The organism is Pseudomonas sp. EB271-G4-1, assembly GCF_058791355.1.
This window is the reverse complement of sequence record NZ_JBYTEO010000012.1, coordinates 51737-109407: the sequence shown is the minus strand read 5'-3', so window position 1 is coordinate 109407 and position 57671 is coordinate 51737. Positions and strand designations below refer to the sequence as shown.

The 57671-nt window shown below is 59.7% G+C and carries 50 protein-coding genes (1 of these 50 cut by a window edge); 24 read left to right on the top strand and 26 right to left on the bottom strand.

The features are described from left to right. The 7 genes from tkt to AC3WWR_RS08725 all read left to right on the top strand — a co-directional run. A protein-coding gene (gene tkt, locus AC3WWR_RS08755; RefSeq protein ID WP_020800883.1) for a transketolase crosses the window boundary here: on the top strand, positions 1 to 651 show its 3' portion. 1347 nt of this gene lie to the left of the window's left edge; only the last 651 of its 1998 coding nucleotides appear in the window; its start codon lies beyond the left edge, outside the window; its stop codon occupies positions 649 to 651. Between the two features lie 190 nt (positions 652 to 841). Next, positions 842 to 1897 (top strand): erythrose-4-phosphate dehydrogenase, encoded by a 1056-nt coding sequence (gene epd, locus AC3WWR_RS08750; RefSeq protein ID WP_033044723.1) that lies wholly within the window; start codon positions 842 to 844, stop codon positions 1895 to 1897. 26 nt (positions 1898 to 1923) lie between these two features. After that, positions 1924 to 3087 (top strand): phosphoglycerate kinase, encoded by a 1164-nt coding sequence (locus AC3WWR_RS08745; RefSeq protein ID WP_020800881.1) that lies wholly within the window; start codon positions 1924 to 1926, stop codon positions 3085 to 3087. 35 nt (positions 3088 to 3122) lie between these two features. Continuing rightward, positions 3123 to 3344: a putative periplasmic lipoprotein gene (locus AC3WWR_RS08740; RefSeq protein WP_020800880.1), complete on the top strand. Its 222-nt coding sequence runs from the start codon at positions 3123 to 3125 to the stop codon at positions 3342 to 3344. Between the two features lie 56 nt (positions 3345 to 3400). Further along, positions 3401 to 3733: an MliC family protein gene (locus AC3WWR_RS08735; protein WP_432668680.1), complete on the top strand. Its 333-nt coding sequence runs from the start codon at positions 3401 to 3403 to the stop codon at positions 3731 to 3733. Between the two features lie 252 nt (positions 3734 to 3985). Then, entirely contained in the window at positions 3986 to 5050 is a 1065-nt protein-coding gene (fba, locus tag AC3WWR_RS08730; protein ID WP_007975467.1) for a class II fructose-bisphosphate aldolase, read from the top strand. A 266-nt stretch (positions 5051 to 5316) separates the two neighbouring features. Beyond that, the gene (locus AC3WWR_RS08725) at positions 5317 to 5772 is read left to right on the top strand and encodes a DUF3757 domain-containing protein (protein ID WP_116287605.1); all 456 of its coding nucleotides are present in this window, start codon (positions 5317 to 5319) and stop codon (positions 5770 to 5772) included. Positions 5773 to 6017: 245 nt separating this feature from the next. Here the strand turns inward: AC3WWR_RS08725 and AC3WWR_RS08720 are convergent, their stop codons facing one another. Together AC3WWR_RS08720 and AC3WWR_RS08715 are read right to left on the bottom strand one after the other, a co-directional pair. After that, on the bottom strand, positions 6018 to 6398 hold the full coding sequence (locus AC3WWR_RS08720; RefSeq protein ID WP_083349847.1) for a hypothetical protein: 381 nt from the start codon (positions 6396 to 6398) through the stop codon (positions 6018 to 6020). Positions 6399 to 6882: 484 nt separating this feature from the next. Continuing rightward, a complete protein-coding gene (locus AC3WWR_RS08715) occupies positions 6883 to 7551 on the bottom strand; it encodes a polysaccharide lyase family 7 protein (RefSeq protein WP_492598649.1) in 669 nt (222 codons plus the stop codon). A gap of 322 nt (positions 7552 to 7873) precedes the next feature. Here AC3WWR_RS08715 and AC3WWR_RS08710 point away from each other — a divergent pair, with 322 nt between their 5' ends. The 3 genes from AC3WWR_RS08710 to AC3WWR_RS08700 are packed head-to-tail and all read left to right on the top strand — an operon-like array spanning position 7874 to position 10907. Continuing rightward, positions 7874 to 9997, top strand: a complete 2124-nt coding sequence (locus AC3WWR_RS08710) for a putative bifunctional diguanylate cyclase/phosphodiesterase (protein ID WP_454866339.1) — start codon at positions 7874 to 7876, stop codon at positions 9995 to 9997. Between the two features lie 45 nt (positions 9998 to 10042). Continuing rightward, positions 10043 to 10549 (top strand): M48 metallopeptidase family protein, encoded by a 507-nt coding sequence (locus AC3WWR_RS08705; protein WP_020800874.1) that lies wholly within the window; start codon positions 10043 to 10045, stop codon positions 10547 to 10549. Between the two features lie 58 nt (positions 10550 to 10607). Continuing rightward, a complete protein-coding gene (locus AC3WWR_RS08700; RefSeq protein ID WP_020800873.1) occupies positions 10608 to 10907 on the top strand; it encodes a winged helix-turn-helix domain-containing protein in 300 nt (99 codons plus the stop codon). Positions 10908 to 11008: 101 nt separating this feature from the next. Here AC3WWR_RS08700 and AC3WWR_RS08695 read toward each other — a convergent pair whose 3' ends face one another. Beyond that, positions 11009 to 11461, bottom strand: coding sequence for a GNAT family N-acetyltransferase (locus tag AC3WWR_RS08695; protein ID WP_492598648.1), 453 nt, complete (start codon positions 11459 to 11461; stop codon positions 11009 to 11011). A gap of 254 nt (positions 11462 to 11715) precedes the next feature. Between AC3WWR_RS08695 and AC3WWR_RS08690 the strand changes: the two genes are divergently transcribed. After that, entirely contained in the window at positions 11716 to 12453 is a 738-nt protein-coding gene (locus AC3WWR_RS08690) for a substrate-binding periplasmic protein (protein WP_492598647.1), read from the top strand. Between the two features lie 31 nt (positions 12454 to 12484). On the opposite strand, the gene yccS is transcribed toward AC3WWR_RS08690, so the two are convergent. The 9 genes from yccS to betI form a co-directional block, all read right to left on the bottom strand. Beyond that, positions 12485 to 14668 (bottom strand): YccS family putative transporter, encoded by a 2184-nt coding sequence (yccS, locus tag AC3WWR_RS08685; protein WP_020800870.1) that lies wholly within the window; start codon positions 14666 to 14668, stop codon positions 12485 to 12487. A 226-nt stretch (positions 14669 to 14894) separates the two neighbouring features. After that, positions 14895 to 16073, bottom strand: coding sequence for a BaiN/RdsA family NAD(P)/FAD-dependent oxidoreductase (locus tag AC3WWR_RS08680; RefSeq protein WP_492598646.1), 1179 nt, complete (start codon positions 16071 to 16073; stop codon positions 14895 to 14897). Between the two features lie 144 nt (positions 16074 to 16217). Next, positions 16218 to 17555, bottom strand: a complete 1338-nt coding sequence (gene dbpA, locus AC3WWR_RS08675; protein WP_231989930.1) for an ATP-dependent RNA helicase DbpA — start codon at positions 17553 to 17555, stop codon at positions 16218 to 16220. A 105-nt stretch (positions 17556 to 17660) separates the two neighbouring features. Continuing rightward, a complete protein-coding gene (mdtD, locus tag AC3WWR_RS08670) occupies positions 17661 to 19088 on the bottom strand; it encodes a multidrug transporter subunit MdtD (protein ID WP_151143622.1) in 1428 nt (475 codons plus the stop codon). 172 nt (positions 19089 to 19260) lie between these two features. Beyond that, entirely contained in the window at positions 19261 to 20598 is a 1338-nt protein-coding gene (locus tag AC3WWR_RS08665; RefSeq protein WP_151143619.1) for a TldD/PmbA family protein, read from the bottom strand. Then, on the bottom strand, positions 20598 to 22040 hold the full coding sequence (locus AC3WWR_RS08660) for a TldD/PmbA family protein (protein WP_020796095.1): 1443 nt from the start codon (positions 22038 to 22040) through the stop codon (positions 20598 to 20600). The genes AC3WWR_RS08665 and AC3WWR_RS08660 overlap by 1 nt, the downstream gene beginning before the upstream one ends. A gap of 160 nt (positions 22041 to 22200) precedes the next feature. Beyond that, entirely contained in the window at positions 22201 to 23904 is a 1704-nt protein-coding gene (gene betA, locus AC3WWR_RS08655) for a choline dehydrogenase (RefSeq protein ID WP_432668675.1), read from the bottom strand. A 183-nt stretch (positions 23905 to 24087) separates the two neighbouring features. Continuing rightward, on the bottom strand, positions 24088 to 25560 hold the full coding sequence (gene betB, locus AC3WWR_RS08650) for a betaine-aldehyde dehydrogenase (RefSeq protein ID WP_020796093.1): 1473 nt from the start codon (positions 25558 to 25560) through the stop codon (positions 24088 to 24090). A 62-nt stretch (positions 25561 to 25622) separates the two neighbouring features. After that, entirely contained in the window at positions 25623 to 26216 is a 594-nt protein-coding gene (gene betI / locus AC3WWR_RS08645; protein WP_020796092.1) for a transcriptional regulator BetI, read from the bottom strand. Between the two features lie 381 nt (positions 26217 to 26597). Between betI and AC3WWR_RS08640 the strand changes: the two genes are divergently transcribed. Continuing rightward, entirely contained in the window at positions 26598 to 28538 is a 1941-nt protein-coding gene (locus tag AC3WWR_RS08640) for a BCCT family transporter (RefSeq protein ID WP_225441959.1), read from the top strand. 194 nt (positions 28539 to 28732) lie between these two features. On the opposite strand, the gene choV is transcribed toward AC3WWR_RS08640, so the two are convergent. The 3 genes from choV to AC3WWR_RS08625 all read right to left on the bottom strand — a co-directional run bounded on the left by choV (position 28733) and on the right by AC3WWR_RS08625 (position 31778). After that, entirely contained in the window at positions 28733 to 29911 is a 1179-nt protein-coding gene (gene choV, locus AC3WWR_RS08635; RefSeq protein WP_020796090.1) for a choline ABC transporter ATP-binding protein, read from the bottom strand. After that, positions 29908 to 30753: a choline ABC transporter permease subunit gene (choW, locus tag AC3WWR_RS08630; protein ID WP_020796089.1), complete on the bottom strand. Its 846-nt coding sequence runs from the start codon at positions 30751 to 30753 to the stop codon at positions 29908 to 29910. The genes choV and choW overlap by 4 nt, the downstream gene beginning before the upstream one ends. A 77-nt stretch (positions 30754 to 30830) precedes the next feature. Continuing rightward, positions 30831 to 31778 carry a choline ABC transporter substrate-binding protein gene (locus tag AC3WWR_RS08625; protein ID WP_020796088.1) on the bottom strand — a complete coding sequence of 316 codons (948 nt, stop codon included), beginning with the start codon at positions 31776 to 31778 and terminating at the stop codon, positions 30831 to 30833. Between the two features lie 438 nt (positions 31779 to 32216). Between AC3WWR_RS08625 and AC3WWR_RS08620 the strand changes: the two genes are divergently transcribed. Both AC3WWR_RS08620 and gbdR read left to right on the top strand, forming a co-directional pair. Next, positions 32217 to 33593: an L-serine ammonia-lyase gene (locus AC3WWR_RS08620; protein ID WP_492598645.1), complete on the top strand. Its 1377-nt coding sequence runs from the start codon at positions 32217 to 32219 to the stop codon at positions 33591 to 33593. A 513-nt stretch (positions 33594 to 34106) separates the two neighbouring features. Further along, positions 34107 to 35210 carry a choline metabolism transcriptional regulator GbdR gene (gbdR, locus tag AC3WWR_RS08615; protein ID WP_007975492.1) on the top strand — a complete coding sequence of 368 codons (1104 nt, stop codon included), beginning with the start codon at positions 34107 to 34109 and terminating at the stop codon, positions 35208 to 35210. Positions 35211 to 35312: 102 nt separating this feature from the next. Here the strand turns inward: gbdR and AC3WWR_RS08610 are convergent, their stop codons facing one another. The 6 genes from AC3WWR_RS08610 to AC3WWR_RS08585 form a co-directional block, all read right to left on the bottom strand. Then, positions 35313 to 35579 (bottom strand): hypothetical protein, encoded by a 267-nt coding sequence (locus AC3WWR_RS08610; protein ID WP_020796085.1) that lies wholly within the window; start codon positions 35577 to 35579, stop codon positions 35313 to 35315. A 372-nt stretch (positions 35580 to 35951) separates the two neighbouring features. Beyond that, entirely contained in the window at positions 35952 to 37115 is a 1164-nt protein-coding gene (locus AC3WWR_RS08605; protein ID WP_020796083.1) for a gamma-butyrobetaine dioxygenase, read from the bottom strand. A 12-nt stretch (positions 37116 to 37127) separates the two neighbouring features. After that, on the bottom strand, positions 37128 to 37604 hold the full coding sequence (locus AC3WWR_RS08600) for a thioesterase family protein (protein WP_020796082.1): 477 nt from the start codon (positions 37602 to 37604) through the stop codon (positions 37128 to 37130). A 137-nt stretch (positions 37605 to 37741) separates the two neighbouring features. Beyond that, the gene (locus AC3WWR_RS08595; RefSeq protein ID WP_020796081.1) at positions 37742 to 38707 is read right to left on the bottom strand and encodes an L-carnitine dehydrogenase; all 966 of its coding nucleotides are present in this window, start codon (positions 38705 to 38707) and stop codon (positions 37742 to 37744) included. A 94-nt stretch (positions 38708 to 38801) separates the two neighbouring features. After that, complete coding sequence (gene cdhC / locus AC3WWR_RS08590; RefSeq protein ID WP_020796079.1) at positions 38802 to 39689, bottom strand: 3-dehydrocarnitine:acetyl-CoA trimethylamine transferase CdhC; 888 nt, start codon at positions 39687 to 39689, stop codon at positions 38802 to 38804. A 74-nt stretch (positions 39690 to 39763) separates the two neighbouring features. Further along, positions 39764 to 40708 carry a choline ABC transporter substrate-binding protein gene (locus tag AC3WWR_RS08585; RefSeq protein ID WP_020796078.1) on the bottom strand — a complete coding sequence of 315 codons (945 nt, stop codon included), beginning with the start codon at positions 40706 to 40708 and terminating at the stop codon, positions 39764 to 39766. Positions 40709 to 40902: 194 nt separating this feature from the next. Between AC3WWR_RS08585 and AC3WWR_RS08580 the strand changes: the two genes are divergently transcribed. Then, positions 40903 to 41847: a GlxA family transcriptional regulator gene (locus tag AC3WWR_RS08580; RefSeq protein WP_020796077.1), complete on the top strand. Its 945-nt coding sequence runs from the start codon at positions 40903 to 40905 to the stop codon at positions 41845 to 41847. A 113-nt stretch (positions 41848 to 41960) separates the two neighbouring features. Here the strand turns inward: AC3WWR_RS08580 and AC3WWR_RS08575 are convergent, their stop codons facing one another. After that, complete coding sequence (locus AC3WWR_RS08575) at positions 41961 to 42377, bottom strand: DUF3010 family protein (RefSeq protein ID WP_020796076.1); 417 nt, start codon at positions 42375 to 42377, stop codon at positions 41961 to 41963. A 59-nt stretch (positions 42378 to 42436) separates the two neighbouring features. Beyond that, positions 42437 to 42838 (bottom strand): lysozyme inhibitor LprI family protein, encoded by a 402-nt coding sequence (locus tag AC3WWR_RS08570; protein ID WP_033044083.1) that lies wholly within the window; start codon positions 42836 to 42838, stop codon positions 42437 to 42439. 235 nt (positions 42839 to 43073) lie between these two features. Here AC3WWR_RS08570 and AC3WWR_RS08565 point away from each other — a divergent pair, with 235 nt between their 5' ends. From AC3WWR_RS08565 to AC3WWR_RS08535, 7 genes are all read left to right on the top strand, one after another. Continuing rightward, a complete protein-coding gene (locus tag AC3WWR_RS08565; protein ID WP_008019494.1) occupies positions 43074 to 44051 on the top strand; it encodes a dipeptidase in 978 nt (325 codons plus the stop codon). Positions 44052 to 44129: 78 nt separating this feature from the next. Next, entirely contained in the window at positions 44130 to 44660 is a 531-nt protein-coding gene (locus AC3WWR_RS08560) for a DUF5943 domain-containing protein (RefSeq protein ID WP_020796073.1), read from the top strand. 15 nt (positions 44661 to 44675) lie between these two features. Then, the gene (gene dgcA, locus AC3WWR_RS08555; protein WP_020796072.1) at positions 44676 to 46736 is read left to right on the top strand and encodes a dimethylglycine demethylation protein DgcA; all 2061 of its coding nucleotides are present in this window, start codon (positions 44676 to 44678) and stop codon (positions 46734 to 46736) included. A gap of 134 nt (positions 46737 to 46870) precedes the next feature. After that, positions 46871 to 48817 (top strand): dimethylglycine demethylation protein DgcB, encoded by a 1947-nt coding sequence (gene dgcB / locus AC3WWR_RS08550; RefSeq protein ID WP_168759058.1) that lies wholly within the window; start codon positions 46871 to 46873, stop codon positions 48815 to 48817. Continuing rightward, positions 48817 to 50037 (top strand): electron transfer flavoprotein subunit alpha, encoded by a 1221-nt coding sequence (gene etfA, locus AC3WWR_RS08545; protein ID WP_033041262.1) that lies wholly within the window; start codon positions 48817 to 48819, stop codon positions 50035 to 50037. Before dgcB ends, etfA begins: the two co-directional genes overlap by 1 nt. A gap of 15 nt (positions 50038 to 50052) precedes the next feature. Then, positions 50053 to 50823, top strand: a complete 771-nt coding sequence (gene etfB / locus AC3WWR_RS08540) for an electron transfer flavoprotein subunit beta (RefSeq protein ID WP_020796069.1) — start codon at positions 50053 to 50055, stop codon at positions 50821 to 50823. Between the two features lie 22 nt (positions 50824 to 50845). Then, positions 50846 to 51412: a GNAT family N-acetyltransferase gene (locus AC3WWR_RS08535; protein ID WP_020796068.1), complete on the top strand. Its 567-nt coding sequence runs from the start codon at positions 50846 to 50848 to the stop codon at positions 51410 to 51412. 851 nt (positions 51413 to 52263) lie between these two features. Here the strand turns inward: AC3WWR_RS08535 and gbca are convergent. Beyond that, positions 52264 to 53559, bottom strand: coding sequence for a glycine betaine monooxygenase oxygenase subunit (gene gbca, locus AC3WWR_RS08530; RefSeq protein WP_020796067.1), 1296 nt, complete (start codon positions 53557 to 53559; stop codon positions 52264 to 52266). A gap of 294 nt (positions 53560 to 53853) precedes the next feature. Here gbca and gbcB point away from each other — a divergent pair, with 294 nt between their 5' ends. Further along, positions 53854 to 54954, top strand: coding sequence for a glycine betaine monooxygenase reductase subunit (gbcB, locus tag AC3WWR_RS08525; protein ID WP_020796065.1), 1101 nt, complete (start codon positions 53854 to 53856; stop codon positions 54952 to 54954). A 350-nt stretch (positions 54955 to 55304) separates the two neighbouring features. Here gbcB and AC3WWR_RS08520 read toward each other — a convergent pair whose 3' ends face one another. Both AC3WWR_RS08520 and AC3WWR_RS08515 read right to left on the bottom strand, forming a co-directional pair. Then, a complete protein-coding gene (locus tag AC3WWR_RS08520) occupies positions 55305 to 55496 on the bottom strand; it encodes a hypothetical protein (protein WP_033042007.1) in 192 nt (63 codons plus the stop codon). A gap of 188 nt (positions 55497 to 55684) precedes the next feature. Further along, positions 55685 to 56725 carry a threonine aldolase family protein gene (locus AC3WWR_RS08515; RefSeq protein ID WP_492598644.1) on the bottom strand — a complete coding sequence of 347 codons (1041 nt, stop codon included), beginning with the start codon at positions 56723 to 56725 and terminating at the stop codon, positions 55685 to 55687. Between the two features lie 131 nt (positions 56726 to 56856). Here AC3WWR_RS08515 and AC3WWR_RS08510 point away from each other — a divergent pair, with 131 nt between their 5' ends. Further along, positions 56857 to 57585 carry a TraX family protein gene (locus tag AC3WWR_RS08510; RefSeq protein WP_432669688.1) on the top strand — a complete coding sequence of 243 codons (729 nt, stop codon included), beginning with the start codon at positions 56857 to 56859 and terminating at the stop codon, positions 57583 to 57585. Positions 57586 to 57671: the final 86 nt, after the last annotated feature.

Here is a 57671-nt window from a genome sequence, read left to right as displayed (position 1 = left end):
CTGATGAAGCAGCGCGTGATCCACGTCTACACCCACGACTCCATCGGTCTGGGCGAAGACGGCCCGACTCACCAGCCAATCGAGCAACTGGCCAGCCTGCGCTGCACGCCAAACCTCGACACCTGGCGTCCGGCCGATGCCGTTGAATCGGCGGTGTGCTGGAAGTATGCACTGGAGCGTAAAGACGGTCCTTCGGCCCTGATCTTCTCGCGTCAGAACCTGCAGCACCAGACCCGCAATGCCCTGCAGGTCGCCGACATCAGCCGCGGTGGCTACGTGTTGAAGGACTGCGCAGGCGAGCCTGAGCTGATCCTGATCGCTACTGGTTCGGAAGTCGGCCTGGCCGTTCAGGCGTACGACAAGCTGACCGAGCAGGGCCGCAAGGTGCGCGTGGTTTCCATGCCTTGCACCAGCGTGTTCGACGCCCAGGACGCTGGCTACAAGCAATCGGTCCTGCCGCTGCAGGTCAGCGCCCGTATCGCCATCGAAGCTTCCATTGCCGACTACTGGTACAAGTATGTCGGCCTGGAAGGTCGCGTGATCGGCATGACCACCTACGGCGAGTCGGCGCCTGCGCCTGCCTTGTTCGAAGAGTTCGGCTTCACCCTGGAAAACATCCTGGGTCAGGCTGAAGAGCTGCTGGAAGACTAAGCACAGCGCGGCGGTCTAATGACCGCCGCGAACCCTTGTAGGAGCGAGCATGCTCGCGATGGTCGTTAACGATAACGCCGGCTGTCTGGATGAACGCGTTGTCCTGAAGTCCATCGCGAGCATGCTCGCTCCTACAGGTGGGGTGTGTTGTTAAAGAGATTTCGTCTGACTGCGTCTATCGAGAACCCCCATGCCTCAACCGCGTCCCTACAAAGTTGCACTCAACGGCTACGGCCGGATTGGTCGTTGCGTATTGCGTGCGTTGTTTGAACGAGGCGATAAGGCCGGGTTCGAGATTGTCGCGATCAACGATCTGGCCGACATGGCCAGCATCGAATACCTGACACGCTTCGACTCCACCCACGGGCGCTTTCCCGGTGAGGTCAGGGTCGATGGCGATTGTCTGCATATTAATGGCGACTGCGTGAAGGTCCTGCGCAGTGCTACTCCCGAAGGCATCGATTGGGCGTCGTTGGGCGTCGATCTGGTGCTGGAATGCTCCGGCGCTTACCACACCCGCGAAGACGGCCAACGGTTCCTCGACGCTGGCGCTCCGCGCGTATTGTTTTCCCAGCCGATGGCCAGCGAGGCGGATGTCGACGCCACTATCGTCTACGGCGTGAACCAGGATTGCCTGACGGGCGATGAGTTGCTGGTGTCCAACGCTTCTTGCACGACTAACTGCGGCGTGCCGTTGTTGCGATTGCTGGATCAGGCCATCGGGCTCGAGTACGTGTCGATTACCACCATCCATTCGGCAATGAACGACCAGCCAGTGATCGACGCCTATCATCACGAAGACCTGCGCCGCACCCGTTCGGCGTTTCAGTCGGTGATTCCGGTGTCCACTGGTCTGGCGCGCGGCATTGAACGCTTGCTGCCGGAACTTGCCGGGCGAATTCAGGCCAAAGCCGTACGCGTTCCGACGGTTAACGTGTCTTGCCTCGACATCACGATGCAGACCGTGAGCGACACCGACGCCACCGAGGTCAACCGGATCCTGCGCGAGGCTGCCACCCGCGGCCCGCTCAAAGGCCTTCTAGCCTACACCGAGTTGCCCCATGCAAGTTGTGATTTCAACCACGACCCACATTCGGCGATCGTCGATGCCAGTCAGACTCGAGTTTCCGGCCCAAGGCTGGTGAACATCCTGGCCTGGTTCGACAACGAATGGGGTTTTGCCAACCGAATGCTGGATGTTGCGGAACACTATCTGCACACAGCCTCAAAAAAACCTGCTCTCTAAGAACAGCTACTCAGGAAATGCGACCCATGACCGTGTTGAAGATGTCCGACCTCGATCTGCAAGGTAAGCGCGTACTGATTCGCGAAGACCTCAACGTCCCAGTCAAGGACGGTGTAGTCACCAGCGATGCGCGAATCCTGGCTTCGCTGCCGACCATCAAGCTGGCCCTGGAAAAAGGCGCGGCCGTGATGGTCTGCTCGCACCTTGGCCGTCCGACCGAAGGCGAATTCTCCGCCGAGAACAGCCTCAAGCCAGTGGCAGACTACCTGAGCAAGGCTCTGGGTCGCGAAGTGCCGCTGGTGGCTGATTACCTCGACGGCGTCGACGTGAAAGCCGGCGACATCGTGCTGTTTGAAAACGTGCGCTTCAACAAGGGCGAAAAGAAAAACGCGGACGAGCTTGCCAAGCAGTACGCAGCTCTGTGCGATGTGTTCGTGATGGACGCCTTCGGCACCGCGCACCGTGCCGAGGGTTCGACCCACGGCGTGGCCAAGTTCGCCAAGGTTGCCGCCGCGGGCCCACTGCTCGCCGCCGAACTGGACGCGCTGGGCAAGGCCCTGGGCGCACCGGCCCAGCCGATGGCCGCGATCGTTGCCGGTTCCAAGGTATCGACCAAGCTTGACGTTCTTAACAGCCTGAGCCAGATCTGCGACCAGCTGATTGTCGGCGGCGGTATCGCTAACACTTTCCTGGCGGCGGCTGGTCACCCGGTCGGCAAATCGCTGTACGAGCCGGACCTGCTGGACACCGCCCGCGCCATTGCCGCCAAAGTCAGCGTGCCGCTGCCGGTGGACGTGGTGGTTGCCAAGGAATTCGCTGAAAGCGCGACGGCTACTGTCAAGTTGATCGCCGATGTTGCCGATGACGACATGATTCTTGATATTGGCCCGCAGACGGCGGCGAACTTCGCCGAACTGCTGAAGTCATCCAAGACTATCCTGTGGAACGGTCCGGTTGGCGTGTTTGAATTCGACCAGTTCGGTAACGGCACCAAAGTGCTGGCCCAGGCCATCGCTGACAGTGCCGCATTCTCCATTGCTGGCGGCGGCGACACCCTGGCGGCCATCGATAAATATGGCGTTGCCGAGCAAATCTCCTACATTTCTACCGGTGGCGGCGCGTTCCTGGAGTTCGTCGAAGGCAAGGTGTTGCCAGCCGTTGAAGTCCTGGAAAGCCGGGCCAAGGCCTGAGGGTCGCCCGTTTGACCAGGCAAGGGAGTGTTGACATGGTCAAGACCTTAGCGCTGTTGATCGTAGCGGGATTGCTGGCGGCTTGTGGGAGTAATCCCAAGGCTACGTCGGAACCCGCGCCGTCGGCGCCCCAGAACGGTTGCTATCAAGCCGACTGGCAGGCAGAAACCAATCCGGTGCTCAACAAGCGTTCCGGGCCTGATGGCCTGGACAAATACGAGACACAGGCTCCCGCCAAGGAACATGGTTGTCCTTGACGGGTCTGACTCTTTACTCAGCGCTGGCGGTGTCTGCCGTCAGTCGAGGGACATGGATGAAAGGCTTTATCGCCATTACGGCGTTGGTATTGCTGGGCGGGTGCACGAACTGGAACCCGTTCCAGTCGTCCACCCCTGCCGATGACTGGACTACCTGGACCTGCGACAGCCAGGCCAAGGTGGTTTGGCGCTACACCGACGACAGCCGCCAGGAAGTCGACGTGCGCCTGGGCGGAGCCGATCAGGTTCATCGCCTCAAGCAGGAGCCAGGCGCGTCGGGTTCGCTGTACAGCGACAACATGCTGGCGTTTCACATGAAAGGTGAGGAAGGCCTGGTTTACTGGGTCGCCACCAATGATTTGATTGGCCGCGGTTGTAAGGCGCAATAAACGGACTGTGCTGTACCTGTAGGAGCGAGCATGCTCGCGATGGTCGTTAACGATAACGCTGGCTGTCTGATACCCAGCGGTGCTCCTTCGTTCATCGCGAGCATGCTCGCTCCTACAGGGGCCGGCGTTGAGATTGATGTAACACCGAATTCGCAGCCCGGGACCAACCCCCGATCTGCAATAACTTGAATAGCCGCCGCCGCTACGGCAGGCTGGCACGATTAACGACCCAAACCGGGAGAGACACACACAATGGCACTTATCAGCATGCGCCAGATGCTGGACCACGCAGCCGAGTTCGGCTACGGCGTTCCAGCCTTCAACGTCAACAACCTTGAGCAGATGCGCGCCATCATGGAAGCCGCTGACAAGACTGACTCCCCGGTGATCGTCCAGGCTTCGGCCGGTGCTCGCAAATACGCCGGCGCACCGTTCCTGCGTCACCTGATCCTGGCGGCCATCGAAGAATTCCCGCACATCCCGGTGTGCATGCACCAGGATCACGGCACCAGCCCTGACGTCTGCCAGCGTTCCATCCAACTGGGCTTCAGCTCGGTGATGATGGATGGCTCCCTTGGCGAAGACGGCAAGACCCCGACCGACTACGACTACAACGTACGCGTTACTCAACAAACCGTGGCCATGGCTCACGCCTGCGGCGTCTCGGTAGAAGGCGAGCTGGGCTGCCTGGGTTCGCTGGAAACCGGCATGGCCGGTGAAGAAGACGGTATTGGCGCCGAAGGCGTTCTGGACCACAGCCAGATGCTGACCGACCCGGAAGAAGCCGCTGACTTCGTCAAGCGCACCCAGGTCGATGCCCTGGCCATCGCCATCGGCACCAGCCACGGCGCCTACAAGTTCACCAAACCGCCTACCGGCGATGTATTGGCAATCGACCGCATCAAAGAGATCCACAAGCGCATTCCGAACACTCACCTGGTGATGCACGGCTCGTCTTCGGTTCCGCAAGAGTGGCTGGCGATCATCAACCAGTACGGCGGCGACATTAAGGAGACCTACGGCGTACCGGTTGAGGAAATCGTCGAAGGCATCAAGCACGGCGTGCGCAAGGTCAATATCGACACCGACCTGCGCCTGGCGTCCACCGGTGCGATGCGTCGCCTGATGGCCACCAACCCGAGCGAATTCGACCCGCGTAAATTCTTCGGCGCCACTGTGACTGCCATGCGCGACGTGTGCATCGCCCGTTACGAAGCCTTCGGTACCGCAGGCAACGCTTCGAAGATCAAGCCGATCTCCCTGGAAGGGATGTATCAGCGTTATCTGAAAGGTGAGTTGAACGCCAAGGTTAACTAAGTCTTCAGTTTGGGAGCGCCTCGCGAGCTTCCGTGAATGACTGGCGGTTGACAAAAAATGCCCTTGTCGCAAAGACAAGGGCATTTTTTATGTTCGTTAAAAGTTTCTTGAGATTTCGTAATCTTATATTTCGTAGTTTGTCGGTTGTATATTTTAGTAATTATTAATGTTGTTGAATTTTGAAATAACCTGTCAAAACTGAGGGTGGACAAGTTTTTATTTAGTGTTCAGTATCTGGGTTCAATTCAATGTGTGGAGTTTAAAAATTGAACTACTTAAATTTTGATACTAGTAATAGTAAGAAACACTTTTGGAGCCGTGGAGTGGTTTCACTGGGCCTTCTGGGTGTTATTGCCTTTGCTGGTAATGTAAATGCGGCTGATGAAATGTGCCCACAGGTTAGTCAAATCATGGCGCAGTCAATTACTCCGGAGCGCGGTTTTACCTATGCAGCCAATGCCATCAGAGGGGGCTGGAAAGGTGAGAATCCGGCCGCGACTGAGTCATATCTTGATAAAGTGAAGTTCACCTCGGCAGCCATTCGACAAACTACTGATAACGGTAACCCGGTGTATTTTGTTGCCTGTGATTACGAGGGCGAAGGTAAGGCAGGTGTGAGGATGTCGCAGCGCTTTCCTGCGCCAGCCAAGCCAGTCGGTAATGACTGGAAAGATAACTTCTGTTCTGCTGGTGTAAGCCAGTGTGCTTTCAAGTTTGATTGAATGAAAGAATAACTCAAAGTCAGCTAAAAGCCTTGATTGTTCAGGCTTTTAGTTGTTTAAGCTGAAGCTCGAGTCTTGGGGCTACCGATTATCGATCGACCAGGAATTTCGGGTTGGCGGCGCCCCACATCGTGTATACCTCGGCCAGCTACCGGCAGGCGCTGGCCGTCGATCAGGACGATGCCTTTGCAAGTCGTGTTCACTTATCGTGGTCAATAATTCAGGATGCTGTACGGGGTTCTTTCTCAAAGAGCGGGTTTTCTGAAAAATTCTATGTCAAGTATGTAGAGCGACTGGGTATGAGGGTCGCTATATACGCGTTTTCCCTTGAGGGATTCATAACGCCGATTGATGGCTTCGAGGATGAAGTATCCAGAGCGCGCGTTGTGGTCACGAGTGTTTGACCCGGCAAAGTAAATGTCGGTTTGAATGCCGTTCGCATTTCTGAAGCGATAGTCCCCGACCAGACCGTATTCGATCACGCCAATACGTAGAGTACCTGTCATGGCGCCGCTTCTGTCCGTGCTGGAAGTGATGTTCAGTTCGTAGGTTGTTCCCGCTTTATCCGTAGCGTTATAAACGGCAGTGATGCGGCCCAGCATGCTGATGTCTTCCTTGGCACTCATGGAGTCTGTTCCTTGGGGTAATCTGCAGAAGGAAAACGGTAATGGGTTGCCAGCCAAGAATAATTTGCAGATGGCGAATTTTCACCTGTTATAAATGACAGTTACTTATTCGAATTTATTGTGTTATGTGAATTTTTAGCAATAAGAACTCCCGTTTGTGCAGAATGCGTCGATTCCCCTTCGAGTTTCACGCCAGTGGCGACTGTAAATGTTAATTCAATCTGTATTTGCTGTTATTGCGAAATCGTCTATTAGACTGTCATTTTGCACAGGTGATTTTGGAATGGGGTAGCCCTACTCTCGTTTGGGTGAAAAACTTAATCTGCACGAATCGAAATGAGGGGTGGATATGCGGATTAAACTTGAGCAGCTTTTTGAGGAAAATATAATCAAGACAGTAATGGTGGAGGTTTATGTTTAAGAGCGAATTTTATCCCGAGGTTCATTCCCGCGTGAGCGGAAATGAAACAATGGGAAGTGCTTTTTACTTATCGTGATCGATATCGAGTTTGCTGAATGTCACCTTACCGCCCTCTGTGGTGTATCCCGTGTTGTCCTGCACATACACCCCGGCCTTGAAGTACAGCGGTTTGACTCGCCAGGTCTGGCTGATGTTGGTGTCCCATTGGTAACCCGCGGCGCTGACCCCCAGCGCGCCGCCAGGACTGAGGTGAAGGAGGTAGGAAAACTCCTGGTCCAGTTTCACGCCGGAGGCGACAGTGATTACCCGACCTTCGTCGTCATCGGGGTGCATGCGTACTTTGGCGACGATGTTGCCGCTCTTAGTGCTGGTCGTATATTGGTACTCGACCTTGACCAGAGGCTTCTGGCTTTGGTAGGCGTGGATCTGACCAATGACGATCTTTCCAGAGCTCGGCACCTGGTTCACCGCCAGGGTGGCACGCAGGAAGTTGTCGGCATTGGGGTAGTACCAGTTTTTCAGGGTGCCGTTGCTGTAGGTTTCCCGTAGTTCGGTACGTGGGTATTTGGCATTTTCGGTGCGCGTGCCAGTCACCGGGGTCCAGAAAATCAGTGTGCCGGTGTCGGAATGGAAGTATTGATCCTTGAAGCCATCTACCAGTTTGGATGTTTCAACGGTGTAGGGCGGGCTGCCGACGGGAACGCTGAGGTTCCAGGTTGCGAGATCGATCATAGTCAAAAGCTTCCACGAATTCATACTGCACGGGCGTGCCAAACGCTCTGGCACGCACTTTTTTGGGCGGCCTTTATAAGCGCAGTGAACTATTTTGTTAACGCCCATTGGGCAGGTTTTTGGCGCCAACATCCTGTCGAAATGCCATCCCTCCCGGTTTTGGCGGGCTGTAGCGCCGACCGTTAGTCGGCTAAATCTGCATCGGCCGAGTGATGGCGCACTGACACCTACTGCTTTCACTGATCACCGTCTAGAGTGAAGGCACAGTATCTGTCCGGTTTTCACGAGAAGTCGGCCTGACTTCCAGACCTAGAGAAGCAGCATGGAATGCGCGCACCCAATGCCAGCTGAAGGCCATTCAACCCTGTTGATCGTCGATGACTACCCTGAAAATCTGGTCAGCATGCGGGCATTGCTGCAGCGCCAGGATTGGCAGGTCATCACCGCTGCCTCGGGTTTCGAGGCGCTCGGGCTGTTGCTTGAGCACGAAATCGACCTGGTGTTGCTGGACGTTCAAATGCCGGGCATGGACGGTTTCGAAGTGGCGCGCCTGATGCGCGGCAGCCAACGGACGCGCCTGACGCCGATCATTTTCCTGACCGCCAATGAACAGTCCCAGGACGCCGTGATCAAGGGTTACGCCAGTGGCGCAGTGGATTACCTGTTCAAGCCCTTCGACCCGCAGATTCTCAAACCCAAGGTCCAGGCGCTGCTCGAACATCAGCGTAATCGCCGGGCCTTGCAGCGACTGAGTCATGACCTGGAGGCCGCTCGCGCGTTTAACGCCTCGGTGCTGGACAACGCCGCCGAAGGCATTCTGGTCGTTGGCGAGGACGGCCTGATTCGTTTTGCCAACCCGGCGATGTCGCGGTTGCTCAGTGCTACGGTGCAGGAGCTGGAGGGCAGGGAGTTCCTGGATTTCCTGCAAAAACCACACATACCGGTGTGGGCCGATTCTGACGTGTTGAGCGGTTACAAGCGCGGCGAGACCTTGCGCCTGCACGACGCTTTGCTGCGTACCGCCCCCGGGCAACAGGTGCCGGTGGCACTGTCTTGCGCGCCACTGCCCTCTGACCAGCACGCGATGGTCGTGACAGTGTTGGACATGTCGGTGGTGCGCCACCTGCACCAGCAACTCGAATTCCAGGCGGTCACCGATCCGCTGACCGGGCTGCTCAACCGTCGCGGCTTCTACCAGACCGTGGAAAATCTGCTGTTGCGCGGCGAGCGCTCGGACAGCGCATGGGTCCTGCTGTACCTGGACCTCGATGGCTTTAAACGGGTTAACGATTCTCTCGGTCACGATGCAGGCGACCGGGTTCTTCGTTGGGTGTCAGAACAGTTGAAGGCCTGTCTGCGCCCGTTCGATATCCTGGCACGCATGGGGGGCGATGAGTTCACGGCGCTGCTGGACCTGGAATTTCCTGAACAGGCGGCAAAAGTTGCGGAAAAACTCATCGAACGGGTATCGATCTGCCAGCAAATCGACGGTATGGATATCGTCCTTGGTGCCAGTATTGGTATTGCCACCTTTCCCGATTGTGGTGCCAATCTCGACGGTTTGATGCGTGCGTCCGATATTGCCATGTACGAGGCCAAGCGCGCCGGTCGTCAACAGTATCGGTTTTACGATCACGAAATGAACGGTCGGGCACGATCGCGCCTGATGCTCGAAGAAAGCGTACGCACGGCCATCGAAAACCGTGATTTCAATCTCGTGTATCAACCGCAGGTGGCTGTTGCCGATGGGCGAACTCGCGGGTTCGAAGCGTTGCTGCGTTGGCAGCACCCGAGCGTCGGCGACGTTCCGCCAGGATTGTTTTTGCCGCTGCTGGAAGAAGCGCGATTGATCAGTCGCCTGGGCAGCTGGATTTACCAGAACAGTGCCGGGCAGCGCAAAGCCTGGGAGGCTCTGTTTGGCGAGGATCTGGTGGTGAGCGTCAGTTTGAGCAGCACTCAGTTTGCCATGCCCAATCTGGTCACCGAATTGCGCCAGGTCGTGGAGCGCCATGGCTTGAAGCCGCGTCATCTGGAAGTCGAAGTGACGGAAGCGGCCCTGATGCACAACCCTGACGAAACCCGCAAACAGCTGCGTTTGCTGCGCAATCTGGGGGTGCGGGTGGCGCTGGATGATTTCGGTTCAGGCCCGTGTTCTTTATCCCACTTGCGCGATCTGGAGATGGATACGCTGAAGCTTGACCGCCATCTGATCAGCCGTATTCCTGAGTCTTCAAGGGATGCGGCCCTGGTGCGTAATGTGATCGACCTGTGCAAAGAGTACGGGATGCTGGTGATTGCCGAGGGGGTCGAAACCATGGCGCAATACCAGTGGCTGCAGGCCAATGGTTGTGAATATGTGCAAGGTTTCCTGGTAGCCCGGCCGATGATGGCCGAAGACACCGAAAGCTTTATGCAGCCCTTCGACTGGGGCGCGCTGACTCGCTGAATTCGCTACACTGGCTACCTTTTGCTGATTTGCGTTGCTGCTCCGATGACTGCGTTGAAGTACCTCCAGGCCTATCCGGCTACTTTGCAGGACCAAGTGCGCCAGTTGATCGCCGAAGGCCGGCTGGGCGATTACCTGAACCAACGCTATCCGCAAAAGCATGCGGTGCAGAGCGACAAAGCGCTGTATGCCTACGCGCTGGACCTCAAGCAGGAATACCTGCGTAACGCCCCCTCCATCGACAAAGTGCTCTTCGACAACCGTCTGGACCTGACCCATCGTGCACTTGGCCTGCACACCACGATCTCCCGGGTGCAAGGTGGCAAGCTCAAGGCCAAGAAAGAAATCCGCATTGCCTCATTGTTCAAGGAGGCGCCGTCGGAATTTCTTAAAATGATCGTGGTGCATGAACTGGCGCACTTCAAGGAGTCCGACCACAACAAGGCATTCTACAAGTTGTGCGAGCACATGTTGCCCGGGTATCACCAGGTGGAATTCGATGTTCGGGTGTACCTGACCTGGCGGGATATGCCGGTGGCTACAGGCGTGTAGGATCTGCCGCAGGTTCGGGCCGCGATCGGACGATCTTTTGATCTTAACAGGAGCAAACGTGACAGACGTAAGCAAGACCAAGAGCAGCTTCTACCGCCGCCTGTACGTGGCATACCTGATCGACAGCGGCCTGGCCAGCAGCGTTCCGGCATTGACCGAAGTCACCGGGATGCCCCGGCGGACAGCCCAGGACACCATCGCCGCCCTGGCGGATCTGGATATCGTTTGCGAGTTCGAACAGGAAGAAGGCGCGCGCAACCACGCCGGGCGCTATCGGATTCGCGGGTGGGGAGCAATCGATCGCGGCTGGATCGAGCGTAACCTTCGGCAGATCAAGGCGGTGCTGGAGTATCCCTGAGTTTCTACGGTGTTTGATCTGACGCCTTCGCGAGCAAGCCCGCTCCCACAGTAGATCTTCGGCATGACAAAGATCTGTGGGCCTGCTCGCGAAAGGAGCCCTTACGAACGACGCATACCGATATGTGGAATCCCGTCCTCGACATACACCTCGCCCGCGACTTCAAACCCGTACCGCCCGTAATACCCCTGCAAATGCACCTGGGCCGAGAGATAGACCGGCATCTCAGACCAACGCTTCTCAATCTGCTTCAGCGCCTGGGCCATCATTTCATGACCCAGCCCGGTGCCTCGCGCCTGTGGCGCAATGATCACGCGGCCGATTACGACATCGCCGCCCTGTAGCTCGGGATCGAGCAGGCGCAGGTAGGCCACCAGCCGATCTTCGTCCCAGGCCATCAAATGACAGGTGTCGCCCTCCAGGTCCTGGCCATCGATGTCCTGATAAATGCATTTCTGCTCCACGACGAACACCTCGGCGCGCAGTTGCAAAATGGCATACAGCTGCTCTTTGCCCAGATCGCTGTGGTGTTTGCAGACCCAGTTGATTGTCATGTGCCGATTCCCTGAAAACGTCCTTGTGATACTAGGCGCCTGGACGATAGATGTCTCCATGGCGTAGTAATCTGTGACAAAGACCAAAATGCCATCATTCATTTATCGCGGTGCTGTCTTCTTTGTGTAATCTGAAACGGAGCGATGTGCAGTGCTGCAACGAGCTGACATCGAGTGCCTGGGGGTGCCGGTACGGAGTCTTGGCGTTTTCGCTGAAAACATGTCGGGCAGCCGCCCGCTGAGGATTTTCTGGCATGCCGCGTTTGCATCGAGCCTTTGCCTTGTTTGGATTGCTGTTGCTGACTAACGCGGTGGCAGCAGAAAAGTTGCGGCTGGTGGCGGACGCCTGGCCTCCTTTCACCGACGCCACGTTGTACAACGGTGGGTTGGCCACGGATATTGTCAATACCGCCTTGGCCCGAGCCGGCTATGCCAGTGATTTCGAGCAGGTGCCTTGGGCGCGGGCGTTGCTGGGGGTGGGCGAGGGTCGCTATGACGTTCTGGTCAATGCCTGGTTCGATGAGGAACGCACACGGCTCGGCCAGTTTTCGGGCGAGTACCTGATCAATCGCGTGCGTTTTCTCAAGCGTAAGGATGTACCCATCGAATTCAGCAATTTGCAGCAGCTATACACCTATCCGATTTCGGTGGTGCGTGGCTACGCCTATTCTCAAGCCTTCGATCAAGATGTTTCATTGCAGAAGATTCCGGTACATAACTTCGCCATGGCCGTACGCATGGTTGCTGCCGACAGGGTCAAGTTGACCCTGGAAGACGAATACGTCGCTCGTTACTACCTGGCCCGCGAATCTCCCAAAGTCCGTAACGCCGTGGAGTTCTTGCCCAAACCGCTGAGCGAGAACGGCCTGCACATTTTGGTCAGCCTGAAGAATCCGCAGCATGAGCAGATTGTCGCCGGTTTTGACCGCGCCATTGCGGCAATGAAGGCCGACGGCAGTTATGCGCGGCTGATGAAGCGACACGGCATGTAGGCGGTGGCTGTTGGTCCGGGCACCACCGCTCTCAATCTTCGCTGGTGTCCTTGATCAAATGCGCCGCCAGCGTACGCAATGGCCCCAACTGCCGGCAGATCAACGCCAGTTGCGTCTGCACCAATCGCTGGCCCTCGTCGATTTCATCGGGCATCTGCTCGAGCGTATTGGCCAACGCTTCCTCCTCATCGCTCTGAATGGCAATGGCGGATTTACTCGCCAGGCCTTGGGCAATTTCATCGATGCTGGCGGCCAGTTTCACTCCCGCGCCTTCGATCAGGTGTTCGCGTACATCCTGCGGTAATTGGGTTTCCCGATGCGCGCCCAGCCCGGACAAATAACTGAGCAAGGTGTGCGACAACACCAGGAAGCGGAACCCGACATCCGCTTCCTTACGGAAATGTCCCGGCTCCATCAGCATGTTGGCCAGGGTGGTCGACAGCGCAGCATCGGCGTTGTGAGCGTTGCGCCGCGCCAGGCGATACGCCAGGTCGTCGCTTTTGCCGGCGGCGTATTGCTGCATGATCTGGCGCAGGTAGATGCTGTTGCAGGTCAGGGTGTTGGCCAGCACTTTGTTCAGGCGACGACCCTGCCAGTCCGGGAGGAACAGGAACACCGCCAACCCGGCGATCAGGCTGCCGAGCAGGGTATCGAACAGGCGTGGCAGGAGCAGTCCGTAGCCGTCGCCCACCTGGTTGAAGCAGAACAGCACCATCAGGGTGATCGCCGCCGTCGCCAAGGTGTAGCGCGTGGTGCGGTTGGTAAAGAACACTACCCCGGCGGCAATCGCGAAACTCGACTGGATCAGCGGGTTCGGGAACAGGTCGAACAGGGCCCAGGCCAGGGTCAGGCCGATCGCGGTGCCGATGATCCGCTGGCCGAGCTTGCGCCGGGTTGCACCGTAGTTCGGTTGGCAAACAAACAGCGTCGTGAGGATGATCCAGTAACCCTGGGACGGGTGGATCAAGTGCACCATGGCGTAGCCGATGCTCAAGGCCAGGGGCAGGCGCAGGGCATGGCGGAACAGCAGCGAGGTCGGCGTCAGCTGTGTGCGCAAGCGTACCCAGACATCCTTTAGATTGCGCGGCGAGCGGTCGAGCAGGCTGCTGTCGGTGGCGTCGGCAAGGGTGTCGGGGTTGCTGGCATCGCTGAGCAGGCGGTCAAGTGTGGCCAGGTTCGCAGCCAGTGCCCGCAGTGAGCGCAACAGCCCGCGCCAGGCAGGATTGCTCTGAATGCGCAGGTGTTCGAGGGAGGCGTGCAGGTCGCCCAGGGCTTCGGCGAAACTCGCGTCATAGGTGAACGGCTGGCGCATCTGGATCGATTCGGCCAGCGCCCGGCAAGCCTTGCCTTGCTGGCGCAACAAGCGCTGGCAGCGGAACAGCACGTCGCTGTGGAAGAATGCATCGGCCAGGGCGTTGTAAGGGTAGTGCGAGGAACTGGCGCGTTCGTGGATGTCCTGGGCCAGGAAGTACAGCTTCAGGTAACGGCTGACTTTCGAGCCCGGTCGACCGTTGCCCACCCGGTGCAGGATGATTTCCTTGGCGGCGTTGAGTGCCGCAACCACGCGGCCGTTCTGCTGGGCCAGCTCCAATCGCCGAGCCTCCACGTCCATCTGCCGGATCGGCTCGAAAAGCGACGACTTCAACTTCAGGTAATAACCCAGCTCCCGGAACAGTTTCGCCAGGCTCTGCTGCACGGGCTGATTGGAAAACAGTGCCTGCCACAACACCGAGAGCAACCCGTACCAGGCGGCACCCGCCACCAGCAGCACCGGCTCATGCCAGAAATCGGTAACCGCGCCGCCGCGCTGATCGACACCGATCATGGTGTAGACCGAAAGAATCAGCGTCGCCGAGGCAATCGCCCCGTAACGCTCGCCAAGGGCGCCGAGCATGGTCAGGGCGAAGGCGGCCAGGGCGAAGGCGATGATAAAGAGTATGGGGTAGGGGAACAGCAGTTCGACCGACAGTGCGGCGACGGCAAAACACACCAGCGTCACTGCCAACGCGTTGAGGCGCCCCTGCCAGCTGTCATCGGTTTCGGCCAGGGCGCTGGCGATAATCCCCAGGAACAACGGGATCAGCAGCCCCATTTCATCCTGATACCAGCACAAGGCCATGGTGCCGGTCAGGGCGATGAATACCCGCACGCTGTAGCTGAATTTATCCAGTGCCCAAAGGCGGCGCAGAGACTGACGGAGTGAGGTCGATGACATGAAGTGCGAAGGCCTTCCGAGGCAATGACGCTAAATTGAGCCAGTAATGACGCCGACGCAATGGCGGCGATCACATCTGACAGCAAAATCTGTTCCTTTATCGATCAGTACACAGTCAGTGTGGGAGCGAGCCTGCTCGCGAAAGCGGTGGGTCAGCCAACATCAATGGAGGCTGACAGATTGCATTCGCGAGCAGGCTCGCTCCCACAGTTTTGATTCGTGTTTGTCAGACGTACTGCGCAGCCGCGTAACCCGAGGCCCAGGCCCACTGGAAGTTGAAGCCGCCCAGGTGCCCGGTGACGTCCAGCACTTCACCGATGAAATACAGGCCAGGGCTTTTGAGCGATTCCATGGTCTTGGACGACACCTCGTTGGTATCGACGCCGCCCAACGTCACCTCGGCAGTGCGATAGCCTTCGGTGCCTGCCGGCACGACTTTCCAGCTCGCCAGCTTTTCGGCAATGTTCGCCAGTTCGGCGTGGGTGTACTGCTTCATCGGTTTGGAAACGAACCAGTTGTCCGCCAGCAGGTTGGCCATCTTCTTGGTGAAAATTTCACCGAGCAGGGTTTTCAGTTCACTGTTCGGGCGTTCGGCTTGTTGCTGTTGCAGCCAGCTTGGTACGTCGTGGTCGGGTAGCAGGTTGATTTCGACGGTGTCGCCGGATTCCCAAAACGAAGAAATCTGCAAAATCGCCGGTCCACTGAGACCGCGGTGGGTGAACAGGATGTTCTCGCGAAAGCTCTGGTCATTGCAGCTGACCAGGCAATCGACCGAGGTGCCGGACAGCTCGGTGCATAATTCCTTAAGCTGATCGGTGATGGTGAATGGCACCAGGCCGGCGCGGGTGGGCAGCAACTCATGACCGAACTGTTTGGCCACTTGATAGCCGAAACCGGTGGCGCCCAGGGTCGGGATCGACAAGCCACCCGTGGCGATCACCAGGGATTCGCAGGTAACCTGCCCCAAAGTGGTGTCCAGCAAATAGCCCTTTTCAAGCTTCTCGATGGTCTGGATCGAGGTGTCCAGATGCAGGCTGGCGCCGACCTGATTGCACTCATCGAGCAACATTTCGAGGATGTCGCTGGACTTGTTATCGCAGAACAGTTGGCCGAGCTTTTTCTCGTGGTACGGCACACCGTGCTTGGCCACCATGCCGATGAAGTCCCACTGGGTGTAGCGCGCCAGTGCGGATTTGCAGAAGTGGGCGTTCTGCGAGAGAAAGTTGCCAGGTTCGGTGTACATGTTGGTGAAATTGCAGCGGCCACCGCCCGACATCAGGATTTTCTTGCCAGCCTTGTTGGCGTGGTCGAGCAACAGTACCTTGCGCCCGCGCCCGGCGGCGGTCAGTGCGCACATCAAACCTGCGGCGCCAGCGCCAATGATCACGACTTCGGTAGAGCGCAAAACGGTGTCCTCTAAATGTGTCACCACAAAGCAAACTGTGGGAGCGAGCCTGCTCGCGAAAGCGGTGTGTCAGGCACCTTAATGTTATCTGACACTCAGTCTTCGCGAGCAGGCTCGCTCCCACAGGGGGTAGATGCGTTGTTGTTACAGGATGCGCACGCGCAACGAGCGGCCCTTGATCTTGCCGTCGTTCAGGCGCTGCAAGGCCTGCTTGGCGACACCGCGCTCCACTGCCACATAGGCCTGGAAGTCGAAGATCGCGATCTTGCCGACTTGGGCGCCGGGGATGCCAGCTTCACCGGTCAGTGCGCCAAGGATGTCGCCCGGACGAACCTTGTCCTTGCGGCCGGCAGCAATGCACAGGGTGCTCATCTGCGGCAGCAGCGGACCGCCACCCTGGGAGGTGAGGTTGTCCACCTGGTCCCAGGTCAATGGGGATTTCTGTAGCTGTTCGATGGCTTGGGCGCGCTGGGCTTCAGACGGTGCGACCAGGCTGATGGCGAGGCCTTTTTCACCGGCGCGGCCAGTACGGCCAACGCGGTGGATGTGGATTTCCGAATCACGGGCCAGTTCGACGTTGATCACCATGTCCAGCGAGTCGATGTCGAGGCCACGGGCGGCGACGTCAGTGGCAACCAGTACGGAAGTGCTGCGGTTGGCGAACATCGCCAACACCTGGTCGCGATCACGCTGTTCAAGATCGCCGTGCAAGCCGACGGCGGAGATGCCTTTGGCCGTCAGGTGATCGACGGTTTCCTGGACCTGCTGCTTGGTGAAGCAGAACGCCACGCAGGACGCCGGGCGGAAGTGGCCCAGCACCTTGGTCACGGCGCTCATGCGATCGTCCGGGGAAATTTCGTAGAAGCGCTGTTCGATCTGGGTGTCGTCGTGGAACGCCTCGGCCTTCACTTGCTGCGGGTTACGCATGAATTTCGACGCCAACTGCTTGATGCCCACCGGGTAGGTGGCGGAGAACAGCAGTGTCTGGCGACGCTCGGGGGCCTGCATGATGATTTCTTCGATGGAGTCGTAGAAACCCATGTCGAGCATGCGGTCGGCTTCGTCGAGGATCAGGGTGTTAAGGCCATGCAGGACCAGCGAGCCCTTGCGCAGGTGTTGCTGGATGCGTCCCGGGGTGCCGACGATGATGTGCGCGCCGTGTTCCAGCGAAGCGATCTGCGGGCCGAGGGATACGCCGCCGCACAGGGTCAGGACCTTGATGTTGTCTTCGGCACGGGCCAGGCGACGGATTTCCTTGGCGACCTGGTCAGCCAATTCACGGGTAGGGCACAGGATCAGCGCCTGGCAACCGAAGTAGCGCGGATTGATCGGGTTCAGCAGGCCGATGCCGAAGGCCGCGGTCTTGCCGCTACCGGTCTTGGCCTGGGCGATCAGGTCCATCCCCTTGAGGATCACCGGCAAGCTCTGCGCCTGGATCGGCGTCATCTGGGCATAACCGAGGGAGTCGAGGTTAGCCAGCATGGCGGCGGACAGCGGCAAAGTATTAAATTCGGTGGCGATGGTGGTCACGGGACTGGCCTGCAAAACAAAATGTCGCGCAGTGTACCAGCCCGATGGCCATTCGCCCTAAGGTTCGATGTGCTCTTCCGGACGCTTGACGCGCCGTCCGTCTTCCTTTGAGAGTTGGGAAAAGATCGCTGCCGCCAGCATGGCCATGATTCCGACGGTCACAAACGTCAGTTGGAACGCGCCCAACACCGTCTCCACGCCGTCATTGTCGATCCCTGCCGTGAAACCGCCTAGCAATGCGCCGGCGCAGGCCACACCCAGGCTCAGGGACAATTGCGCCACCACCGACAGCAGGCTATTGCCGCTGCTGGCACTGGCGTCGTCGAGGTCGATCAGGGTCACGGTGTTCATCGCGGTGAACTGCAAGGAGTTGATCGCCCCCAAAACTGCCAGCAGGCACAACAGCAGCCAGTAAGGTGTCTGCTCGCTGACCAGGCCCATGCTCGCCAGCATGATCCCCAGCGCCAGGGTATTTCCGGTCAGCACGATGCGGTAGCCCAGGCGTTCGATCAGCGGTCGCGCCACCCACTTGGCGATCATCGCGGCGGCCGCCAGTGGCAGCATGCTCATCCCGGCCTGGGACGGTGAATAACCCAGCGCCACTTGCAGCAGCAGCGGCACGAGGAACGGCAGGGCGCCACTGCCGAGCCGGGCGAAGAGGTTGCCGAGAATGCCAACGGCAAAAGTCCGGGTCTTGAACAGCGACGGCGCAAACAACGGATTATCAACGTGGCCGGCGCGCAGCCAGTAGGCTGCCAGGCAAGCCATGCCGCCGAACAGCAGCAGCATCACCCGCAGGTGCGGCAGGTGCAGTTCGCCCAGGCCTTCCATGGCGATGGTGATCAGGATCATCGCCGCGCCGAACAGCAGGAAACCCAGGCTATCGAAGCGGGTACGCTCGGAGCCGCGCAGGTCCGGGATGAATTTCCACACGGCGTAGCAGCCCACGAGTCCCACCGGCAGGTTGATCAGGAAGATCCAGTGCCAGGTCAGGTATTCCACCATCCAGCCGCCCATGGTCGGGCCGAGCAACGGCCCGAGCAGGCCGGGGATGGTGATGAAGCCCATGATCCGCACCAGTTCCGAGCGCGGGTAGGCGCGCAGCACCACCAATCGCCCGACCGGCAACATCAGTGCGCCGCCCAACCCCTGGATAACCCGGGCGCCGATCAGCATGCTCAGCGTGTTCGACATTGCACAGAGCAACGAGCCGAGGCTGAACAGCAAGATGGCGCCGAAGAAGATTTTGCGGGTGCCGAAGCGGTCGGCGATCCAGCCCGAGGCGGGGATCAGCAAGGCGACCGTGAGCATGTAGGCAATGATTACGCCCTGCATGCGCAGGGGATCTTCCGCCAGGTCGCGGGCCATGGCGGGCAGGGCGGTGTTGAGGATCGTCCCGTCCAGGGACTGCATGAAGAAGGCAATGGCGACGACCCAGGGCACCCAGCGGGCGGTGACAGGATCGAGAGGCGGGCGGTTGGGCATGGGACCTCTTGTAGTTGAAGTTGTTAATGCAAGGCCATCGTCGGTCGCAGTCCCTGTGGGAGCGGGCTTGCTCGCGAAGAGGTCATCACGTTCAACATCAATGTTGACTGACCCACCGCCTTCGCGAGCAAGCCCGCTCCCACAGGGTGCCCTGTGTGCTGGGGATTTGTGTTTACAGGGTCAAGGTCAACCGGCTAATAAGCGCCCCCGGCAACAGCGCCGATGCCGTCGCCCGCTGGCTGTAGGTGCTCGCCGACAACAGCAGTTCGCGTTCCGCGGTCAGCGCTTCCAGCTGTGAGCCCAGCAAACTGTAGGCGCTGTCATCGAAGCGCATGGTGCTGACCGGAGCCTGGATCTTGCCATTTTCGACCCAGAAGGTCGCAAACCGCGTCATGCCGGTCAGGCGTGCGGCCGGTTGATCCGAAAAGTTCAGGTACCACAGGTTGCTGATGTACAAGCCTGTACCGAGTTGCTCGAGTATCTCTGCCTCAGGCAAATCCCCGGCGCGCATGTTCAGGGCGGTTGGCGACTCTCCACCACTGGCGCCGTTGGCGGTCAAGCCGTACTCTGCGGCGCTGCGTGAGCCCACGAGTTGCGCGCCGGCCTTGCCCTCGACGATCAACCCCAGGTCGCTGCGCGGATAACCTTCGTCGGAGAACGCCGGGCTCAGCGAACCGCTGACTTTTTCCTCCAGCGAGACCAACGGGCTGAATGCTTGATCACCCCCGTAGAGCTTTTGCAGCGGACTGCTTTTGCTGGCAATCGACTGCGCCGAAAAACCGCCCCAGCACAGCATGCCCATGATTTCTTCCAGCGCGGCGGGCGCCAGGTAGGCGCGGTACTGACCCGGCGCCAAAGTGCGCAGCGGCCGTCCCAGGTATTCCAGCTGTTCACGTGCTTGCTGGAAGCGTCTGGCAAAGCCTTCGGTGTTCCAGTCGTGCCCGGCATAGCTGGCCTTGACCGCTTGGCCGTTTTCATGGAACAGGCTGAAATCGAAGTTGAAACTGTTGGCCTGATGCCAGCCGAAGGCGCCAGCGGAACTGGCGAAACCGCGGCTGATCGGCCCTGCCGCATAGAACCCGACCAGGTCCAGTCCTTCGGCGGCCTGGGTGATTTCGCCGACCACTTGCTCGGTGTCCGGTAGCGGGTGCTCCTGCACGTTCTGGCTTTGCCAGCCGTTGTGATTGAGCAGCAGGTAGGGGTCCTGGGGCAACAAAGGCAAGGTTTCGCGCAGTTGTTGCAGACCTTCGGCCAGACGCTGATGGTCGACTGCAGGGTCGCCTGCCAAGGTGATTTGCAGGTCGGCGTGGCGGCCATCGTTGATCAATTTCAAACCGATGCTGGCCTGTTGCACCTGTCCGGCCTGACGCACCTTGGCGTGGTTGAAACGCACGAAGGCCGATGATTCGGCGGCGTAGCTCAGGGTGAACTGTTCCGGTTCGCGTAACGCTTCGCGCAATCGGGCGATCAAAGCCTTGAACGAATCGGCCTGGGCTTTCGACGTAGTCATCAGCTGTCTCCCCCAAAAACATCAACGTTGCTGAATACGCAGGCTGGCGAGGCATGGCCGACGCGAATCACCTGGTTTGGTTCGCCCTTGCCGCAGTTGGGCGTACCCAGGACCTTGAAGGTGCTGGCATCGCCGACCGCGCTGAGGCTTTTCCAGAACTGCGCGGAAATCGCCCGGTAATTCGGGTTCTTCACCACGCCCTTTAATTCGCCGTTTTCAATCAACTGACCCCATTCGCAACCGAACTGGAATTTGTTGCGCGCATCATCAATGGACCACGAGCGGTTGGTGCTCATCAGGATGCCGTGCTCGATGTTGCCGATCAGTTGCGCAAGCGGCTGATCGCCAGGTTCGATGTTGAGATTGGCCATGCGGTCGATCGGCGGGCGGTTCCAACCACAGGCACGGCTGTTGGCGACACCGTCCAGGCCCGCGCGAAATTGCGAGAGTGCACCGCCCAAGGGGCGCAGCAACAGGCCTTCGCGAATCAGGAATTGTTTGCTGGCAGCCGTGCCGTCGTCGTCATGGCCATAGCTGGCGAGCTGTTCGGGTATATCGGGGTCGAAGGTCACATTGAGAAGTTTAGAGCCGTATTGCAGGCGGCCAAAGTCTTCTGCCTTGACGAAACTGGTGCCAGCGTAATTGCGTTCATCGCCGAGGATGCGGTCCAGTTCCAACGGATGACCGATGGATTCGTGGATTTGCAGCATCATCTGGTCGGGCATCAGCAGCAGATCGCGTGGACCTTGCGGCGTGTTCGGTGCCAGCAGCAGTTGCAGCGCCTGATCGGCGACCAGCGGGCCGGCACCGACCAGGCCGCAGCGGCTGATCACATCCGCGCCACCCTGCTGGCCGAAATTCTCGCGACCCAGGCTGCGGGTCTGGCTGTCGTTACCGTCGTAGGCGGTGACATCGAGGCCCGGGTAGACGAAGCGTTGGGCCTGGCGCAGTTCGGCGCCGGCGCTGTTGAGGTAGATCTGCTCGACGTGGGTGATGCCGAGGCTGACCTGCCAGCTCACCAAGCGCTCGTCCTTGGGCACGGCGGCGGATTCGGCCCCCAGCAGCTGATAGCAGTCGCTCAGGGAGGGGAAAGGCTGGTCGAGGGTCGGCGAGAAATAGTCGGCACGGTCGCTGGAAACGGCGTGTTCGCGCAGGTCCAGCAGGGCATGGGGCTTGAGTCGGCGCGCCTGCTGTTCGGCGCGTTCGAGGGCGGCTTGCAGGCCCTGTTGCGACAGGTCATTGGTGGCCGCATAGGCTTCGACGCCATTGACTCGCACGGTCAGCATCGCGCCTTCGTCGCGGCTCAGGCTCGGCGGTTCGGCGACGTTCTTGCGCACCGACAGGTACTGGCCGGACTCTCGCACATAACGCAGGGAAAAGAATTCGGCGCCCGTGCGCAAGGCAGCAAAGCGCTGCTTGAGCTGGGGGTGGAAATCGAACATTCGGGAACCTCCTTGGTGTGGAGCATCGATGTTGCGCGGGGAGGGTGAAGCATTTGCGTGGCGCTAGAGTAGGCCTGCGAGGGGGATGGATCAAGGATGGAGCGGTGTCAGCGGGGATTGATCGTTCCCACGCAGCGCGTGGGAACGATCAGGGGGAGGCTTACTGTGCGGTGGCGCTGACTTCCCGCACAGGCTTGCCCTTCACCGGCGCATCGCCTGCTACGTAGTACTTGGCCTTGCTGCGCGGCAATGGCTTGCGACCACGGATCTTGTCGGCGATTTTCTCGGCCATCATGATCGTCGGCGCGTTCAAGTTGCCGGTGGTGATGATCGGCATGATCGAGGCATCGACCACGCGCAGGCCTTGCATGCCATGCACGCGACCCTCGCCATCGACCACGGCCATTTCGTCGGTGCCCATCTTGCACGAGCAGGACGGGTGGAACGCGGTTTCGGCGTGCTCGCGGATGAACTTGTCCAACTGCTCATCGGTTTGCACTTCGATGCCCGGGCTGATTTCGCGGCCACGGAAGGCGTCCAGTGCCGGTTGCTGCATGATTTCACGGGTCAGGCGGATGCCGTCGCGGAATTCCTGCCAGTCCTGCTCGGTGGCCATGTAGTTGAACAGGATGCTCGGGTGCTGGCGTGGATCCTTGGACTTGGCCTGGATGCGCCCGCGGCTTGGCGAACGCATGGAGCCCATGTGTGCCTGGAACCCGTGCTCTTTCACACCGTTGCTGCCGTTGTAATTAATCGCTACCGGCAGGAAGTGGTACTGGATGTTCGGCCATTCGAATTCCGGACGGGTACGGATGAAACCGCCGGCTTCGAACTGGTTGCTGGCACCGATGCCGGTGCCGTTGAACAGCCATTCGGCACCGATCGCCGGCTGGTTGTACCAGAGCAGCGACGGGTACAGCGAGATGGGTTGGGTGCACGCGTATTGCAGGTACAACTCAAGGTGGTCCTGCAGGTTTTCACCGACGCCCGGCAGGTCGTGAACCACCGGAATGTCGAGCTTTTTCAGCAGTTCGGCCGGGCCGACGCCGGAGCGTTGCAGGATTTGCGGCGAAGCGATGGCGCCGGAGCACAGCAGCACTTCCTTGCGCGCCTTGGCTTCAACGCGCTCTTCGGCGGAGCCAACCAGGTAGCGCACGCCGACCGCACGCTTGCCTTCGAACAGGATCTTATCGGTCAGGGCGTGGGTGACGATGGTCAGGGTCGAACGCTTCTTGGCGATGTCCAGGTAACCGCGGGCGGTGGAGGCACGACGGCCTTTGGGCGTCACGGTGCGGTCCATCGGACCGAAGCCTTCTTGCTGGTAGCCGTTCAAGTCTTCGGTGCGTGGATAACCGGCCTGTACGCCCGCTTCGACCATAGCGTGGAAAAGCGGGTTGTTGCCGGCTTTCGGTGTGGTCACGCTGACCGGGCCGTCGCCACCGTGGTAGTCGTTCGGGCCGATGTCGCGGGTTTCCGCCTTGCGGAAATACGGCAGGCAGTCCAGGTACGACCAGTCCTCGAGGCCTGGCAGTTTTGCCCAGCCGTCGTAATCCATGGCGTTGCCACGGATGTAGCACATGCCGTTGATCAGCGAGGAGCCGCCGAGGCCCTTGCCGCGGCCGCATTCCATCCGGCGACCGTCCATGTGTGGTTCTGGATCGGTTTCGTAGGCCCAGTTGTAGCGACGGCCTTGCAGCGGGAACGCCAGGGCGGCCGGCATCTGCGTACGGAAATCCATGCGGTAGTCCGGGCCGCCGGCTTCGAGCAGCAGGACGGTGACGCCTTCATCTTCAGTCAGACGGGTCGCCAGGGTGTTACCGGCCGAGCCGGCACCGATGATGATGTAATCGAATTCTTGGGACATTGAATGCACCCTCTTGAAAGTTGGTCAGGTCAGGCCACGGCGAGTGCTGCGCACTCGATTCGCGAGCAAGCCCGCTCCCACATTTGATCTCTGGTGTACACAGGATCTGTGTCCACCTCTGGCCCCTTGTGGGAGCGGGCTTGCTCGCGAAGAGGCCCTCGCGAGCAATACAGGTCTCGGGTCTTAGAACACCGAGACGTAATCGCCCAGCTCGACCTGTACCGATTTGATGCGGGTGAAGTTGTTCAGCGAGCTAATGCCGTTCTCACGGCCAACACCCGACTGCTTGTAGCCGCCAACCGGCATCTTCGCGTCGGATTCGCCCCAGGCGTTGATCCAGCAGATACCGGCTTCCAGTTGATGAATCACGCGGTGAGCGCGGTTCAGATCCTTGGTGACGATACCGGCGGCGAGGCCGAAGTCGGTGTCGTTGGCGCGGCGGATCACTTCTTCTTCGGTCTCGTAGGTGAGGATCGCCATCACCGGGCCAAAGATTTCTTCGCGCACGATGGTCATGTCATCGGTGCAGTCGGTGAACACGGTCGGTGCGACGAACGCGCCCTTGGCGAATTCACCTTCGGTCAGGCGCTCGCCGCCGCACAGCAGGCGCGCACCTTCTTCCTTGCCCTTTGCGATATAGCCCAGCACGCTTTCCATGTGGGCGAAGCTGACCAGCGGGCCGAAGTTGGTGTTTTCATCTTCCGGATTGCCGACGCGGATGCGCGCAACACGTTCAACGATCTTGGCTTCAAAAGCGGCTTTCAGGTGCGCCGGTACGAACACGCGAGTGCCGTTGGTGCAAACCTGGCCGGAGCTGTAGAAGTTGGCCATCATCGCGGTATCGGCAGCACGGTCGAGGTCGGCGTCGTCGCAGATGATCAGCGGCGACTTGCCACCCAGTTCCATGGTCACGTCCTTGAGCGAAGAGCTCGAAGCGCTGGCCATGACTTTCTTGCCGGTGTCGGTGCCGCCGGTGAACGAGACTTTCTCGATGCGCGGGTGTTCGGTCAGCCAGGTGCCGACTTCACGGCCGCTGCCGGTCAGGACGTTGAACACACCCGCTGGCAGGCCGGCTTCGGTGTAGATCTCGGCCAGTTTCAGGGTGGTCAGCGAAGTGACTTCGCTTGGCTTGAAGATCATCGCGTTACCGGCGGCCAGGGCCGGTGCGGATTTCCACAGGGCGATCTGGATCGGGTAGTTCCACGCGCCGATACCGGCCACGACGCCCAGTGGCTCGCGACGGGTGTAGACGAACGAAGTGGTGCGCAAAGGGATCTGCTCGCCTTCGATGGCGGGTACCAGGCCTGCGTAGTACTCGAGCACGTCAGCGCCGGTGACGATGTCGACGTAGCGGGTTTCGGAGTACGACTTGCCGGTGTCCAGGGTTTCCAGTGCGGCCAGTTCATCGTTGCGTTCGCGCAGGATGTCCACGGCACGACGCAGGATGCGCGAACGCTCCATGGCGGTCATCGCAGCCCAGATTTTCTGGCCCTTTTCGGCGCTGACCACGGCGCGCTCGACGTCTTCCTTGGTCGCACGTTGTACTTTTGCGAGGACTTCACCGTTAGCCGGGTTGATGGCTTCAAACGTGGCATCGCTGCCAGCGTCACTGTAGCCGCCATCGATGTAGAGTTTTTGCAGTTCGAAACGGGCCATAAAGTCCTCGCAAGTGCATTGGTTATTGGCACGGTGCAGGTGTCGAGCGTTCTATGTGTGCTCTAACTCACCTGCTTGGCCAGTTGGATATCCATGTATTCGTAAGCGATCCGTTGTGCCTGCTCGGTGTCGAAAGCATCTCCCGACAGCGCGCCGCGCAACCACAAGCCGTCAATCAACGCTGCCAGGCCACGGGCCGCACTGCGCGCTTCGACAAGCGGCAACACGCGGCGGAACTGGCAGCACAGGTTGGAATACAGACGGTGATCGTTGATCCGCTGCAACCTGTGCAAAGACGGCTGGTGCATGCTGGTAGCCCAGAAGGCCAACCAGGTTTTCATTGCCGGGCCGTTGACCTGGCTGGCGTCGAAGTTGCCTTCGATGATCACCTGCAGATGCGCCCGCGGGCTGTCATCTGTCAGCGCCAATCGGCGCGCGGTGACGTTCTCGCTCAGGACGGTCATCAGGTACCCCATGGTGGCGGCGATCAGGCCGTTCTTGTCCTGAAAGTAATGACTGATGATGCCGTTCGAGACACCGGCCAAACGGGCGATCAGCGCAATGCTGGCGTCCCCCATTCCGACCTGGTCGACCGCCAGCAAGGTGGCTTCGATCAACTGTTGGCGACGGATGGGTTGCATACCGACCTTGGGCATCTTGCACATCTCCTTAGGCCTTCCGGCAGACGCAAGACGTCTATCGGTTTGAGGGCCAGTCTATTTTGTTTTGATTGAACGTTCAATCAACAAAGAATAAGATCTGCGACAAATCGTCGCTGCCTACAGATTTTTCCGACGCGTAGCGGCGAAAAAAAACGACTTCCGCAATTGCTCGAAACCCACGCGCCACGGCGTTAAAGGGGGTTCGAGCTTTATCGGGTTGTCTTTATATCACCCGCTGGTCGGCTGCCCACTAAGCGATTGGTCGGGTACCTCGTTTGTCTTGCGTTCTTCTCTCGCACTGCCCGGAGCATCTGTGCCATGAGTTCTGCCTCGCTAATAAAGACCCCACCCGAGAAGGTGACGGTCAACGGTTGGGTGTTCTACACCTCTACCGCGTTGATTCTGTTGTTGACCGCCATTCTGATCATTGCCCCGCAAGAGGCCGGCAGACTGCTCGGTACGGCGCAAGCCTGGTTGTCCCGCAGCTTCGGCTGGTACTACATGGTGGTGATTGCCGCCTACCTGATCTTCGTGGTCGGCCTGGCGTTCTCGTCCTACGGCAAGCTCAAGCTGGGCAGCAAGGACGACACCCCGGACTTCAGCTACGGTGCCTGGGCGGGGATGCTGTTCTCCTCGGGTATCGGCATCTCGCTGCTGTACTTCGGTGCGTCCGAGCCGCTGGATCATTATTTCAACCCGCCGGAAGGCGTGGCCGGAAGCAACCTGGCGGCACGTCAGGCCGTGCAGCTGACGTTCCTGCACTGGGGCCTGCATGGCTGGGCGATCTACGCCTTGGTCGGCCTGGCGGTGGCGTACTTTGCCTACCGGCATAACCAGCCGCTGGCGCTGCGTTCGGCGCTGTACCCGCTGGTGGGTGAGCGTTGGGTCAAAGGCGCGGCCGGTCATGCGGTGGACGGCTTTGGCATGTTCGTGACCCTGCTGGGCCTGGTGACCAACCTGGGGATTGGTTCGCTGCAAGTGTCGTCGGGCCTGGAAAACCTGTTCGGCATGGAGCACAGCAACACCAACCTGCTGATCGTGATCATCGTGATGAGCACCGTGGCGACCATCGCTGCCGTGTCGGGTGTGGAAAACGGCATCCGCCGCCTGTCCAACCTCAACATCGTGCTGTTCAGCGGTCTGCTGATTTTCGTGCTGCTGTTCGGCCCGACCCTGCACCTGCTCAACGGCTTCGTGCAGAACGTTGGTGATTACCTGAACGGTGTGGTGCTGAAGACTTTCGATCTTTATGTGTACGAAGGCGACAGTGAGAAGTCTGACCGCTGGCTGGGCCTGTGGACCCTGTTCTACTGGGCCTGGTGGATTTCCTGGGCCCCGTTCGTAGGCATGTTCATCGCGCGTATTTCCCGTGGTCGCACGGTGCGTGAAATGGTTGCTGGCGTGCTCCTGATTCCGCTGGGTTTCACCCTGGCGTGGCTGTCGATTTTCGGTAACTCGGCGCTGGACCTGGTGATGAATCACGGCGCGGTGGAGCTCGGCAAGACTGCGCTGGAACAGCCGTCCATGGCGATCTACCAGTTGCTGGAGCATTACCCGGCATCGAAGGTGGTGATCGGTGTATCGATTTTCGTGGGCTTCGTGTTGTTCCTGACGCCGGCGGATTCGGGTGCGGTGATGATGGCCAACCTGTCGTGCAAGGGCGGTAACGTCGACGAAGATGCGCCGCACTGGCTGCGGATCTTCTGGTCGGTGGTGATCACCCTGGTGACCATCGGCCTGCTGTTCGCCGGTAACTTCGAAGCCATGCAAACCATGGTGGTTCTGGCCGGCTTGCCGTTCTCGGTGGTGTTGGTGTTCTTCATGTTCGGCTTGCACAAGGCCATGCGCCAGGACGTGCAGATTGAACAGGAGCAGGCGGAGTTGGCAGCGCGCGGTCGTCGTGGCTTCAGCGAGCGTTTGACGCAGCTGGACCTGCAGCCGAGCCAGTCGGTGGTACAACGCTTCATGGATAAGCATGTGAGCCCGGCATTGCAGGATGCGACGACGCAAATGCGTGCCCAAGGCCTCGAAGTGCAGACGCTGCTGGGCAAGTCCAAGCGCTGCATGGGAGTGCGGGTCGAGATGGAAGAGGGCAACCCTTTTGTCTACGAAGTCAGCCTGGACGGGTATCTGGCCACTCCAACCGAGTCAGCCCAGTCCGATGAGGCGCGTCAGCGTTACTACCGCGCCGAGGTGTACTTGCACAACGGTAGCCAGGACTACGACCTGATGGGTTTCACCCAGGATCAGATCACCCGTGACGTGCTCGATCAGTTTGAAAGCCATCGCCAGCTTCTTGGCCGGGTGTATAGCTAAGTTCTGAACTGATGCGGTGTTTCAGTGACACCGCGTCGCCTTCTTTGCGAGCAAGCCCGCTCCCACATTTGGAATGCATTCCCCTGTGGGAGCGGGCTTGCTCGCGAAGGGGTCATCAGCCGCAATGCTGCATTACCCGATTTCACACAAATAAAAACGCCGCGATCTCTCGCGGCGTTTTTGTGTCTGTGGCCTTAGCCCAGGTTCTTGCCGAGCAGCGCGTGGTACAGCTCGCTGTCGCCGAGAATCCCGACCACTTTGTTGTTGTCGTGCAACACCAGTTTGTTGCCGGTCTGATAACGAATCTGCAATGCGTCGCGCATGCCGATGTTGGAATCCACCAGCGTCGGCCGACGGCCCAGGCCTTCGACCGCCTGGCCTGGAATCCAGTTCTGCAGGTCCAGGCTCGCACCGTTCTGGCGTGCGCCCTTGATGGTGTTGCCTTCGGCGAGGTCAAGCCACGAATCGCCGCCCGGATCGAGGCACACCGAGCCGTTGATGCGCTTGCAGTTGTCCAGGGTGCGCATCAGGCTGCGCCCGCACAGTACGTTCAGCGGGTTGGTGTGGGCGACGAAGGTCCGCACGTAGTCGTCCGCAGGGTTGAGGACGATTTCTTCGGGCTTGCTGTACTGGATGATCCGGCCGTCTTTCATGATCGCGATACGGCTGCCGAGCTTCAGGGCTTCATCGAGGTCGTGGCTCACGAACACGATGGTCTTGCTCAGCTTGCGTTGCAGCTCCAGCAGTTCGTCCTGCAGGCCCTGTCGGATCAGCGGGTCGAGTGCCGAGAACGGTTCGTCCATCAGCAGGATGTCGGCGTCCATCGCCAGCGCACGGGCCAGGCCCACACGTTGCTGCATGCCACCGGACAGCTCATCGGGTTTCTTGTTGCGCCATTGGGTCAGGCCCACCAGCTCAAGTTTTTCATCGACCAGTTTCCGGCGTTCCTTCTCCGGACGGCCCTGCATTTCCAGGCCGAAGCTGATGTTCTCGCGCACCGTCAGCCAAGGCATCAGGGCGAACTTCTGGAACACCATCGCAATGCGCTTGGTGCGCATCATTTTCAGCTCGGCGGCGGAGCAGGACGCGATGTTGATCTGCTTGCCTTCGTGCTCGACGAACAGCTTGCCACGGCTGACGGTGTTGAGACCGTTGATGCAACGCAGCAGGCTGGACTTGCCGGAGCCGGACAGGCCCATCAGCACGCAGATTTCACCTTTTTCGATATCCAGGCTGGCCTTTTCGACGCCAACGATTTGCCCGGTCTTTTTCAGGATCTCGCTGCGGGTCAAGCCTTGATCGAGAAGTTTCAGTGCTTCGCGTGGATCCTTGGTGAAGATCACGTCGACGTCTTCGAAGCGAATTATGCTCATGCGTCACCCCCTACTTTCGCGTCGGGTTGTTTGCAGATACGGTCGAGCATGATCGCCAGCAGTACGATCGCCAGGCCCGCTTCGAAGCCCAGGGCGATATCAGCAGTGTTCAGTGCGTTGACCACCGGTTTACCCAGTCCGTCGGCGCCCACCAGTGCCGCAATCACCACCATCGACAGCGACAGCATGATGCACTGGGTGATGCCGGCCGCGATGCTCGGCATGGCGTGGGGCAGTTCGATCCGTGTTAGTAGCTGGCGACGCGAGCAGCCAAAGGCCTTGCCGGCGTCCATCAGTTCTTGCGGGACATCGCGGATGCCCAGGTAGGTCAGGCGGATCGGCGCGGCGATGGCGAATACCACCGTGGAGATCAGGCCTGGCACCACTCCCAGCCCGAAGAGGGTCAGGGTAGGAATGAGGTAAACGAAGGTCGGTACGGTCTGCATCAGATCGAGTACCGGACGCATAAAAGTGTAGAACATTGGCTTGTGCGCCGCGACGATGCCCAGTGGCACGCCGATGACCACGCAGACCAGGGTGGCAAACAGCACCTGGGCCAGGGTCTCCATGGTTTCCTGCCAGTACCCCAGGTTGAGGATCAGCAGAAAGGAGGCGATGACGAAAGCGGTCAGCCCCCATTTGCGCTGGATGAAGTGGGCCAGGAGGGCGATGAGGCCGATCAGTGCCAGCGGGTTGAACCAGGTCAGCGCGAAAGTCACGCCGTGGATCATCGTTTCCAGCGTCACGGCAATGGCGTCGAAGGTGTTGGCGCCGTGTTGCGTCAACCATTCGACAAAGCTCGCGATGTGCTGGCCTAAAGGGATTTTCTGATCAATCAGCATGGTAGTGAACGTCCGCATGCAAGGAAATTAACAGCCCGGACGGCGTGAGCCGCCCGGCATAAGCGATGCTCCCCGATTCAAGGCGCGAGTTTGGCTTTCACGGCCTCCAGGCCTGGTTTACCGTCAATGGTGGTCACGCCAGCGAGCCAGGTATCGAGCACCTGTGGATTCTTTTTCAGCCAGGCCTTGGCGGCCGCGTCAGGCTTCATCTTGTCGTCCAGGATGTTGCCCATCAGTTCGCTCTCCATGTCGACAGTGAACTCCAGGTTTTTCAGCAGTTGGCCCACGTTGCTGCACTCCTCGGCGTAACCCTTGCGGGTGTTGGTCGCCACGGTGGCAGCACCGAAATCCGGGCCAAAGAAATCGTCGCCGCCGGTCAGGTATTGAATCTTGAAGCGCTTGTTCATCGGGTGCGGCGCCCAGCCGAGGAAGACCACGGCGGTGTCGCGTTTCTGTGCGCGGTCGACCTGGGAGAGCATCCCCGCTTCGCTGGATTCGACGACCTTGAAGCCTGCGTCCTTGAGGCCGAAGGCGTTCTTGTCGATCATGCTCTGGATCAGGCGGTTGCCGTCGTTGCCGGGCTCGATGCCGTAGATCTTGCCGTCCAGTTCCTTCTTGAACTTGGCGATGTCGGCAAAATCATGCAGCCCTTTGTCGTACAGGGCTTGTGGCACGGCGAGGGTGTATTTGGCGCCCTTGAGGTTGGTGCGCACGGTTTCCACGGTGCCGGCGTCGCGGTAGGCCTTGATGTCGTTTTCCATGGTCGGCATCCAGTTACCGAGGAACACGTCCATGTTCTTCCCGTCGGCCAGGGACTTGTAGGTCACGGGCACGGAAATCATGGTGGTCTTGGTCTTGTAGCCGAGGGCGTTGAGCACGACGCTGGTGGTGGCGGTCGTTGCGGTGATGTCGGTCCAGCCGACATCGGAGAAGTTTACGGTGCTGCATTGAGCCGGTTCGGCGGCTTGCGCCATAACCGGCAGACTAAGCAGGGCGGCCAACAACAACGACGGGGAACCTTTCATGGATGGACTCCTTGGTGTTTTTTTTGGCAGTAGTTTCCGACTGGAACCACCGCACTTATAGGTTGCGGTTGGATGGCGTTCTGGAGACATCTCTACCACGGCGCCTTGCAATCGAGTCGTTACGATCATGTACCAGTGAAAATCTGACGCCTACAGGGTGCGTCGTAACCAGTACAGGGATGGTCGCATCCAGTGTCGGTGACGTCGTTTACAGCTTTTTTCAGCCTCTTTTGTCCGTCTGAGCCGCAAAAAAACGGCGAAAACACGACGTGAAAGACACGCGGCGTTCGTGGACATGAGTGCGTCGGTGTGAGACGTCGAACGACAGGATAAAAGCCTGATGATGCGGCCATCACGACGGATTGCAGCTTGAGCGTAGCAGCTCCGTCACCGGGCGCTTCTGCGCCTGGAGTTGGCACATCCAGGAGTCCGGCAGTAATGGCTATCAGTGTTTTCGACCTGTTCAAAATCGGCATCGGCCCTTCCAGTTCACACACCGTGGGGCCTATGCGGGCCGCGGCGCTGTTCGTGCAGGGCTTGCGCGAACGCGGGCAGCTTGAGCAGGTTCGGCGTGTCGAAGTACAGCTTTTTGGTTCGCTGTCGGCCACCGGCATCGGCCACGGCAGCGACAACGCAGTGATCATGGGCTTGATGGGGGAGTGGCCGGACGCGATCGATCCGTCGCAAATCGGCATCCGCATCGCCACTCTGCGCGAAACCGACACATTGTTACTCGATGGCCGCCAGCCGGTGCCGTTCATCTGGGCTCGGGATATGCGCCTGATCGACGAAAACCTGCCATTCCATCCCAATGCCATGACCCTGATTGTCGAGGGCGATGACGGCGAGTTGCATCGCGACACCTACTATTCGGTGGGTGGCGGTTTTGTCGTCGATGAGGCACAAGCCAGCAGCGGGGTGGTCGACATGGATCGCACCGAACTGCCGTACGATTTTTCCAGCGCTGCCGAGCTGCTGGAGTTGTGTAAAAAGCACAACCTGCGCGTGGCCGAATTGATGATGGCCAACGAGAAGGTGTGGCGCAGCGAAGAGGAAATCCGCAGTGGCCTGATGCACCTGTGGCGCGCCATGCAGGATTGCGTCGAGCAAGGCCTCAAGCACGAGGGCATCCTGCCCGGCGGGCTGAACGTGCGCCGTCGCGCGGCGAAATTGCATCGCAGCTTGCAGGAGCTGAACAAGCCTAACGTGATCGGCTCGACACTGAGCGCCATGGAGTGGGTCAACCTGTTCGCCCTGGCGGTCAACGAAGAGAACGCCGCCGGCGGGCGCATGGTCACGGCACCAACCAATGGCGCGGCCGGGATCATCCCGGCGGTGCTGCACTACTTCATGAAGTTCAGCGAGGACGTGACCGACGCCAATGTCGTCGACTACATGCTCGGCGCGGCTTCGGTCGGGATCCTGTGCAAGAAGAACGCCTCGATCTCCGGTGCCGAAGTCGGTTGCCAGGGCGAAGTCGGCTCGGCCTGCGCCATGGCGGCCGCGGGCTTGGCAGAAATTTTGGGCGCCACACCGGAACAACTGTGCAACGCGGCGGAAATCGGCCTGGAGCACAACCTGGGGCTCACGTGTGACCCGGTGGGCGGCCTGGTGCAGGTGCCGTGCATCGAGCGCAACGCGATTGCCGCGGTGAAGGCGATCAATGCGGCGCAGATGGCATTGCGCGGCGATGGCCAGCACTTTATCTCCCTGGACCGGGTGATCCGCACGATGCGCGATACCGGGGCCGATATGCATGACAAGTATAAAGAGACGTCGCGGGGTGGGTTGGCTGTCAGCGCGGTTGAGTGCTGAAATCCAGTCGGCCCATTCGCGAGCAGGCTCGCTCCCACATTGAAATGCAATCCACTGTGGGAGCGAGCCTGCTCGCGAAGGCGGCAGACCAGTCAAAACTGCGCGTTAAGTGAACAGGTAATACCTGATGCGCCTCCTTTTGGCGCGTCGCTAACAGATAAGTACCTGACCTCAAAATCAGGTCCTCCCCATCCCGGACCACCCGTCACCCCGTGCCTGCGGTGACACTCTTACAGAGCTCCCTGTAGCCCTGTTCCCACAAGTGCTACCGTTTTGCTCAAACGCAACGGGGCAGAGCGCTTGCAGCCATTGATGGCACTTATAACCCTTACTCCCTGCGCGTCATATATAGACACATTCCGACGTCGTTTTTAGGAGTTATTGAACGCGTATTCAAATTTAGGCATGGCATTTGCTCTGTCATTACAAAGCCCGTCTCCCATGCGAGAACGATGGCAATAACAAGAGCCTCCGCCTGAGGCCATCACCCGCTTTGTGTGAGGAGATACTGCGATGACGACGTTCAACTCCGGGGCCCAACCCCAGAACCGTGCGCCACAATCCATCGGCTTTCTGTTGCTGGACAATTTCACGCTGATTTCCCTGGCATCCGCAGTCGAACCACTGCGTATGGCCAACCAGCTGTCCGGTCGCGAGCTGTATCGTTGGACCACTCTCACCGTCGATGGCGGGCAAGTCTGGGCCAGTGACGGTCTGCAAATCACCCCCGATGCCTCCATGCACAAAGCCCCGCCAATGGACACCGTGATTGTCTGCGGCGGTATCGGAATTCAACGCACGGTTACCCGCGAACACGTGTCTTGGCTGCAGAGCCAGGCGCGGCAGTCCCGTCGCCTGGGTGCGGTGTGCACCGGCAGCTGGGCCCTGGCGTGCGCCGGCCTGCTCGACGGTTTCGATTGCAGCGTGCACTGGGAATGCCTGGCGGCGATGCAGGAAGCGTTTCCGCGGGTGGCCATGAGTACTCGCCTGTTCACCCTCGACCGTAACCGTTTCACCAGCTCCGGCGGCACCGCGCCGCTGGACATGATGCTGCACCTGATCAGCCGCGATCACGGTCGTGAACTGTCGGCTGCGATCTCGGAGATGTTCGTCTACGAGCGCATCCGCAACGAACAGGATCACCAGCGCGTCCCGCTCAAGCACATGCTCGGCACCAACCAGCCGAAACTGCAGGAAATCGTCGCGCTGATGGAAGCCAACCTCGAAGAGCCGATCGACCTCGACGAACTGGCGGTGTACGTCGCCGTGTCCCGTCGTCAGCTGGAGCGGCTGTTCCAGAAATACCTGCATTGCTCGCCTTCGCGGTACTACCTGAAGCTGCGCTTGATCCGCGCTCGGCAACTGCTCAAGCAAACGCCAATGTCGATCATCGAAGTGGCATCGGTTTGTGGCTTCGTGTCCACGCCGCACTTCTCCAAGTGCTACCGCGAGTACTTCGGCATTCCGCCACGCGACGAGCGCGTAGGTTCCAACACCACGCAGCAAGTGGCGATGATGCCGCTGCCACAGGCATTGGTGCTTTCACCGTTGTCCGGGCCGTTGTCGGCGCTGAGTCAGGCGCGTAATGAGTCGACGTTCGCCAGCGTAAGGCTCTAATAGCGAGTCGCTTCATTCGCGAGCAGGCTCGCTCCCACATTGACCGAGTTCCAACATTGGGATGCGGTCGAATGTGGGAGCGAGCCTGCTCGCGAAGGCGTTTTAGCGGGTGGTGTGGCTCTGTTGGTATTGCGCCAACGCTGGCAGCAATTGCTTGTCGATGGCCTGGCGCACAGCCGGCAGGATCGTCGCGCTGCTGGTGTACATCTCCTTGACCATCTTGCGAAGTTCATAGGCCCGAGCATCGTCCAGGCCCCTTACCGCGCATTCGCAAGCCTGTTCGGCCGTCGCGCCGCTCGGCACTTGAAAACCCAATGACTTGAGCTGGCCCAACAGGTCTTCCTGGTCTATCAAATCGGCGTGCATCATGACGCAAATCCTTCTTCTGGGAATGATGTCGTGGGTCGATTCTGGTAGTGGCACGCAGTGGCGGCAAGGGCGATTTGTCGTTATGGCAGCATTGACTATGAACAGGTCGTTTTCGGGCTATTTACCTGCGCTGAGAGTCGGCACACTGGACCCAGCTTGCTTCACGAGGGTTTGGTCACCTTCCCGCGGCAGCTCCTCAACAGTACCCTCTGCCTCGATCCTGTCACGGCTTGATCGGGGCTTTTTTTTTGCCTGTGGTTTCTGTGTGGTCTGTACAGTCGCCTTCGCGAGCAGGCTCGCTCCCACATTTGATCTGCGTCATGCGCAAATCCCTGTGGGAGCGGGCTTGCTCGCGAAGAACGATGACGCGGTTTAACGCTGTAGCACGAGGATGCGCGACAACAACTCATCCCGATCCACATAACACCCCTGGAAATGGCGGGCACCCGTGGCAGGGTCAAAGGCGTTGCGCGCGTGCAGGGTACGGCGATTGTCGAAGCACCAGAGTTCGCCGGGGTTGAGCCTTTGCATCAGCCTGAATCGAGGCTCGCGAGTCATCGCGATGAAACGGCGATAGGCGTGATAGAGCCTGGGCATCTGCTCCACCGATGCATCGAACGGCCCTCGCAGAAAGTTCGCCATGCGGATTTCCGAGACCCGCCCCAAGGTATCCAGCGCGATGATCGGCGCCAGGCAACGATAGTCACTGAGGCGGTCTTTATTGCGAAATTCCACGGGGATTTCGCACAGGCTTCGGAACGACTCGGGGTCCTCCTGGCGTAACGCCTCGGCGATGGCAAAACCGTCGACGAAAATACTCTCGCCACCCTCGGCATCGTTGACCAGGCAATGCAGGAACTGCAGCCCCGGTTGCAACTCGCGCGTCGGCAGGTCGCTGTGCAGCGGCAAGTTGAAAGCGGTGTAGGCGTTGCTGTCGGCGTCGGCCTTCGATTGCACATTGAACAGCACGCCGAAATTGCTCTCGCGGATGAAGGAAATGCGCTGGGCGACCAGCTTCAGCGAGCCAGGCTCGGTGGGTACGCCACGGACCTGGGTCAGGCCGGTGTCACGCACGGCCAGCAGCCATTGCAATAGCGCCTGGTTGTCGTTCATCAGTGCTTGATACTCGAACACCGGCAACTGCAAATCACTGTGCCAAAGCCTGGCCTTGGGCTTGCTTGCCAGGCGCTCGGCGCGGGACTCGTCGTCATAGGCGTGGGCCCGCAGCCAGCCAGGGTCGAAGCGGCTGAGGTGGCCATCCTGCCACTGCACGCTCAGGCAACCATCAGGGTCGACACTGGTTTGGACAGGCTTAAGGTTCTCCGGCACATCGACGATTTCCAGCACCTGTTCGCGCGTCACCGTGTAGACGCATTGCGGACACGGGCAATTGTCCCGCAGCCATGGGTGGTGGAAGGGACTGACGCGGTTGTCGGCCCACGTCACCAGGATACGATCGGCCATGGCCTGCACGCCTGTCAGCGCGCTGATCAGCGGATAAGTACGGAAGTCGGCAAAAGCGGCGGCAGTGTTCATGGGATCTCCTTGTTATTTTTTTGGCGGCAATGCGATCACTCGGCCGATGCAGGCGGGGGCGGGCAGGTCGCTCTGTTCGGCGACCATGGCTTGCAGCCGGCCCAGGGTCTGCTCGCTGAATGGCGTGGAGCGTGGTCCGGCGAGGTCGACGTGCAACAGCATTTGCTCGTTGCCCGCCAGCTCCTTGGCGTCGCCCACCAAGTGCAGGCTGTGGTAGAGGTGCAGGCGTTTATTGTCGTGGCCGATGATTTGTGTGTGCACCTCGACCTCGGCGTCGAGCTTCACTTCGTGCAGGTAGTTGAGGTGCAGTTCCAGGGTGAACAGCGAGTTGCCGCTGGCTTCGCGGTTGCTGCTGTCCATGCCGAGGCGGTCCATCAGGGCGTCGGTGGCGTAGCTGAAGATCAGCAGGTAGAACGCGTCGCGCAGGTGGCCGTTGTAGTCGACCCAATCGGGGATGATGCGGGTTTGATAGGTGGTTAGTGCGGGCATCTTGCTCTCCAGAGATGATCGTTCCCACGCTCTGCGTGGTAACGCCTCCTGTGACGCTCTGCGTCACGATCTTTTGGGACGCGGAGCGTCCCGGGCTGCATTCCCACGCAGAGCGTGGGAACGATCAGTGGTACGGGTTACTCGCTGAAACTCATCCCATGCTTCTCTTTGGTGGTCTTCACGGCTTCCAGCACCGCCAGCAGGCAATCATCACGATAGCGCTCCAGCGCCGAAATGCTGTGTGTGCCCAACTGATCGCTGGTGCCATCCACCACATCGTCGATCAGTTTTTCCGTCAGTTCCGGCGCCGGCAGGTAGGTCCACGGCAACTGCAGGGCGGGGCCGAACTGAGCCATGAAGTGGCGCATCCCGGCGTCGCCACCGGCCAGGGTATAGGTCAGGAATGTGCCCATGAACGACCAGCGCAGACCGGCGCCAAAACGAATCGCGTCGTCGATTTCGCCGGTCGTCGCCACACCGTCGTTAACCAGGTGCAGCGCCTCGCGCCACAGCGCTTCGAGCAAGCGGTCGGCGATGAATCCCGGCACTTCCTTGCGCACGTGCAGCGGGCGCATGCCAAGCGATTCGTAGACTTTCATAGCCGCCTGCACGGCTTCGGGGGCGGTATTCTTGCCACCGACCACTTCCACCAATGGCAACAGGTAAACCGGGTTGAACGGGTGGCCGACCACACAGCGCTCCGGGTGGGTCGAACTCTCGTAGAACTCGCTTGGCAACAGGCCGGAGGTGCTGGAGCCGATCAATGCATTGGGCTTGGCCGCGGCGCTGATCTTGCTGTGCAACTCCAGTTTCAGTTCCAGGCGCTCAGGAGCGCTTTCCTGGATGAAATCGGCGTCGCGCACGCATTCTTCGATGGTTGCGACAAAGCGCAGGCGATCCTGCGAGGCTCCGGGCGCCAGGCCTTGTTTCTCAAGGGCGCCCCAGGCATTGGCGACGCGTTTGCGCAGGGCGGCTTCGGCACCGGGGGCCGGGTCCCAGGCCACCACGTCGAGGCCGTGGGCGAGGGCGCGGGACACCCAGCCGCTGCCGATGACACCGCTGCCCAGTGCGGCGAAGGTTTTGATTTCGGTAATGAAGGTCATGGCAATTTCCTGAAGAATTCGATGATTCCCTTGTGGGGCAGACCCTTGCCACAAAAGCCCACACCCACAAGGGGAAAAAAGGGGGGGGGGAGGATTAACCGCGCTGTTTCAGGCCCATTTTCTTGCGGCCCTCAGCAGGCGTGAGCACACGGGCACCGAGGCGGCTGAGGATTTCGCTGGCGCGTTCGACCAGTTGGCCATTGGTCGCCAGTACGCCCTTGTCCAGCCACAAGTTGTCTTCCAGCCCAACTCGCACGTTGCCACCCAGCAGCACGGCTTGCGCGGCCATCGGCATTTGCATGCGGCCGATGCCGAAACCGGCCCACACGGCGTCGGCCGGCAGGTTGTCGACCATGGCTTTCATGGTCGTGGTGTCAGCCGGCGCGCCCCACGGGATGCCCAGGCACAGTTGGAACAGCGGGTTGTCGAGCAGGCCTTCCTTGATCATCTGCTTGGCGAACCACAGGTGACCGGTGTCGAAGATCTCCAGCTCGGCCTTAACGCCCAGTTCCTGGATGCGTTTGGCGCCCGCACGCAGCTGTGCCGGAGTAGAGACGTAAATGGTGTCGCCATCGCCGAAGTTCAGGGTGCCGCAATCGAGGGTGCAGATTTCCGGCAGCAGTTCCTCGACATGGGCCAGACGAGTCAGTGGACCGACCAGGTCAGTGTTCGGGCCGAACTCCATCGGGTTCTCGCCCGCGCCGATTTCCAGGTCGCCGCCCATGCCGGCAGTGAGGTTGACGATGATGTCCACGTCGGCTTCGCGGATGCGCTCCATCACTTCGCGGTACAGCGCCACGTCACGGCTGAACTTGCCGGTTTCGGGGTCGCGAACGTGGCAGTGAACCACGGTAGCGCCGGCCTTGGCGGCCTCCACGGCTGCGGCTGCAATCTGTTTCGGGGTGACCGGCACATGTGGGCTCTTGGCGGTCGTGTCGCCAGCACCGGTGAGTGCGCAGGTGATGATGACGTCGTGGTTCATTTGGCGGCTTCCTTCAGGCGTGGTGGTCCCGTTCGCAGCCCGTTCGGGCCGCGAATCGGTGGTTCAATTGAGGGTTACTTGCTGGTCAGCTTGAGGTTTTCAGCCGCAGGCTTGCCGTCGAAGGTGGTCACGCCTTCCAGCCAGCGCTGCTTGTCTTGCGGGTGATCCTTCAGCCACTGTTTGGCGGACTCGAAGGCGTCCTTGTGATCCAGCAGCGGCTGCATCATCCGGCTTTCATCTTCGGCGGTGAACGTCAGGTTGCTCAGCAGGCGACCGATGTTCGGGCACTGCTCGGCGTAGGTCGGCGAGGTCACGGTCCAAACCGTGGCCATGCCTTCGTTAGGGCCGAGGGCGTCTTCACTGCCGGTGAGATAGGTCATCTGTACGTTGACGTTCATGGGGTGCGGTGCCCAGCCGAAGAACACCACGGCTTCCTTGCGGCGCACGGCGCGATCCACCGCCGCGAGCATGCCCGCCTCGCTGGATTCGACCAGTTGGAATTTGCCGAGGCCGAACTGATTCTTGGCAATCATCGCCTTGATCTGGGTGTTGGCGCCTGAGCCTGGCTCGATGCCGTAGATCTTGCCGCCCAGCTCTTTTTCGAACTTGGCGATGTCGGCGAAGGTCTTCAGGCCCTTGTCGGCGAGATAGGTCGGAACGGCGAGGGTGGCACGTGCGTCTTTCAAGTTGGGCGCTTCAAGCACCTTGACCTGATTGGCGTCGACGAACGGGGTGATGGTCTGGGTCATCAGCGGGTTCCAGTAACCCAGGAACAGGTCCAGGCGCTGATCGCGAATCCCGGCGAAGATGATTTGCTGGGAGGCGCTGGTTTGTTTGGTGCTGTAGCCGAGGCCGTCGAGCAATACCTGGGTCATCGCACTGGTGGCGATCACGTCGGTCCAGTTCACCACGCCCATGCGCACGTTCTGGCACGACGCCGGTTCGGCTGCCATGACACTGGCGCTCAGCAAAGCGGTACCACTGAGTGCAAGAACACAGCTGCTGATCAGTCGTTTCATTCTCAGGTTCCTCGGCAGTTTCATTATTGTGGGTCCGGTCGTCTGTGCGCCGGTGATGTCACGTTACGCAGCTAATCTGCCACGAAAGCGCACTGCGGCGACCGACTCTTGCACTGCAGCGACCTGTGCTCTTGAATGCCTTCTGCAAGTGGCGTATCAACGTCTTCACGCTACCCGTCGAACGAGTGCGCTCCATGTCCCAGGATTTCTATTTCTTGTTGATGCCGGGTTTCTCGGCGATTGGATTTATCTCGGCAATCGAGCCATTGCGGGTTGCCAATCGCTTTCGCGGCGAGCTCTATCGCTGGCATGTATTGAGCGCCGATGGTGGGGCGGTGCTGGCCAGTAACGGCATGTCGGTCAACGCCGACGCGGCGCTGGAGCCGTTGAAAAAAGGCGCGACGTTATGGGTGGTCGCCGGCTTCGAACCGCTGAAATTCGCCACTCCGGCGCTGGAGCACTGGCTGCGTCGCCTCGACAACGAAGGCGTGACGCTCGGCGCCATTGACACCGGCAGCTTCATCCTCGCTGAGGCAGGTTTGCTCGACGGTCATCGCCTGACCCTGCACTGGGAGGCCATCGACGCCTTCAAGGAGTCCTATCCGCAGCTCAGCGTCACCCAAGAGTTATTCGAGATCGACCGTCGACGCATCACCAGCGCTGGCGGGACCGCGTCGATCGATTTAATGCTGGATCTGATCGCCCAGTCCCATGGCCCGGAACTGGCAATCCAGGTCAGCGAGCAATTCGTGCTCGGGCGCATCCGTCCGCGTAAAGACCACCAGCGCATGGAAGTCGCGACGCGTTATGGCATCAGCAACAAGAAGCTTGTTCACGTGATTGGCGAGATGGAGCAGCACAGCGAGCCGCCGCTGAGTACGTTGGAATTGGCGGAATCGATCAAGGTCACCCGGCGTCAGCTGGAGCGCTTGTTTCGCCTGCACCTGAACGACACACCGAGCAATTTCTACCTGCGCCTGAGGCTGGAGAAAGCCCGGCAACTGCTGCGCCAGACCGATATGAGTGTGTTGGAGGTGAGTATTGCCTGCGGGTTTGAATCGCCGTCGTATTTCACCCGCAGTTATCGGGCGAAGTTCGAGCGGTGCCCGCGGGAGGATCGGCGTACCGCCAAAGCATAACCACCCCGAAAACCTGTGGGAGCGAGCCTGCTCGCGAAGAGTCCGGCACATTCAACATGGATGTTGACTGAACCGCCGCCTTCGCGAGCAGGCTCGCTCCCACAATGGGCAACTTATTTCTTCAGAAGTGCCGAGCAGGCTGCCTTGTACGCCTCATGCTGATACTTGTTCAGCGTCTCCGGCGGCTCAAAACCATGCTTCTTGGCCTGTGCATTGATCGTCTGCGGCGACAGCAGCGTCACCTCGCAATTCTCCAGCAACTGGAAAACGCCCTCGATCTTGAACGTGGTCGGCCCACCGGCAAACTCACCTTTCTTGCTGCGCTTCTTGATCACGATTCGATCTATCGAGTTCTCGCGAACAAAGGATGCGACCTGAGCGGCAAACACTTTGACATTGGCGGCTTCGTCGTCATCCTCCAGGGCGATTTTCTTGGTCGCAAGCGCGACATGGCTCAGCGTGGAACCGTCGAGAGCTGCCACGGCGATGATCGCTTCGCTGCCTTTGATTTCGATGCCGCAGACTTTCATGGTGAATCCCTTTTCTGGCTGAAGGCGTGAAGCTTACAGCTCCAGTTGAATAGCAGGCGTTACTCCTGCCCAATCGTCTCCAAAAACTCCGACCGCTCGTCACTCATCCGCGCCACGCAATCATTCTGCGCAATAGTGAATGCCTTGCTGCCGGCGGTGGCCGGGAAGGCTTCGATGGCGCAGTCAGCGTCGCGGGTTTTCAGCCATTGTTGCTGGGCGGCCTTGATCTTGGCGGTGATCTCGGCCAATTGCGACGGGTTCTTGCCGTAGAGCGACTGCATGCGTTCGTTCAGGCTTTTGTAGTTTTCGCTCAGCAAGTCTTCGGCGGTGGTTTTGCTGAAGGCGGAGCATTCCAGGGTCTGTACGTCGTTTTCGACTTTGTCGCAGGGGGTGTCTTCAGACTCCTCGGCGGCGTGTACGCCGGTCGCAATCAGTGCCAAGGCCAGGACGATGAATTTCATGTGGTTGCCGCTCCCATCCAGTGAAGCATCAAGAGATGTGGCGAATTCTGGCCCAAGCGGATTGCCTTGAACAGGTCGGCAATTGTGCCTTGCGACGACCCTTTGTCGCGGATTGACGCTTTCGGCAATTCCCCTGTCGTTTTTGCACCCGGCTACCAATGCACCGAGGCATATGCTGGCCCCAAAGCGCCGACAGACGATTCGGCGCATGAATCGCTAACAAGGGGACAGCCTGATGAGCCCAGCCGAATTGCACGCCGACAGCATCGTTATCGACGGGCTGATTATTGCCAAGTGGAACCGTGAACTGTTCGAAGACATGCGCAAGGGCGGTTTGACCGCAGCCAACTGCACCGTGTCGGTATGGGAGGGCTTCCAGGCCACCGTCAACAACATCGCCGCCAGCCAGAAGCTGATCCGCGAGAACAGCGACCTGGTGATTCCGGTGCGCACCACCGCCGACATCCGCAAGGCCAAGGAGCAGGGCAAGACCGGCATCCTCTTCGGTTTCCAGAATGCCCATGCGTTTGAAGACCAGATCGGCTATGTCGAAGTGTTCAAGCAGCTGGGCGTCGGTATTGTGCAGATGTGCTACAACACCCAGAACCTGGTCGGCACCGGTTGCTACGAGCGTGACGGCGGCCTGTCGGGCTTCGGTCGTGAAATCGTAGCCGAGATGAACCGCGTAGGCGTCATGTGCGACCTCTCCCACGTCGGTTCCAAGACGTCCGAAGAAGTCATCCTCGAATCGAAAAAGCCGGTGTGCTACTCCCACTGCCTGCCGTCGGGCCTCAAGGAGCACCCGCGCAACAAGTCCGATGAAGAACTGAAGTTCATTGCCGACCACGGCGGTTTCGTCGGTGTGACCATGTTCGCGCCATTCCTGGCCAAGGGCATCGATTCGACCATCGACGACTACGCCGAAGCCATCGAATACACCCTGAACATCGTCGGTGAAGATTCGATCGGTATCGGCACCGACTTCACCCAGGGTCATGGCCAGGACTTCTTCGAGTACCTGACCCACGACAAGGGCTATGCCCGCCGCCTGACCAGCTTCGGCAAGATCATCAACCCGCTGGGTATCCGCACCGTCGGCGAGTTCCCGAACCTCACCGAAACCCTGCTCAAGCGCGGCCATTCCGAGCGCGTGGTGCGCAAGATCATGGGCGAGAACTGGGTGAACGTCTTGAAAGATGTCTGGGGCGAATAAGCCACCGCTCTTCTGAATCCTTTCCTGCGGCCGTCCGCGCCGCAGGCAACAACAAAATTTTTCTGGAGTTAAGTTTCCATGGCCAAGATCGCCCCGCAATTGCCTATCGAAGTCGACAGCGAAACCGGTGTCTGGACGTCCGACGCGCTGCCGATGCTGTATGTGCCCCGTCATTTCTTCGTCAACAACCACATGGGCATCGAGGAAGTGCTGGGCGCCGAAGCTTACGCCGAGATTCTCTACAAGGCCGGCTACAAGTCCGCCTGGCACTGGTGTGAAAAAGAAGCCGAATGCCATGGCCTGGAAGGCGTTGCGGTGTTCGAGCATTACATGAAGCGCCTGTCGCAGCGCGGCTGGGGCCTGTTCAAGATCCAGGACATCGACCTCGACAAAGGCACCTGCAGCGTCAAGCTTGAACACTCGGCATTCGTCTACGTGTACGGCAAGGTCGGGCGCAAGGTCGACTACATGTTCACCGGTTGGTTTGCCGGCGCGATGGACCAGATCCTCGCCGCTCGTGGCAGCAAGATCCGCACCGTGGCCGAACAAGTCTACGGTGGCTCCGAAGAGGGCCACGAAGACGGCTTGTTCACCGTCAAGCCGTTGTAAGTCGAGGAACCCGCCATGGCTTTCGAAGCAATGTTCCAGCCGATCCAGATCGGCAAACTGACCATCCGTAACCGCGTGCTCAGCACTGCACACGCCGAGGTCTATGCGACCGACGGCGGCATGACCACCGACCGGTACGTCAAGTATTACGAAGAGAAGGCCAAGGGCGGGATCGGCCTGGCGATCTGTGGCGGTTCGTCCGTCGTCGCCATCGATAGCCCGCAGGAGTGGTGGAGCTCGGTGAACCTGTCCACCGACCGCATCATCCCGCACTTCCAGAATCTTGCGGACGCCATGCACAAGCACGGCGCCAAGATCATGATCCAGATTACCCACATGGGCCGTCGCTCGCGTTGGGACGGCTTCAACTGGCCGACGCTGATGTCGCCGTCCGGCGTACGCGAGCCGGTGCACCGCGCCACCTGCAAGACCATCGAGCCGGAAGAAATCTGGCGGGTGATCGGCAACTACGCGCAAGCTGCGCGTCGCGCCAAGGCCGGTGGCCTGGACGGCGTGGAATTGTCGGCGGTGCACCAGCACATGATCGACCAGTTCTGGAGCCCGCGGGTCAACAAGCGTACCGACGAATGGGGCGGCACCTTCGAAGGTCGCATGAAATTTGGCCTGGAAGTGTTGAAAGCCGTACGCGCCGAGGTCGGTGACGACTTCTGCGTGGGCATGCGTATCTGCGGTGACGAGTTCCACCCGGATGGCCTGTCCCATGAAGACATGAAGCAGATCGCCAAGTATTACGACGACACCGGCATGCTCGATTTCATCGGCGTCGTGGGCTCGGGTTGCGACACCCACAACACCCTGGCCAACGTGATTCCGAACATGAGTTATCCACCGGAGCCGTTCCTGCATTTGGCCGCCGGTATCAAGGAAGTGGTCAAGGTTCCGGTGCTGCATGCGCAGAACATCAAGGACCCGAACCAGGCCACCCGTATCCTGGAAGGCGGTTACGTCGACATGGTCGGCATGACCCGCGCGCACATTGCCGACCCGCACCTGATCGCCAAGATCAAGATGGGCCAGATCGACCAGATCAAGCAGTGTGTCGGTGCCAACTACTGCATCGACCGCCAGTACCAGGGCCTGGACGTGCTGTGCATCCAGAACGCCGCGACTTCCCGTGAATACATGGGTCTGCCGCACATCATCGAAAAAACCACCGGCGTTAAACGCAAAGTGGTGGTGGTCGGTGCCGGTCCTGCCGGGATGGAAGCCGCTCGTGTGGCTGCCGAGCGCGGCCACGACGTAACCCTGTTCGAGAAAAAGGACTTTATCGGTGGCCAGATCACCACGGCGTCGAAAGCGCCGCAGCGTGACCAGATCGCCGGTATCACCCGCTGGTATCAGCTGGAGCTGGCACGGTTGAAAGTCGACCTGCGCCTGGGCACCGCGGCGGATGCGCCGACCATCATGGACCTGCGTCCGGATGTGGTGGTGCTGGCCGTCGGCGGTCATCCGTTCATCGAGCAGAACGAGCACTGGGGCGCGGCTGAAGGCCTGGTGGTCAGCAGCTGGGACATTCTCGACGGCAAGGTTGCACCCGCCAAGAACGTGCTGGTCTACGACACCATTTGCGAATTCACCGGCATGTCGACTGCCGACTTCCTCGCCGACAAGGGCAGCCAGGTCGAGATCGTCACCGACGACATCAAGCCAGGCGTGGCCATTGGCGGTACGTCGTTCCCGACCTACTACCGCAGCATGTATCCGAAAGAAGTGATCATGACTGGCGACATGATGCTGGAGAAGGTCTACCGCGAAGGCGACAAGCTGATAGCGGTGCTGGAAAACGAATACACCGGCGCCAAAGAGGAGCGGGTGGTGGACCAGGTGGTCATCGAGAACGGCGTGCGTCCGGACGAGGAGATCTACTACGCGATGAAGGAAGGCTCGCGCAACAAAGGCCAGATCGACGTCGAAGCCTTGTTCGCGATCAAGCCGCAGCCATGCCTGGAACAGAGCGGCGACGGCTACCTGCTGTTCCGCATCGGCGACTGTGTGGCCCAGCGTAACGTGCATGCGGCGATCTATGACGCGCTGCGGCTGTGCAAGGACTTCTAAAATCACACCGAACCAATGTGGGAGCGGGCTTGCTCGCGAAGAACGATAACGCGGTACACCTGATACACCGCGTCGCCGGATTCGTGAGCAAGCCCGCTTCCACATGAGACCCCGCGGTCTTTGGGAGCTTCACCATGCTCAACACCCTTCTTCCCATCCTGATCTTTGCTGCCCTGGGCCTCGCGGCTCTCGGCGCATTGCGACGGGTAAACATGTGGCGCCGAGGCCGGGCCTCGAAGGTCGATCTGATCGGCGGCCTGTTCGCCATGCCCAAGCGTTACATGGTCGATCTGCACCATGTAGTGGCGCGGGACAAATACATTGCCAACACCCACGTCGCGACGGCCGGCGGCGCAGTGGCGTCCATCGTGCTGGCAATTCTGGTGCATGGTTTCGGATTGCATAACCGCTTCCTCGGTTATGCATTGTTGTTGATGTCGGCGGTGATGTTCGTCGGTGCGGTCTTTGTTTACCTGCGTCGGCGCAATCCACCTGCGCGCCTGTCGAAAGGTCCGTGGATGCGCCTGCCGAAAAGCCTGATGGCATTTTCGGTGTCGTTCTTCCTCGTGACCCTGCCGGTGGCCGGTATCCTGCCGGAAAACTTCGGCGGCTGGCTGTTGGCGGTGATCCTCGGGATTGGCGTGCTGTGGGGCGTGTCCGAGCTGTTCTTCGGCATGACCTGGGGCGGGCCGATGAAGCATGCCTTCGCCGGTGCCCTGCACCTGGCCTGGCACCGTCGTGCCGAGCGCTTTGGCGGCGGTCGTTCCACCGGTCTGAAACCCTTGGATCTGAACGACCCAAGCGCGCCACTGGGCGTGGAAAAACCCAAGGATTTCACCTGGAACCAGTTGCTCGGCTTCGACGCCTGCGTGCAGTGCGGTAAATGCGAGGCCGCGTGCCCGGCCTTCGCCGCCGGCCAGCCGTTGAACCCGAAAAAATTGATCCAGGACATGGTCGTCGGCCTGGCTGGCGGCACCGATGCCAAATTTGCCGGCAGTCCGTATCCGGGCAAGCCCATCGGTGAACACGCCGGTAATCCGCATCAACCGATCGTCAATGGTCTGGTGGACGCCGAAACCCTGTGGTCGTGCACCACCTGCCGCGCCTGTGTCGAGGAATGCCCGATGATGATCGAGCACGTCGATGCCATCGTCGACATGCGTCGCCATCTGACCCTGGAAAAAGGCGCGACCCCGAACAAGGGTGCCGAAGTCCTGGAAAACCTGATCGCCACCGACAACCCGGGCGGTTTTGCGCCAGGCGGGCGGATGAACTGGGCGGCGGACTTGAACCTCAATCTGCTCAGCGAAAAGAAATCCACCGACGTGCTGTTCTGGGTGGGCGATGGCGCCTTCGACATGCGCAACCAGCGCACCTTGCGTGCGTTCGTCAAAGTGCTGAAAGCGGCAAAAATCGACTTCGCCGTGCTTGGCCTCGAAGAGCGCGACAGCGGTGACGTGGCTCGCCGCCTGGGCGACGAGGCAACCTTCCAGTTGCTGGCCAAGCGCAACATCCAGACCTTGGCCAAGTACAGCTTCAACCGCATCGTCACCTGCGATCCGCACAGCTTCCACGTGCTGAAAAACGAATACGGCGCTTTCGATGGAAACTACCTGGTGCAGCACCACAGCACCTACATGGCGGAAATCATCGACGCCGGCGCGCTGAACCTTGGCCAGCACAAGGGCGACAGCGTGACCTATCACGATCCGTGCTACCTCGGCCGCTACAACGGCGAGTACGAAGCGCCGCGCCAGGTTCTGCGCGCGCTCGGCATCGAGGTCAAGGAAATGCAACGCTCCGGTTTCCGCTCGCGCTGCTGCGGCGGTGGCGGCGGTGCGCCGATCACCGACATTCCGGGCAAGCAGCGTATCCCCGACATGCGCATGGAAGACATCCGCGAGACGGGCGCCGAACTGGTGGCCGTGGGCTGCCCGCAGTGCACCGCGATGCTTGAAGGTGTGGTCGAACCACGACCGTTGATCAAGGACATTGCCGAACTGGTGGCCGACGCGCTCCTGGAGGATCAGGCCCCAAAGTCGGCTACGCCGGCCAAACGTGAACCCGCGGAGGTGCACTGATGAGCGACATTATCCGCCGCGACCCCCGTGCCGAATGGATCGCCCGTAACCGTTTGCACCCTCTGCACGCCGCCATGCAACCGGCGCAGCACAGTTGGATGGGGCCTAACGGCGTCATTCGCAAGAACCCGCACGGCATCGGTTTCATCGGCCCTAACGGCATCAAGCGAATCGACCGTAGCGGCGCTCAGCAGGGCGGGACGACGAAACGTTCGGCCGCCGTTGAAGTGCAATTACCGCTGCATCAAGTCCCTGCGCCGGCATTCTTCATCTGCGTGGTGCCGGACATGGTCGGCGGCCGCTTGAGCAGTCACGACCGAGATCTGCTGGGGCTGGCCCATCAACTGGCCGGCAGCGACGGCGCGGTGTTGGCCGTGGTCTTTGGCGAACACAAGGAAAACGCGTTTTCCACAGCCGGCGTCGATCGCCTGCTGGTGCTGGAAGGCGAAGAGTTCAGCGGTTATGCACCGGAACAACGCGTCCAGGGCCTGCGGGCTGTGGATAACCAGTTCAACCCACGTCACTGGCTGCTGCCGGACAGTCGCAGCGGCGGTGGCGAATTGGGTCGGCGCTTTGCCGCTGCCTTGGGCGAACGCCCGGCCACGCGGGTTTGGCAGGTCAAGGATCAGGAGTGCATTGGTCGCGCCGGTGCCGGTTTGCAAGATCTGGCGCGTCCGGTTGCACGGTTGATCCTGGCCGCCGTCGAATGCGCCGAGCCGGTCAGCGAAACCCGTCACGAAGTTTTGCCGGTGGAGTTATCCACAGCCGTCGCCCGCAGTCTCTCGCGCATCGAGGATCTGGGGGCGGTGGCGGTGGACCCGGCGGCGATTCCCATGGCCGAAGCCGAATTCATCTTCTCCGGCGGCAACGGGGTCAAGGATTGGGACTTGTTCCACCAGACCGCCGCAGCCCTTGGCGCCACCGAAGGCGCGTCGCGGGTGGCGGTGGACGATGGTTTCATGGCGCGCGACCGTCAGGTCGGCGCGTCCGGCACCTGGGTCACCGCGAGGGTCTATGTGGCGGTGGGGATTTCCGGGGCAATCCAGCACCTGCAGGGCATCGGTGCCTGCGACAAGGTGGTGGCGATCAACCTCGACCCGGGTTGCGACATGATCAAACGGGCCGACCTGTCGGTAATCGGCGAAAGTGCGGAGATTCTTCGGGCCTTGATCGCGGCGGTAGAAGCCTACCGCAACGACGCCAAGCGCGATGCGGCTTAAGGGAAGGAAAGGGTTATGAGCACGAAAATCATCAGCCTGGTGTCCATCGGCGCCCACCCGACTTCCGGTCGACCACGTCGCGCGGAACAGGATGCACGGGCGGTGGAGTTGGGCTTGCAGCTGGCTGGGGATAACTTGCAGGTGCTGCACGCCGGCGACGTTGGCGAACCGGCCTTGCGCGCTTATCTGGGCATGGGGCTGGAACAATTGCATGTGCTTGAACAACCGCAGGGCGCCGATGCGCTTCCGGCGTTGACCGCTTATTTGCGCGATGCCGGGGCACAGGTGGTCCTGACCGGTAGCCAGGCGGAAACCGGCGAGGGCTCGGGCATGCTGCCGTTCCTGCTGGCCGAAGGCCTTGGCTGGCCGCTGGTGGTGGGATTGGCGCAGGTCGAGTCGATTGATGGGGGTTCGGCGCTGGTACTGCAGGCTCTGCCGCGCGGTCAGCGGCGTCGCTTGAAGGTTCGCTTGCCGTTTCTCGCCACTGTGGATAACGCTGCGCCAAAGCCTCGGCAAAGCGCCTACGGTCCGGCCCGGCGCGGAGTTTTGCAAGCCAATGAGGTGGAAATCGTCGACGATGAATTGCTCGCGGTCGCCACCCTGCAACCGGCCAAGCCACGGCCGAAGCGCTTGAAGGTAATCAAGGCCAAGAGCGGCGCCGATCGCATGAAAGCCGCAACGGCGAAAGCCAGTGGTGGTGGCGGACAAGTGCTCAAGGGCGTGACGGCACAGGCGGGGGCTGAAGCCATCCTTAAGTTGCTGATCGAAGAAGGTGTGGTCCGCTAGCGGTCCGTTTGGGGGCAGGTCAATGGCAGTAGAATTTCGTCCGGCAGTGCGCGCGGATGCGCGCGAGATTGCGCGTTTGTTCCAGATTTCATCGGAGGGTGCTGCGGATTACATCTGGAGCCAGATAGCAGAACCGGGGCAGGATCTGTTGGACGTCGGAGCCCTGCGTTACGCCCGCGACGATGTGGATTTCTCCTGGCAGAACTGCCTGATCGCCGAAGCTGAAGGTAAGGTCATTGGCATGCTGCACAGCTACGTGATGCGTCACGATCCGTTCGCGGCACCGGTGACCGACCCGGTGCTGGCGCCGTACGCCAAGATGGAAATCCCCGACACCCTTTATATTTCCAGCCTGGCGCTGCACGAAGGCTGGCGCAACCAGGGGCTGGGCAAGCAGTTCCTTGCCTACGCCTACGACCGCGCCAACCGGCTCGGGCTCAATGGCTTGAGCCTGATCGACTACGCCGCAAACACCGGTGCCCGGCGGTTCTATGAGCGCCATGGTTTCCGTGTTGTCGATACCTGCCAGATTGCGCCGCATCCGATGATTCGAGTCACGGGAGAAGCCTATTTGATGTATCGCCCTTAACGGGCTGCCCGGTGGCGGGCGGCCCTATAAGGCCTGATAGTGTTGGCTTTAGTGGCTTTGTTAGGGTAGTTAACAGTTTGTACCCACTATCTTCGGCAGTGCCGTTAAAACACAGTAAGCCGTTTTAACAAGATTTTTCCTGGTTTACCCACAATCCCTGTTAGCTCTTCTGTGGATAACATGTTCGCCCCTCGCTATACCTCTTTAAAACCGTGGGCTGCAAGACTTAGGTCAAATTATAACCAGCATAAGATACGGTTTTTTCACACTTTTTTATCCAAAGCAGGCCCCTAGTTGCCCCCAAAGTCTGTTGGCGCTTCTGTGGATAAGATGTTCGCTTACCGCTGAGGGCCTTATAAACAGCGGCTTTCAGGCTTCTGGTTAAAAATTGATCAAAGATGGCTTTTTAACGGTTATCCCCTGCGTAAACCCTCAAAAATCGCGGCTTTCAGCGCTTTTCCACAGATGAACAATAGTTGCCCCCAAAGTCTGTTGGCGCTTCTGTGGATAAGGTGTTCGCCATCCTCTGCAGGCCACGTATTTCGTGCTTTATAGAGGTTTGATCAATAAATGATCAGGCGCTGTGAAAAACCTTGATTCTGGATAAGTCACGGATTTTCTTTGAGTTCTGTGGAGAAAGTTATCGGCATTTCCACAGTTGTCCCCATTTGCTGTGGGTGGAGATGTGGATAACTTGTTTGCGGAAGGCTGGGAGGCGCACAGGGTATAGCTCTGAACGCAATAGATCATATTTCGTACAGTGCTAAAGAGGTGGTATGAGATATGAATTCGGAAGAGAACCCGTCCCTGTAGGAGCGAGCATGCTCGCTCCTACAGGGGGGGCGTGGGCGTTAGCCCTGGACAGGGACGCCTTTGAGGTACGGCGCAGGCTCGGCGCCCAGGTTGCTCAGCAGGCGCTCGCTGTACCAATCGACGAAGTTCACCACGCCGAATTCGTAAGTCTTGGAGTACGGACCTGGCTGGTATGCCGTGGAGTTGATGCCACGCTGGTTCTCTTCGGCCAGGCGACGGTCCTGGTCGTTGGTGGCGTCCCAGACCTGGCGCATGCGGTCAACGTCGTAATCCACACCTTCAACGGCGTCCTTGTGCACGATCCACTTGGTGGTGACCATGGTTTCCTGCGCGCTGATCGGCCACACGGTGAACACGATGATGTGGTCGCCCATGCAGTGGTTCCACGAGTGTGGCAGGTGCAGGATGCGCATCGAGCCCAGATCCGGGTTCTTGATACGGCCCATGAGTTTGGCACAGCCTTGTTTGCCGTCCAGGGTCATCGACACGGTGCCCTTGAGCAAAGGCATGCGCACGATGCGGTTACGCAGGCCGAAGCTGGCGTGGGCGTAAGGGATCTTTTCGGCTTCCCAGGCAGCGGCAGAGGCGGCCACGTGGTCCTTGAACGCCTGGTCGGCGCGCGGGTCGGTGACGTCGTCCCATTCCAGCAGGGTTTTCAGCAGTTCCGGGTGCGACGCATTGCAGTGGTAGCACTCGCGGTTGTTTTCCAGCACCAGCTTCCAGTTGGCTTTCTCCATCAAGGTGGTGGTGATTGCCACCTTGGTGTTTTCCATGTCGTACGGTTCCATGTAATGGCTGAGCGTCGACAGGAAGTCATCAATGGCTGGCGGATTCTCCGACAGGCTGATGAAGATGTAGCCACCGGCGGTCTTTACGTTCACCGGCTTGAGGCCGTACTGCTTCATGTCGAAGTCGGCGCCCATTTCGGTGCCGGCAAACAGCAGGCGACCGTCCAGTTCATACGTCCACTGGTGGTAGTGGCAGACCAGTTTGGCGACCTTGCCTTTTTCGCTGGTGCACAGGCGCGAACCACGGTGGCGGCAGACGTTATGGAAGGCATGCACCACGCCTTCGGCACCACGAATCACGATGATCGGGTTCTTGCCCACTTGCAGGGTCAGGTAGTTGCCCTTGGCTGGGATTTCGCAGGTCATGCCGGCGATCAACCACTCTTTCTGAAAGATTTCCTGCATGTCGATATCAAACAGGCGCTCGTCAGAGTAGAAAGGCTGCGGCAGCGAGAACGTGCGTTCGCGCTCTTGCAGCATCTGCGCGGTGGCCTTGCGTGCGGGTTCCAGCGGATCGCCCAGGCTCAGGGTAGTAGTGACGTCCATCGTTTAATCCTCAAGGCCATCTGCGTGGCCGGCGAAAGTGGCTAATCAGGTGTACTGCTAAGGGTGCTACGCAAGGTGTAAAGATTGTGTCTTGGTATGGGGCGAGTGTGGGGCCGGCGCTGGCCAGAACCTTATCCATGGGCGACATGGTGCAATCTGTTCCCGACGCGCAAGCCCCGGTCGTTGGGGGCTGGTCGCGATAAGCATGTGAATGTCGCAGATAGGTAAATGGCTGTTTCGCGCTATACGCAGAATCGCCAACATGAAGGCCGACAGTCGGCCGTGGAGATCAGCATGTCCAACAGCTTCCTGAACCCGGTAACCACCCAGACCTGGGCCAATGGTCGGCACATCGTCCGTTGTGTCAAAGTCATCCAGGAAACCTGGGATGTGCGCACCTTCTGCTTTATGGCCGACCAGCCGATCATGTTCTTCTTCAAGCCGGGGCAGTTTGTCACCCTGGAGCTGGAAATCGAAGGCCAGCAGATCATGCGTTCGTACACCATTTCCAGCTCGCCGTCGGTGCCGTACAGCTTTTCGGTGACCATCAAGCGAGTGCCGGGCGGCAAGGTTTCCAACTGGCTGCACGACACCTTGCACGAAGGCCAGGAGCTGGCGGTACACGGGCCGGTCGGGCTGTTCAACGCCATGGATTTCACTGCGCCAAAGGTGCTTTACCTCAGCGGCGGCGTTGGTATCACGCCAGTCATGTCCATGGCGCGCTGGTTCTACGACACCAACGGCAATGTCGACATGGTGTTTATCCACAGCGCCCGTTCGCCCAAGGACATCATTTACCACCGCGAGCTGGAACACATGGCGTCGCGGATCGACAACTTCAGCCTGCACCTGATCTGCGAGAAGCACGGTATGGGTGAGCCTTGGGCCGGCTATCGCGGTTACCTCAACCATAGAATGCTTGAATTGATGGCGCCGGACTTCCTGGAACGGGAAGTGTTTTGCTGCGGCCCGACACCGTATATGAATGCGGTGAAGCGCCTGCTGGAAGCCGCCGGATTCGACATGAAGCGTTATCACGAGGAATCCTTCGGCGCGACGCCGCCAGAGGCGCGTGCCGACGCTGTGGAACACGCCGAACAAGCGGCCGAAGCACCGGAAGTCGACGTGGCGGATCTGCATCAGGTGGAGTTCATCTCGTCCGGCAAGAGCATTCGCGTGGCGCCTGGCGAAACCGTGCATGCGGCAGCGGCCAAGGTCGGTTTGCTGATTCCCAAAGCCTGCGGCATGGGCATCTGTGGCACATGCAAGGTGCTGAAGCTGGGAGGTGAAGTGGAGATGGAGCACAACGGCGGGATCACCGAGGAAGACGAAGCCGAAGGGTACATCCTGTCGTGCTGCAGCGTGCCGAAGGGGGATGTGCGGATTGAGTTTTGATCGCGCCGCCAATATTGGCGTGTAAGGCATGAAATTCCGCACACGGGTTAACAGCCTGTGTGCGGAAGTTGCGCGGGTTACTTGGCGGCAGGGATGTCTTCCCATTCAATTTCAATTCCGAACTGTGTCCGCCCGGAAGGATATCAAAGGTCTTTTTGACGATGCGGTGCGTCTTGCCTTTCTATTTGAAGTGATCCCCCACCTGAACGAGTTCATAGAATTTTTGAATGTCAGATATTTCGTTGGAATGTTTGGTTTCCATATCTGGGATATCCCCTTTAGCAATAGTTTCACGTCGAGATATTGATGTTCCGCGCACAGTCATTAGCCTCCGTACGCAGAGCGAATGATTATTGGGCGGAGGTAGGGGCGGGGGTAGACCAGATCTGGATCTGAATCGACTTGTCGGGGAGCGTCACGTAGGCCTTTTTCGTAATGATACGATCGCCAAAATGTTCTGTGACGTCGTGGTCGCCCACTTGTACAAGTTTGAAGAATTCGTCTCGATCAATGTTTCTGGTTGAGTCGCTTTTGGTTTCCATTTCTGCAATCTCCTGTTGGATTATTCTCCAGCCGAGACGTCGGCAGGAAGTTGGCCCGAAAGACTGCATAGACCTCTTTTCAGGTCGTCAGAAAGTAACCTTGCACAGTCAGGTGGCGGTACTGTCAGAAATATCAGTACAGACGAGCGGTCAGGCACGCATTCCAGCGCGCCCGGCCTCGTCAGTTATCAGTGCGACATCACTTCGCGAATATCCCGCGCCAATTCCCGCACACGCTCCTCTTCGGTATCCCACGAGCACATGAAGCGTGCGCCGCCGTTGCCGATGAAGGTGTAGAACCGCCAGCCCTTGGCGGTCAGTGCGGCGATGGCCGGTTCCGACAGTTGCAGGAATACGCCGTTGGCCTGCACCGGGAACATCAACTCCACACCTGGGATATCACTGACCAATTCAGCCAGCAATTGCGCGCAGTTGTTGGCGTGGCGCGCGTATTTGAGCCAGGCATCGTTTTCCAGGATGCCGACCCACGGCGCCGAGAGGAAGCGCATTTTCGACGCCAGTTGCCCAGCCTGTTTGCAGCGGTAATCAAAGTCTTCAGCCAGCTTATGGTTGAAGAACAGAATCGCTTCGCCCACGGCCATGCCGTTTTTAGTACCGCCGAAGCACAACACATCAACACCGGCCTTCCAGGTCAGATCCGCTGGCGTACACCCGAGGAACGCACAGGCGTTGGAGAACCGCGCGCCGTCCATGTGCAGGTTCAAGCCCAGCTCCTTGCAGGTTGCACTGATGGCGCGGATTTCGTCCGGGGTGTAGACGCTGCCGACTTCGGTGGCCTGGGTGAGGGTCACGACGCGGGGTTTGGGGTAGTGAATGTCTTGGCGCTTGAGGGCGACTTCACGGATCGATTCCGGCGTCAGTTTGCCGTTTTCGGTGCGGGCGATCAGCAGCTTGGAGCCGTTGGAGAAAAATTCCGGGGCGCCGCATTCGTCGGTTTCGACGTGGGCGGTTTCCGAGCAGATCACACTGTGGTAACTCTGGCACAACGACGACAAGGCCAGCGAGTTGGCGGCAGTGCCGTTGAAGGCGAAGAACACTTCGCAGTCGGTTTCGAACAATTTGCGGAAATCGTCGGACGCGCGGGTGGTCCATTCGTCGTCGCCGTAAGCGCGCTGGTGGCCATGGTTGGCCTGCTCCATGGCAGCCCAGGCTTCAGGGCAAATGCCGGAGTAGTTGTCGCTGGCGAATTGTTGGCTCTTATCGGTCATGGCCTGCTTCCGTGGTCGGGACGCTTATGGTGAAGCGTCTCGTGGTCAATGATGGTGCGCACTGTACCGAAGATCATCCGGGGAGCGCACGGGATGTCACTGTCAGAACATTACAAGGATGTCGGGCAATTATGCACACGGCTACACACTTAAAGCAGCGCGACCGTGCACTGGATTTGCTCAAGTGGCTGGCGCTTTTGAGCATGGTGCTCGATCACCTGCGATATGTCGGTTACTCCGCCGATTGGCTGTATGTGCCGGGGCGCTTGGCGTTCCCGTGGTTTTGCGTGGCGATGGCTATCAATCTGGCGCGCAAGCCAGGGGTGGCGACCAGTAGGCAGTGGCGCTATCTGGGTTGGTTACTGATGTTTAGCGCGGTGAGTGAAATTCCCTACCGAATGTTCATTCCCAGCCCCGACACGTTGAATGTGATGCCCACGCTGGCACTCGGTCTGCTGGTGGTGCTCGGCTGGCAGGACCGGACCCTGCAGGCGCGTCTGGTCGCGGCCGGCGCCGTCGTGCTGGCGGCACTATTTGCGCGACAACTGATGTTCGGATTTTTCGGCGTGATGTTGCCGCTGGCGATGCTGCTGGTGATCCGGCGTCCCTGGTATTTCGCGCTGTTACCGGGGGTGGTTTGTCTGGCGGCCAATCAATGGCAGGTGCTTTATTACTCCGTTCGACAGGGTAATGAGGTGGCGATGGCGGCCATCGCCACTTGTCTGATTGCGCCATGGCTGGGGCTGTTCCTGTTGCGACATGCCAGTGACGTAAAACCACCGCCGATGCGACGCTGGGCGTATGCGCTGTATCCCGTGCATTTCCTGGTGTTGCTAGCACTGCGCCAAGCCCTCGCATAACCCCGGGAAAGCTTGTGGGAGCGGGGGGGGTTTGGGGGAGGGGGGGGGGGGGGGAAGCAAGGTTTTTTTCTCCTCTCCTCCTCGAG

Coding starts and splice junctions, on each gene's coding strand:
- epd (WP_033044723.1), top strand. CDS start 842: ATGCCTCAACCGCGTCCCTACAAAGTTGCACTCAACGGCTACGGCCGG.
- AC3WWR_RS08745 (WP_020800881.1), top strand. CDS start 1,924: ATGACCGTGTTGAAGATGTCCGACCTCGATCTGCAAGGTAAGCGCGTA.
- AC3WWR_RS08740 (WP_020800880.1), top strand. CDS start 3,123: ATGGTCAAGACCTTAGCGCTGTTGATCGTAGCGGGATTGCTGGCGGCT.
- AC3WWR_RS08735 (WP_432668680.1), top strand. CDS start 3,401: ATGAAAGGCTTTATCGCCATTACGGCGTTGGTATTGCTGGGCGGGTGC.
- fba (WP_007975467.1), top strand. CDS start 3,986: ATGGCACTTATCAGCATGCGCCAGATGCTGGACCACGCAGCCGAGTTC.
- AC3WWR_RS08720 (WP_083349847.1), bottom strand. CDS start 6,398: ATGAGTGCCAAGGAAGACATCAGCATGCTGGGCCGCATCACTGCCGTT.
- AC3WWR_RS08715 (WP_492598649.1), bottom strand. CDS start 7,551: ATGATCGATCTCGCAACCTGGAACCTCAGCGTTCCCGTCGGCAGCCCG.
- AC3WWR_RS08710 (WP_454866339.1), top strand. CDS start 7,874: ATGGAATGCGCGCACCCAATGCCAGCTGAAGGCCATTCAACCCTGTTG.
- AC3WWR_RS08705 (WP_020800874.1), top strand. CDS start 10,043: ATGACTGCGTTGAAGTACCTCCAGGCCTATCCGGCTACTTTGCAGGAC.
- AC3WWR_RS08695 (WP_492598648.1), bottom strand. CDS start 11,461: ATGACAATCAACTGGGTCTGCAAACACCACAGCGATCTGGGCAAAGAG.
- AC3WWR_RS08690 (WP_492598647.1), top strand. CDS start 11,716: ATGCCGCGTTTGCATCGAGCCTTTGCCTTGTTTGGATTGCTGTTGCTG.
- yccS (WP_020800870.1), bottom strand. CDS start 14,668: ATGTCATCGACCTCACTCCGTCAGTCTCTGCGCCGCCTTTGGGCACTG.
- dbpA (WP_231989930.1), bottom strand. CDS start 17,555: ATGCTGGCTAACCTCGACTCCCTCGGTTATGCCCAGATGACGCCGATC.
- mdtD (WP_151143622.1), bottom strand. CDS start 19,088: ATGCCCAACCGCCCGCCTCTCGATCCTGTCACCGCCCGCTGGGTGCCC.
- AC3WWR_RS08665 (WP_151143619.1), bottom strand. CDS start 20,598: ATGACTACGTCGAAAGCCCAGGCCGATTCGTTCAAGGCTTTGATCGCC.
- AC3WWR_RS08660 (WP_020796095.1), bottom strand. CDS start 22,040: ATGTTCGATTTCCACCCCCAGCTCAAGCAGCGCTTTGCTGCCTTGCGC.
- betA (WP_432668675.1), bottom strand. CDS start 23,904: ATGTCCCAAGAATTCGATTACATCATCATCGGTGCCGGCTCGGCCGGT.
- betB (WP_020796093.1), bottom strand. CDS start 25,560: ATGGCCCGTTTCGAACTGCAAAAACTCTACATCGATGGCGGCTACAGT.
- betI (WP_020796092.1), bottom strand. CDS start 26,216: ATGCCCAAGGTCGGTATGCAACCCATCCGTCGCCAACAGTTGATCGAA.
- choV (WP_020796090.1), bottom strand. CDS start 29,911: ATGAGCATAATTCGCTTCGAAGACGTCGACGTGATCTTCACCAAGGAT.
- choW (WP_020796089.1), bottom strand. CDS start 30,753: ATGCTGATTGATCAGAAAATCCCTTTAGGCCAGCACATCGCGAGCTTT.
- AC3WWR_RS08625 (WP_020796088.1), bottom strand. CDS start 31,778: ATGAAAGGTTCCCCGTCGTTGTTGTTGGCCGCCCTGCTTAGTCTGCCG.
- AC3WWR_RS08620 (WP_492598645.1), top strand. CDS start 32,217: ATGGCTATCAGTGTTTTCGACCTGTTCAAAATCGGCATCGGCCCTTCC.
- gbdR (WP_007975492.1), top strand. CDS start 34,107: ATGACGACGTTCAACTCCGGGGCCCAACCCCAGAACCGTGCGCCACAA.
- AC3WWR_RS08610 (WP_020796085.1), bottom strand. CDS start 35,579: ATGATGCACGCCGATTTGATAGACCAGGAAGACCTGTTGGGCCAGCTC.
- AC3WWR_RS08605 (WP_020796083.1), bottom strand. CDS start 37,115: ATGAACACTGCCGCCGCTTTTGCCGACTTCCGTACTTATCCGCTGATC.
- AC3WWR_RS08600 (WP_020796082.1), bottom strand. CDS start 37,604: ATGCCCGCACTAACCACCTATCAAACCCGCATCATCCCCGATTGGGTC.
- AC3WWR_RS08595 (WP_020796081.1), bottom strand. CDS start 38,707: ATGACCTTCATTACCGAAATCAAAACCTTCGCCGCACTGGGCAGCGGT.
- cdhC (WP_020796079.1), bottom strand. CDS start 39,689: ATGAACCACGACGTCATCATCACCTGCGCACTCACCGGTGCTGGCGAC.
- AC3WWR_RS08585 (WP_020796078.1), bottom strand. CDS start 40,708: ATGAAACGACTGATCAGCAGCTGTGTTCTTGCACTCAGTGGTACCGCT.
- AC3WWR_RS08580 (WP_020796077.1), top strand. CDS start 40,903: ATGTCCCAGGATTTCTATTTCTTGTTGATGCCGGGTTTCTCGGCGATT.
- AC3WWR_RS08575 (WP_020796076.1), bottom strand. CDS start 42,377: ATGAAAGTCTGCGGCATCGAAATCAAAGGCAGCGAAGCGATCATCGCC.
- AC3WWR_RS08570 (WP_033044083.1), bottom strand. CDS start 42,838: ATGAAATTCATCGTCCTGGCCTTGGCACTGATTGCGACCGGCGTACAC.
- AC3WWR_RS08565 (WP_008019494.1), top strand. CDS start 43,074: ATGAGCCCAGCCGAATTGCACGCCGACAGCATCGTTATCGACGGGCTG.
- AC3WWR_RS08560 (WP_020796073.1), top strand. CDS start 44,130: ATGGCCAAGATCGCCCCGCAATTGCCTATCGAAGTCGACAGCGAAACC.
- dgcA (WP_020796072.1), top strand. CDS start 44,676: ATGGCTTTCGAAGCAATGTTCCAGCCGATCCAGATCGGCAAACTGACC.
- dgcB (WP_168759058.1), top strand. CDS start 46,871: ATGCTCAACACCCTTCTTCCCATCCTGATCTTTGCTGCCCTGGGCCTC.
- etfA (WP_033041262.1), top strand. CDS start 48,817: ATGAGCGACATTATCCGCCGCGACCCCCGTGCCGAATGGATCGCCCGT.
- etfB (WP_020796069.1), top strand. CDS start 50,053: ATGAGCACGAAAATCATCAGCCTGGTGTCCATCGGCGCCCACCCGACT.
- AC3WWR_RS08535 (WP_020796068.1), top strand. CDS start 50,846: ATGGCAGTAGAATTTCGTCCGGCAGTGCGCGCGGATGCGCGCGAGATT.
- gbca (WP_020796067.1), bottom strand. CDS start 53,559: ATGGACGTCACTACTACCCTGAGCCTGGGCGATCCGCTGGAACCCGCA.
- gbcB (WP_020796065.1), top strand. CDS start 53,854: ATGTCCAACAGCTTCCTGAACCCGGTAACCACCCAGACCTGGGCCAAT.
- AC3WWR_RS08520 (WP_033042007.1), bottom strand. CDS start 55,496: ATGGAAACCAAAAGCGACTCAACCAGAAACATTGATCGAGACGAATTC.
- AC3WWR_RS08515 (WP_492598644.1), bottom strand. CDS start 56,725: ATGACCGATAAGAGCCAACAATTCGCCAGCGACAACTACTCCGGCATT.
- AC3WWR_RS08510 (WP_432669688.1), top strand. CDS start 56,857: ATGCACACGGCTACACACTTAAAGCAGCGCGACCGTGCACTGGATTTG.